Source organism: Stomatohabitans albus (assembly GCF_036336025.1).
In the GTDB taxonomy this organism is placed as follows: Bacteria; Actinomycetota; Nitriliruptoria; order Euzebyales; family Euzebyaceae; genus Stomatohabitans; species Stomatohabitans albus.
This window is the reverse complement of the sequence record NZ_JAYKKE010000002.1, coordinates 519,044-576,714: the sequence shown is the minus strand read 5'-3', so window position 1 is coordinate 576,714 and position 57,671 is coordinate 519,044. Positions and strand designations below refer to the sequence as shown.

At 53.5% G+C, this 57,671-nt stretch carries 50 protein-coding genes (1 of these 50 cut by a window edge); 35 read left to right on the top strand and 15 right to left on the bottom strand.

Going from position 1 to position 57,671, the window contains the following annotated elements; genetic code table 11:
- Positions 1-28 precede the first annotated feature (28 nt).
- Positions 29-2,425, bottom strand: coding sequence for a hypothetical protein (locus tag VCU37_RS07555; RefSeq protein ID WP_336250024.1), 2,397 nt, complete (start codon positions 2,423-2,425; stop codon positions 29-31).
- Between the two features lie 119 nt (positions 2,426-2,544).
- Between VCU37_RS07555 and VCU37_RS07550 the strand changes: the two genes are divergently transcribed.
- The 27 genes from VCU37_RS07550 (at position 2,545) to VCU37_RS07420 (ending at position 28,313) form a co-directional block, all read left to right on the top strand.
- Complete coding sequence (locus tag VCU37_RS07550) at positions 2,545-3,072, top strand: hypothetical protein (RefSeq protein WP_336250023.1); 528 nt, start codon at positions 2,545-2,547, stop codon at positions 3,070-3,072.
- A 9-nt stretch (positions 3,073-3,081) separates the two neighbouring features.
- Positions 3,082-3,414, top strand: a complete 333-nt coding sequence (gene hisI, locus VCU37_RS07545; protein WP_336250022.1) for a phosphoribosyl-AMP cyclohydrolase — start codon at positions 3,082-3,084, stop codon at positions 3,412-3,414.
- 163 nt (positions 3,415-3,577) lie between these two features.
- Positions 3,578-4,552 (top strand): Ppx/GppA family phosphatase, encoded by a 975-nt coding sequence (locus tag VCU37_RS07540; RefSeq protein ID WP_336250021.1) that lies wholly within the window; start codon positions 3,578-3,580, stop codon positions 4,550-4,552.
- Positions 4,549-5,259, top strand: a complete 711-nt coding sequence (locus VCU37_RS07535; protein WP_336250020.1) for a beta/alpha barrel domain-containing protein — start codon at positions 4,549-4,551, stop codon at positions 5,257-5,259. The genes VCU37_RS07540 and VCU37_RS07535 overlap by 4 nt, the downstream gene beginning before the upstream one ends.
- A 40-nt stretch (positions 5,260-5,299) precedes the next feature.
- A complete protein-coding gene (locus tag VCU37_RS07530; RefSeq protein ID WP_336250019.1) occupies positions 5,300-6,232 on the top strand; it encodes an ACP S-malonyltransferase in 933 nt (310 codons plus the stop codon).
- Positions 6,229-6,957 (top strand): 3-oxoacyl-[acyl-carrier-protein] reductase, encoded by a 729-nt coding sequence (gene fabG, locus VCU37_RS07525; protein WP_336250018.1) that lies wholly within the window; start codon positions 6,229-6,231, stop codon positions 6,955-6,957. Before VCU37_RS07530 ends, fabG begins: the two co-directional genes overlap by 4 nt.
- Complete coding sequence (locus tag VCU37_RS07520) at positions 6,954-7,670, top strand: lysophospholipid acyltransferase family protein (protein WP_336250017.1); 717 nt, start codon at positions 6,954-6,956, stop codon at positions 7,668-7,670. Before fabG ends, VCU37_RS07520 begins: the two co-directional genes overlap by 4 nt.
- A 52-nt stretch (positions 7,671-7,722) precedes the next feature.
- Positions 7,723-8,832, top strand: a complete 1,110-nt coding sequence (gene serC / locus VCU37_RS07515) for a phosphoserine transaminase (protein WP_336250016.1) — start codon at positions 7,723-7,725, stop codon at positions 8,830-8,832.
- A 73-nt stretch (positions 8,833-8,905) separates the two neighbouring features.
- Complete coding sequence (locus tag VCU37_RS07510; protein ID WP_336250015.1) at positions 8,906-9,637, top strand: SDR family NAD(P)-dependent oxidoreductase; 732 nt, start codon at positions 8,906-8,908, stop codon at positions 9,635-9,637.
- A gap of 352 nt (positions 9,638-9,989) precedes the next feature.
- Entirely contained in the window at positions 9,990-10,457 is a 468-nt protein-coding gene (locus VCU37_RS07505) for a division/cell wall cluster transcriptional repressor MraZ (protein WP_336250014.1), read from the top strand.
- Entirely contained in the window at positions 10,454-11,587 is a 1,134-nt protein-coding gene (rsmH, locus tag VCU37_RS07500) for a 16S rRNA (cytosine(1402)-N(4))-methyltransferase RsmH (protein ID WP_336250013.1), read from the top strand. Before VCU37_RS07505 ends, rsmH begins: the two co-directional genes overlap by 4 nt.
- A complete protein-coding gene (locus VCU37_RS07495) occupies positions 11,587-12,084 on the top strand; it encodes a hypothetical protein (protein WP_336250012.1) in 498 nt (165 codons plus the stop codon). Before rsmH ends, VCU37_RS07495 begins: the two co-directional genes overlap by 1 nt.
- A gap of 92 nt (positions 12,085-12,176) precedes the next feature.
- Positions 12,177-14,096, top strand: a complete 1,920-nt coding sequence (locus VCU37_RS07490; RefSeq protein ID WP_336250011.1) for a peptidoglycan D,D-transpeptidase FtsI family protein — start codon at positions 12,177-12,179, stop codon at positions 14,094-14,096.
- A gap of 5 nt (positions 14,097-14,101) precedes the next feature.
- Positions 14,102-15,580 (top strand): UDP-N-acetylmuramoyl-L-alanyl-D-glutamate--2,6-diaminopimelate ligase, encoded by a 1,479-nt coding sequence (locus tag VCU37_RS07485; RefSeq protein ID WP_336250010.1) that lies wholly within the window; start codon positions 14,102-14,104, stop codon positions 15,578-15,580.
- 3 nt (positions 15,581-15,583) lie between these two features.
- Positions 15,584-16,954 carry a UDP-N-acetylmuramoyl-tripeptide--D-alanyl-D-alanine ligase gene (locus VCU37_RS07480; protein WP_336250009.1) on the top strand — a complete coding sequence of 457 codons (1,371 nt, stop codon included), beginning with the start codon at positions 15,584-15,586 and terminating at the stop codon, positions 16,952-16,954.
- The gene (gene mraY, locus VCU37_RS07475) at positions 16,951-18,012 is read left to right on the top strand and encodes a phospho-N-acetylmuramoyl-pentapeptide-transferase (RefSeq protein ID WP_336250008.1); all 1,062 of its coding nucleotides are present in this window, start codon (positions 16,951-16,953) and stop codon (positions 18,010-18,012) included. Before VCU37_RS07480 ends, mraY begins: the two co-directional genes overlap by 4 nt.
- Positions 18,009-19,313: a UDP-N-acetylmuramoyl-L-alanine--D-glutamate ligase gene (gene murD, locus VCU37_RS07470; RefSeq protein WP_336250007.1), complete on the top strand. Its 1,305-nt coding sequence runs from the start codon at positions 18,009-18,011 to the stop codon at positions 19,311-19,313. Before mraY ends, murD begins: the two co-directional genes overlap by 4 nt.
- Positions 19,306-20,454 carry an FtsW/RodA/SpoVE family cell cycle protein gene (locus VCU37_RS07465; protein WP_336250006.1) on the top strand — a complete coding sequence of 383 codons (1,149 nt, stop codon included), beginning with the start codon at positions 19,306-19,308 and terminating at the stop codon, positions 20,452-20,454. Before murD ends, VCU37_RS07465 begins: the two co-directional genes overlap by 8 nt.
- Complete coding sequence (murG, locus tag VCU37_RS07460; RefSeq protein ID WP_336250005.1) at positions 20,447-21,577, top strand: undecaprenyldiphospho-muramoylpentapeptide beta-N-acetylglucosaminyltransferase; 1,131 nt, start codon at positions 20,447-20,449, stop codon at positions 21,575-21,577. Before VCU37_RS07465 ends, murG begins: the two co-directional genes overlap by 8 nt.
- Positions 21,574-23,040, top strand: a complete 1,467-nt coding sequence (murC, locus tag VCU37_RS07455) for a UDP-N-acetylmuramate--L-alanine ligase (protein WP_336250004.1) — start codon at positions 21,574-21,576, stop codon at positions 23,038-23,040. The genes murG and murC overlap by 4 nt, the downstream gene beginning before the upstream one ends.
- Before the next feature lie 8 nt (positions 23,041-23,048).
- Positions 23,049-23,870, top strand: coding sequence for a cell division protein FtsQ/DivIB (locus tag VCU37_RS07450; RefSeq protein WP_336250003.1), 822 nt, complete (start codon positions 23,049-23,051; stop codon positions 23,868-23,870).
- Positions 23,871-23,987: 117 nt separating this feature from the next.
- Positions 23,988-25,178: a cell division protein FtsZ gene (ftsZ, locus tag VCU37_RS07445; protein ID WP_336250002.1), complete on the top strand. Its 1,191-nt coding sequence runs from the start codon at positions 23,988-23,990 to the stop codon at positions 25,176-25,178.
- Positions 25,178-25,879 (top strand): YggS family pyridoxal phosphate-dependent enzyme, encoded by a 702-nt coding sequence (locus VCU37_RS07440; protein ID WP_336250001.1) that lies wholly within the window; start codon positions 25,178-25,180, stop codon positions 25,877-25,879. The genes ftsZ and VCU37_RS07440 overlap by 1 nt, the downstream gene beginning before the upstream one ends.
- A 14-nt stretch (positions 25,880-25,893) precedes the next feature.
- Positions 25,894-26,526 (top strand): cell division protein SepF, encoded by a 633-nt coding sequence (locus VCU37_RS07435; RefSeq protein ID WP_336250000.1) that lies wholly within the window; start codon positions 25,894-25,896, stop codon positions 26,524-26,526.
- A gap of 34 nt (positions 26,527-26,560) precedes the next feature.
- Entirely contained in the window at positions 26,561-26,833 is a 273-nt protein-coding gene (locus VCU37_RS07430) for a YggT family protein (RefSeq protein ID WP_336250071.1), read from the top strand.
- A gap of 9 nt (positions 26,834-26,842) precedes the next feature.
- The gene (locus tag VCU37_RS07425; RefSeq protein WP_336249999.1) at positions 26,843-27,871 is read left to right on the top strand and encodes a DivIVA domain-containing protein; all 1,029 of its coding nucleotides are present in this window, start codon (positions 26,843-26,845) and stop codon (positions 27,869-27,871) included.
- A 31-nt stretch (positions 27,872-27,902) separates the two neighbouring features.
- Positions 27,903-28,313, top strand: a complete 411-nt coding sequence (locus VCU37_RS07420; RefSeq protein ID WP_336249998.1) for a hypothetical protein — start codon at positions 27,903-27,905, stop codon at positions 28,311-28,313.
- A 445-nt stretch (positions 28,314-28,758) separates the two neighbouring features.
- Here the strand turns inward: VCU37_RS07420 and VCU37_RS07415 are convergent, their stop codons facing one another.
- The 3 genes from VCU37_RS07415 to ileS all read right to left on the bottom strand — a co-directional run bounded on the left by VCU37_RS07415 (position 28,759) and on the right by ileS (position 32,846).
- The gene (locus VCU37_RS07415) at positions 28,759-28,908 is read right to left on the bottom strand and encodes a hypothetical protein (RefSeq protein WP_336249997.1); all 150 of its coding nucleotides are present in this window, start codon (positions 28,906-28,908) and stop codon (positions 28,759-28,761) included.
- Between the two features lie 129 nt (positions 28,909-29,037).
- A complete protein-coding gene (locus VCU37_RS07410) occupies positions 29,038-29,703 on the bottom strand; it encodes a hypothetical protein (protein WP_336249996.1) in 666 nt (221 codons plus the stop codon).
- Complete coding sequence (gene ileS / locus VCU37_RS07405; RefSeq protein ID WP_336249995.1) at positions 29,700-32,846, bottom strand: isoleucine--tRNA ligase; 3,147 nt, start codon at positions 32,844-32,846, stop codon at positions 29,700-29,702. Before ileS ends, VCU37_RS07410 begins: the two co-directional genes overlap by 4 nt.
- Positions 32,847-33,080: 234 nt before the next feature.
- Between ileS and lspA the strand changes: the two genes are divergently transcribed.
- Complete coding sequence (gene lspA, locus VCU37_RS07400) at positions 33,081-33,635, top strand: signal peptidase II (RefSeq protein WP_336249994.1); 555 nt, start codon at positions 33,081-33,083, stop codon at positions 33,633-33,635.
- A 2-nt stretch (positions 33,636-33,637) separates the two neighbouring features.
- Positions 33,638-34,561: an RluA family pseudouridine synthase gene (locus tag VCU37_RS07395; RefSeq protein WP_336249993.1), complete on the top strand. Its 924-nt coding sequence runs from the start codon at positions 33,638-33,640 to the stop codon at positions 34,559-34,561.
- Positions 34,562-34,613: 52 nt separating this feature from the next.
- Here the strand turns inward: VCU37_RS07395 and VCU37_RS07390 are convergent, their stop codons facing one another.
- Together VCU37_RS07390 and VCU37_RS07385 are read right to left on the bottom strand one after the other, a co-directional pair.
- A complete protein-coding gene (locus VCU37_RS07390) occupies positions 34,614-36,044 on the bottom strand; it encodes a cobyric acid synthase (protein WP_336249992.1) in 1,431 nt (476 codons plus the stop codon).
- Between the two features lie 5 nt (positions 36,045-36,049).
- Positions 36,050-37,561 carry a hypothetical protein gene (locus tag VCU37_RS07385; RefSeq protein WP_336249991.1) on the bottom strand — a complete coding sequence of 504 codons (1,512 nt, stop codon included), beginning with the start codon at positions 37,559-37,561 and terminating at the stop codon, positions 36,050-36,052.
- Positions 37,562-37,653: 92 nt separating this feature from the next.
- Here VCU37_RS07385 and VCU37_RS07380 point away from each other — a divergent pair, with 92 nt between their 5' ends.
- Positions 37,654-38,205: a cob(I)yrinic acid a,c-diamide adenosyltransferase gene (locus tag VCU37_RS07380; RefSeq protein ID WP_336249990.1), complete on the top strand. Its 552-nt coding sequence runs from the start codon at positions 37,654-37,656 to the stop codon at positions 38,203-38,205.
- Positions 38,206-38,220: 15 nt separating this feature from the next.
- The gene (locus VCU37_RS07375) at positions 38,221-38,952 is read left to right on the top strand and encodes an ABC transporter substrate-binding protein (protein ID WP_336249989.1); all 732 of its coding nucleotides are present in this window, start codon (positions 38,221-38,223) and stop codon (positions 38,950-38,952) included.
- A 49-nt stretch (positions 38,953-39,001) separates the two neighbouring features.
- Here VCU37_RS07375 and VCU37_RS07370 read toward each other — a convergent pair whose 3' ends face one another.
- Entirely contained in the window at positions 39,002-41,413 is a 2,412-nt protein-coding gene (locus VCU37_RS07370; protein ID WP_336249988.1) for a S8 family serine peptidase, read from the bottom strand.
- A gap of 33 nt (positions 41,414-41,446) precedes the next feature.
- Between VCU37_RS07370 and VCU37_RS07365 the strand changes: the two genes are divergently transcribed.
- The 3 genes from VCU37_RS07365 (at position 41,447) to VCU37_RS07355 (ending at position 47,162) form a co-directional block, all read left to right on the top strand.
- A complete protein-coding gene (locus tag VCU37_RS07365; protein WP_336249987.1) occupies positions 41,447-42,778 on the top strand; it encodes a glutamine synthetase family protein in 1,332 nt (443 codons plus the stop codon).
- The gene (locus tag VCU37_RS07360) at positions 42,778-45,624 is read left to right on the top strand and encodes a [protein-PII] uridylyltransferase family protein (RefSeq protein ID WP_336249986.1); all 2,847 of its coding nucleotides are present in this window, start codon (positions 42,778-42,780) and stop codon (positions 45,622-45,624) included. Before VCU37_RS07365 ends, VCU37_RS07360 begins: the two co-directional genes overlap by 1 nt.
- A gap of 92 nt (positions 45,625-45,716) precedes the next feature.
- Entirely contained in the window at positions 45,717-47,162 is a 1,446-nt protein-coding gene (locus tag VCU37_RS07355) for a DUF5129 domain-containing protein (RefSeq protein WP_336249985.1), read from the top strand.
- Between the two features lie 67 nt (positions 47,163-47,229).
- On the opposite strand, the gene glnA is transcribed toward VCU37_RS07355, so the two are convergent.
- The 7 genes from glnA to VCU37_RS07320 all read right to left on the bottom strand — a co-directional run bounded on the left by glnA (position 47,230) and on the right by VCU37_RS07320 (position 55,956).
- The gene (glnA, locus tag VCU37_RS07350) at positions 47,230-48,669 is read right to left on the bottom strand and encodes a type I glutamate--ammonia ligase (RefSeq protein WP_336249984.1); all 1,440 of its coding nucleotides are present in this window, start codon (positions 48,667-48,669) and stop codon (positions 47,230-47,232) included.
- Positions 48,670-48,709: 40 nt separating this feature from the next.
- Positions 48,710-49,768 (bottom strand): mechanosensitive ion channel family protein, encoded by a 1,059-nt coding sequence (locus tag VCU37_RS07345; protein ID WP_336249983.1) that lies wholly within the window; start codon positions 49,766-49,768, stop codon positions 48,710-48,712.
- Positions 49,768-50,802, bottom strand: coding sequence for a lipoyl synthase (gene lipA / locus VCU37_RS07340; RefSeq protein ID WP_336249982.1), 1,035 nt, complete (start codon positions 50,800-50,802; stop codon positions 49,768-49,770). Before lipA ends, VCU37_RS07345 begins: the two co-directional genes overlap by 1 nt.
- 2 nt (positions 50,803-50,804) lie before the next feature.
- Complete coding sequence (gene lipB, locus VCU37_RS07335) at positions 50,805-51,488, bottom strand: lipoyl(octanoyl) transferase LipB (RefSeq protein ID WP_336249981.1); 684 nt, start codon at positions 51,486-51,488, stop codon at positions 50,805-50,807.
- Positions 51,489-51,499: 11 nt separating this feature from the next.
- Positions 51,500-53,173 carry a 2-oxo acid dehydrogenase subunit E2 gene (locus VCU37_RS07330; protein ID WP_336249980.1) on the bottom strand — a complete coding sequence of 558 codons (1,674 nt, stop codon included), beginning with the start codon at positions 53,171-53,173 and terminating at the stop codon, positions 51,500-51,502.
- Between the two features lie 45 nt (positions 53,174-53,218).
- Complete coding sequence (gene lpdA, locus VCU37_RS07325; RefSeq protein WP_336249979.1) at positions 53,219-54,664, bottom strand: dihydrolipoyl dehydrogenase; 1,446 nt, start codon at positions 54,662-54,664, stop codon at positions 53,219-53,221.
- Between the two features lie 110 nt (positions 54,665-54,774).
- Positions 54,775-55,956, bottom strand: coding sequence for an asparaginase (locus VCU37_RS07320; protein ID WP_336249978.1), 1,182 nt, complete (start codon positions 55,954-55,956; stop codon positions 54,775-54,777).
- Positions 55,957-56,144: 188 nt separating this feature from the next.
- Between VCU37_RS07320 and VCU37_RS07315 the strand changes: the two genes are divergently transcribed.
- Complete coding sequence (locus VCU37_RS07315; protein ID WP_336249977.1) at positions 56,145-56,495, top strand: HesB/IscA family protein; 351 nt, start codon at positions 56,145-56,147, stop codon at positions 56,493-56,495.
- Between the two features lie 15 nt (positions 56,496-56,510).
- Here the strand turns inward: VCU37_RS07315 and VCU37_RS07310 are convergent, their stop codons facing one another.
- Positions 56,511-57,671, bottom strand: partial view of an FAD-dependent oxidoreductase gene (locus VCU37_RS07310; protein WP_336249976.1) — the 3' portion only. 66 nt of this gene lie beyond the right edge of the window; the window shows 1,161 of its 1,227 coding nt (coding positions 67-1,227); the start codon falls outside the window, past its right edge — the gene reads right to left on this strand; the stop codon is at positions 56,511-56,513.

Here is a 57,671-nt window from a genome sequence, read left to right as displayed (position 1 = left end):
TCCCGTACCCAAACGAGGACGTGCTTGCTTAGGTTCCTGGCTGTGCGTTACGAACGGTGATATCCCGTACTTCTATCGCGGCCCCTTGGCGGATCAGCCGATCACGTCCCTGTTCTGGGCCAATGATCTCAGGCTCATTGGCTTCTACCAGCGTGCCAATAAAGTCAACGTGATCACCGACTTGAACCTGCTGTAGTGTTTCACGGAATGGCTCAGGCACGATGGCAAGAATGCGATGGTCTTGGTCAGTTCCTAACCAAATATGGGCGCCTTGGGCAAGGACAGACTGAATTTGAACGTCTTCACCGGCTACTGGCTGGGTGACTAAGCGAAGCAGGTTGACTTGATTGATTCGCGGAAGGGTCACCACTCGGGTCCCTATTGCAATGGAACCGGTGTTACTTGTTACTTCTGGCTGGGTCACTTGCCCAGGTAAGGCAGGTGGAATAGCTGCATCACTCGGCAGGGGCTTTCGTGGAGGGAGCGCAGGGACCGGTGGTGCTTCACTTGTCTGTGCTGGCCTCAAGGGGGTCGCTTCAATTTCACTGCTCGATGAGGTGGGCACAATTGGTGTTGGTGTTGAAGTAGGGGTCGGCTGATTGGGCCGAATAGCAAGTCGGTACACCGCAATACAGACCAGCGCAAAAATGACAAGGATCAGTATTCCTGTAAGCACCCTGAACCCCCGGTTTGTAGCCGGTGGGTCAATAATGGTTTCAGGTTCTTCAGCAGGCAACTCAGTTGGTGGAATATAGGGCGGTGCGTCAGCCAATGCCTGATCCACCTCAGTTTCATCCACGTGATGTTCGAACACGGTATCTTCAACTGACACCGTTTCGGGTTCGATTATCTCAACGTGTTCTGGGTGCTGGACCAGATCGAGTGGACGGTCAAGAAGGCTAGATTCGTCATCCACCTCTGGCTCAGTAACGATTTCAGCATCCTCAATCTCAAGGCCACCGACTATCGTCGCTTCGTCATGGTCTATATCGGCGTTGTCCCCCGTACCCATTGTGGTAACACGTGGGCTGGAATCGAGGGGAATGACTTGCATTGATTCGCTATCTTGAGCGGTATCGCTATCTTCGTCCGGTGGTAGAGGTACCACATTGGCAGCCCCGTCCGTTGAACGCGCTTGCGTCGGGAACAATGTCACATCTGTGTGATCAGATAGGGGCTGGTCAGAGGATGGTGCTTGCTCACTCTCTTCGTCGTGATCACGTGGCCGTGCATCCTCATCATGCACGGCCACATCGCTATGGTCATCGTGGGGTGGCACACCACGATCGTCAGCGGCATCGTGAAGTATCCCCTGCTGGGCTGTGTGGAGTTTACCGTTATCGGGCGTGACAGTTTCCGGCCCTGATGCCTGGGCATCTGGAACCTGTTCACCTGGTTCTGAGGCTGTCTCGGCATGAAGGGCTTGTTGCCGCCGAGCCGCTTTAAGGAGCCGCTCGTAGGAATCGGCTAGCGGGTCGTCCTTTTGTTGGGAACTTGGCACCGATGCGGTGTCGACGATTTCATGAGGACGGTCAGGTTCTGGCTCCGGGGATGATGCGAAGGGAACAACAGGTGCTGGTGGCACCGTCGGATCTGGTAAATCCAACGGTGTTTGTGTCCCACCTACCTCGGTGGAAGCTGACGGCGCGGGGGCGCGATGGGAAAGCGGAGCTCGACCCTGCCGACGGGGTGATGGGCGTTGCTGGGGTACCGGGCGTCGCTGCGTTTCCCATTTGGCTTTGGTGAGGGCTTGCTGGTCTGCATCTAGTTGGGCGTCTAACGCAGCCAAGAGACGGTTCGGTGGGCGGCGGCGGCTGATCGTTGGTATCTGGTCGCGTGCCGGTGGCTCTGGTACCCGAGCCTGGCTTTGGGGTTGCGCACGATGCTGAGGCGGTTCAGGTACCACTGGTGTTGTAGGACGAACCGGTGGACGAACTCGTTGCGCTGGTGACTTCGGTGACTGTAGCAACCGAGATGAATGGCTGTCAGGTACAGGTGGTTGAGGTGCCTGCGTGTCTTGTTCATGACGTACCGACTCACCCGTAGAGCCACTCGATACTCGCGCGCTAGGGGAACTCGGCGGGGTACCTTGTCGTGCTACGAGCCGTTCAAGTCGTTCCCGCGTATTACGTTCTTGTCGTTGGGAGCCCGCACGAGAACGGCCCAGTGGTTGCCGACGTGATTGGCGCGGTCCTGGCGAGGGTTTTGTTGGCACTTGGTCGGGTGATGCAGCCTCGACATCACCTGGCAGAACCCCTGGACGTTGCTGGGTCTTTGGTTTTGGGGGAACAGCAGATGCACGTTCGTTAGACGAAAGTGGTGGCCGACGCAAGCTAGTCCTCGGTGCCGGGCGTGCACCAGGAATGGGAACCACTCCACTGTCTGATGGAGGCGGCGGTACTTGCCGTTCAGGACTGTCGGGCACCAGAACACCTTTCGATCGATCGTCTGCGAGTTTAGCGTTTGCACCAAGAGCTGAACGTGGAACTTCTTTCCAAGTAACCTATAATCACGTTAATAGAAGTGATAGGAAGTGAATGTAAGATGTTTGTTCTACAATCTCTCTGGGAACGATCCCGCCCTGGGCGTGATGGAATCGCCCACCGCATTTGCTACGGACAATGGACGCCGATCCATCTCAGTACACACCAATTTCACAGTGGTGTCATACCGTTACGGCATGTTGCTCGATTACTCGGCGTTGATGATCCCCCTGGGTTGACTTGGATCGTGTCTCAGGGCAGTCGCCATCGTGCAGAACGCATTGAAGATTGCCTTGTTGTCCCACCTGGTGTACTTGCGAGCCGAGTGATTGCTCTTAAACGGTTTGGAGAGGGGTATACCATCACCCATCAGCGCCCAAACTTGATGGCGACAACGCAATGGGTACGCGCGTTACAAGATGCAGGTTGGGACATGCATGAGGATCCGTTTGATGATGATGGGTTTGCAGTTATTCCTCCGTTATTGCGTGCCTCGGCCCTGGACCCAACGTTGCGACGTCTCCCTACCCTCCCGTTGGAGATGGTCAAATCCTTATCGGACCATCAGATTGAAGCACGGTATCGCTAATCTGAACACATGGTGCGATTCGACATTGACCCAGACACGCTGACCTATTCTGACGATGGGCTGATTCCGGCCATCATTCAACAACACGATACGCACGAAGTATTGATGATGGCGTGGATGAATAAACACGCACTAGAACAGACCCTAATAACTGGAGAAACGGTCTTCTGGTCTCGCTCACGGCACACGCTGTGGCATAAAGGGGCAACGAGTGGCAACACACAACGGGTCATGGCAATAGCTGCCGATTGTGACCGGGATACACTCCTTATCCAGGTTGATAGCCCTGGGCCGGCGTGTCATACCGGCTCACGGACCTGTTTTGATGAGATGGTGTTATAACCGCTGTTTAGATCGTGTGATGCAAGACTAAGGAAACAGGGCTTATGTTCATATGCGAGGAGCGAGAAGGAGATGGCTAGGCTGTACAACCCAGTCACTTGTAGGCCCAACCCTTGTGTAAAGACCCTACGCAATGGCATTCCAACGACAGGATGAGTGAGTTATGGCCCGTATCGCCTCCCTCGATTTAGGCTCGAATAGTTTTCATCTGCTTGTCGCAGAAACTCGGCCTCGTAATCGGATCCGGCGTCTTCGAACCCGTAAACACATGGTGCGGTTGGGTGAACCAGTTAACCGGACAGGGGCATTGGGAAAGGATGCGTATTCTCGAGGATTAAAAGCGGTAGAGGATCTCTTCTCACTTGCAAAGGAGATGGACGCGACTGAGCTATGCGTTGTGGGTACTGATGCCCTCCGTCGTGCCGAAGACGGTGACGCCTTTCTTGATGAGTTGCGTGAACGTCTTGGAATCCATGTGCAACTCTTGCCAGGTGAATCTGAAGCGGCATTAAGTCTGCTGGGAATGAGTAGTGCACTCAATATTCCCAACGATGAACAAGTTATTGGGTTGGACTTGGGTGGTGGCAGTTTTGAAGTAGCACTTGGAACGGCAACTCAAACGGATGTAGGTGTCAGTCTTCCCCTTGGTGGCGCTGTGACCATGGATTGGCTGAGTGACCCTCCACTTCTGAGTGAAGAAGTGATTTTATTTAATCACTGTGTCCAATTATTTACTGATGCAAGAATCGCGATTGATCCCCACCGCAAACATCCCACCAAGCCGATTCGAGTGATTGGTACCGCGGGATCCATTCGTTCATTGGGGCGTTTGGCAATCACGCTAGCTACCGGTGTTGAAGTTGAACAAGTGCGGGGTGTGGTCGTTACCCGAAGCCAGATTAATTTGGCGCATCACCGCTTGTGCAGCATTGATGTACACGACCGCATGGAAATTGAAGCGATTAGTGCCCAACGTGCAGACCTATTGCCCGGCTGTGGCGTGTCATTGCTCGCATGCATGGATGTATTTGGGGTTGACTCGTTGACCTTATGCGATTGGGGGTTGCGTGAGGGTGTTCTTCTTGACTTGGTCAACGGTTGTACCCATATCGACCCCACTCAGGTGGTATCCCTGTGAGCACTAAGGATGATGCAGCCTTTGAGGCTGCGCAGATTGCGTTGGAACAGCGGGTACAACAAGCAGTGGTCGCTGCCCGTGAACGGGTACATCAAGTTCGGCGTTCCCAACCGCTTGCTGACCTTATTCAACAGTCGCGGACTCAGCATCCAGAGCGATTACTACACACAGCAATAGCGTCCGGTGAGCCTGTAGCCCTGATAATGACAACACAGGCCGACTCTACGAACACACCTGCAGACCCCTTCGTCAAACAAGGGTTTTTGCCTGTTCCGACACGTGCTGATGTCGTGGTCGACCCCTGGCAGATTTGGGAAGCTAAAGCCCTAGGCTTTACCACGATCCCATTGTCAGTAACCGCCAATGTGACCCCTGACCTGACCGCATTAATCCGTGTATGCGATGAGGTTGGTATTGAGCCGGTCCTCCTCGCATGTACAACAAATGAGGTTCGTGAAGCAACGGCAGCCTGGGCGGACGCATTTTCAACGAATCCTCCGGTTCTTGTCCTTTTAAACCCATTTGATTTTGTCGCACTGGATGCTCAAACCGTGTCTGAATGCCTGAACGACCGGTTTATTCCACCAGGTACAGCCGTTCTTGTGGCATGTGACGATATCGCTCAGTACGACCAGTTCCGTCTTGCTGGGGCAAGCGGAATCAGTACACCCTTTCTGTTGACGTTGCCCTCAGGTGAACCTGATTAACCCTATGCTTGGCCTTCAACCCCGGACGTAAGGAACCCCGATGAGTGAACAGTCGCGACGCATTGCCCTTGTTTTCCCTGGTCAAGGAAGCCAACAACCACAAATGGCTGTGCCTTGGCAAGGACATCCTGCCTACACCCTCTGGGAACGTGCTGATGACGTGTTGAAGCAACCCGTAACGCGTTTAGGTACCGAAGCAGATGCGGCTGAGCTGAAACAAGCTGATAATTGCCAAATCGCGCTATTTGTACAGCATGCAATGTTGTTGGAGGCTTTTGCCGAACACGGTGTTGCTATCACATTAACTGCCGGTCACTCTCTGGGTGAATACAACGCACTGCTTGCTGCACAGGTATTGGGCTTTGACGATGCGCTCCAACTTGTGGCGGTACGTGCCCGATCAACCATGGAAGCAGCCCAAGCCCGACCGGGCACGATGGTCGCCTGCCTGGGGTTTGACCGGGCCGATGTTGAAACTGCCGCACGTAATGCCGGTGCGTTTTTGGCTAATGAAAATGCCCCTGGACAAATAACCGTGAGCGGAAGTAAAGAAGCGCTCAACCAATTGAAATCTGCCCTTGCCGATAAAGGTGGCCGTATCGTTGACCTCGATGTGGGCGCCGCCTATCACAGCCCCCACGTTGAAGCAGCAGTTCCTGTCCTTGGTGAGGCACTCGACCAGGCTGCCTTCCATGATGCATCTACCGGAGTAGTGGCCAACGCTGATGCCAAGATTCACACCGCAGCACATGATTGGCCGCAGTTATTGCGTATCCAGTTAACGAGTCCAGTGCTCTGGAAAGAATCCGTTGAAACGATGGTGCGTGAAGGTATCACCGACACGGTGGAATTAGGCGCCAGCGCGCCCTTGTCTGGGATGATTAAACGCATTGCCCGTGGTGTGCGTCGCCACATGGTGCATCGCCCTGAAGATATCGAAACTGTAGTTAATGCGTTAAGGACCGATTCATGAGTAAATCAACATCTAATTGGGCACTCGTTACGGGTGCAAGTAAAGGCATTGGTGCGGCCTGTGCCGTTGAACTTGCAAAAGCTGGCTATGACATCATTGTGGCCTACGGGCAGGATGATGAAGGGGCTAATCGTGTTGCCCAAGCCTGTGCCGATCAAGGGGTACAAACGCGTACGGTGAGTGCTGACATCAGTCAAACCGTTGAACCCATCACGGCGGTTATTGATGAGGTTGGTGGCTTAGCTGTCCTCGTAAATAACGCGGGTATTACTCGCGACGGGCTAGCAATGGCGATGAGTGATGAGGACTTTGATGCAGTCATCCGTGTCAATCTCACCGCCCAATTTCGACTGGCTCGCCACGTGCTCCGGCCGATGTTGCGTGCACGTCGCGGGCGAATCATCTTTATCTCAAGTGTTGTAGGGCTTATCGGAAATGCTGGCCAGGCAAATTACGCTGCAGCTAAAGCCGGGGTCATTGGATTAGCCAAAACGTTGTCACGAGAAGTGGCCAAACGTGGTATCACCGTGAATACCGTTGCACCAGGGTTTATCTCTACTGATATGACGAAGGATTTGAACCTTGAACCCTTCTTAGAGCATATTCCAGCAGGGCGCATTGGTGAGCCTGAAGATGTAGCGGCTGCGGTGGCATTCTTGGCTAGTCCTGGTGCCGCTTACATCACTGGTCAAGTCTTGAGCGTGAATGGTGGAATGGCATCATGAAAACGAGCCACGGGCCAAAACGGCGAGGTGGTCGTATTACGAGATCCATTACGGGAAAAGTTGATGCGATGCCGACGGGGTTACGCCCACTTCATGGCTCGCTCCGTAAACCGCTACTCTCGCTATTGCAGGCCCAAATTAATGGCATTGAGAATATTCCCGCGAGCGGTGGGTTTTTGTTAGCGGCCAATCATCGTGCCTTTCTAGACCATTTTTTATTGGCAGCAGCTACACCACGTCCTATTCGGTTTATCGGGAAAGAAACCCTCGCAGAAGGGCTAGGTGGCCGGTTCAATACGGCGATGGGGATGATTCCGGTACGGCGAGGGATTGCTGACGCCGAAATGATGGAAACGGCGTCCGCAGTACTCAAAGCGGGCGTTCCTATTGCTATCTTTCCAGAAGGGACTCGCAGTCGAACCGGGGAGCTGTATCGCTTTCGTTCTGGAATGGCCCGATTAGCGGTTGAAACCGGCGTCCCTATCGTGCCAACGGGGATTCGTGGGTCTTGGAGGGTGTGGCCGCCTGAGAATGATTTACCGTATTTTCGGATCCCACCCCATGGGCTCGTTGAAGTGACCTTTTGCAAACCCGTTGTCGTTGCGACGGACTCGCCACGAGCACGTCGAGATGCAACCAATTTGGTCTATGACCGGATTGCGAGAGCCTGTGGACAACCACGAAATAACGGGTATGCACCCATAGGTGGTTGACGGCAAGTGATAATGGACATCTTCCCCTTCAACTTCAACCAAGAAAGTAATAATGGCCGATATCACCATTCCTAAAGAACTTTTGCCCGAAGATGGCCGCTTTGGCTGTGGTCCATCTAAAGTCCGTGACGAAGCGATGGACGCATTCCATCAATCTGGCCGCAGTGTGATGGGTACAAGCCATCGCAAAGCCCCAGTCAAAGATATGATCGCACGGATTCGTACTGGTATGGCAGCATACTTCCACCTGCCAGAGGACTATACGGTTGCCTTGAGCAACGGTGGGGCAACACTCTTTTGGGATGCAGCTACATTTGGCTTGATTGAAGCCCGGTCTGCACACGCTGTTTTCGGTGAGTTCAGCTCTAAGTTCGCCCATAGTGTCGACTTGGCTCCGCATTTAGATGACGCAGTTCGTATCGAGGCACCTCCTGGATTCGCGCCCAAGGTAGATCCCGTCGATGGTGTTGATGTCTATGCCTTAACGCACAACGAAACATCAACAGGTGTGGCAATGCCCGTTCGACGCCCATCAGAAGATGGGCTTGTCCTCGTAGATGCAACGAGCGCAGCTGGCGCCATGGCGGTCGATCCACACGAATTCGATGCATACTATTTCAGTCCACAAAAAGCATTCGGTGCTGAGGCGGGCCTATGGGTTGCGTTACTTAGTCCGGCGGCCCAGGAACGGATACGAGCCCTTGGTGCCACCCGTCCCACACCGCCGTCACTCGATCTCTCAATCGTGCTGGATAATTCTGAACAGAATCAGACCTATAACACGTCGGCTGTGGCCAGCCTGTTCTTCCTTGCCCATAGCGTTGAGGCAATGGCTGAACGTGGGTTCGATGCCATTGTTGCTGAAGCTAAGGATCGAAGTGCGATCATCTATGAATGGGCTGAAGCGCGAGAATGGGCTGAGCCATTTGTCCACGATGATATGAACCGATCAGCAGTTGTGGCCACGGTTAACCTCGCCGATCACATTCATGCTGCTGAGGTCAACCGTATCCTCCGGGCAAATGGCATCTATGACACCGATGCCTACCGTAAACTGGGCACGAACCAGCTTCGTGTTGGGTTGTGGCCCTCAATGCCTCTCGCAGATGTTCAAGCGTTCACAGCCTCAGTTGACTACGTCGTTGAACAGTTAACAAGCTAGACCCATTTATGCAATCCCCAGTGCTGACCTTCAGTTTGGTTGGCGTGGGGATTGTGTTGTTGAAAGGCGCTTGATGGCATCCGTACTCGTAACCGGGTCAACCCAAGGATTAGGACGGCTGAGTGCGCAATGGTTACTCGACCGCGGCCATATGGTGATCCTGCATGCACGATCAACGGACCGGATGGACGCCGTAGATACGTTACTTGCTCAAGGGTGTACCGCGGTGGTGGGGGACTTCGGTGACCAATCAGCCATTCACCAAGTTGCCGATCAGGTTAATGCTCTGGGGCCACTCGATGCAGTCATTCATAATGCCGGTGTGGTGGACGGGCCGGACTTGGTCACCATTAATGTGGTTGCCCCCTATATTCTCACCGCCCTCATTAACCGTCCTTCTCGACTGATCTATCTCAGCAGTAATGATCACTTTGGCGGGGTTGGTGACATCGATCGGCTGGGTCTTGATGGGGGAGTACCCACAGCTACATATGCTGATACTAAGTGGTTTCTAACGGCATTCGCCATGGCAATGAGTATCCGCTGGCCCGACACGGTGTGCAGTGCGGTTGACCCTGGATGGGTGCCAACACGCATGGGGGGTGTGTACGCTCCCGATGACTTATCTCAGGGTGCGGTCACACAAGCATGGCTTGCCGTGGGCCAAGAGTCGACAGCGTATATGTCTGGGCACTACTGGTATCACATGCGGCCCCGACAACCGCATCATGGCACCCAAGACCATGGTTGCCATGAAGCACTCATCAGGTCATTAGCTTCATTCACGGGTGTTTCTCTGCCCTAACCATCGCTCATGACCTATCGAGGCTGATTACGCCCTGGCCTTGAGGAGTTCCTAGTACCCGTGCATCTGGATTGTCGGCGTGCCTGTTCGCTGGTGTGGCGGTCTGTTGCACGACGGTGCCCCACTTTGCCCCACATTGATTCCTCCACAGTTCTGTAGAAGGCGAATATGGGACCTTCCAACACGAATCACATCACTGGGATTCATCACATTCTGTTAACTACGTAGGCTGATTTTTCAAATACGTGATCTCGTGAAGCTGTTTTAAACACTGTACTAATAGACGCATGTTCGAATGGTACAAGAAACTGGTGTTGACTAAGTGGGGGATAGTGGGGCAAAGTGGGGGGTAGTGGAAGATCAAGCACCAGTAGCTGAACTCCCTGAATTTCGAGGGACGTACACCCACTCACTAGATGAGAAGGGTCGCGTTGTGGTGCCAGCAGCGTTTCGAGAGGCGGTGAATGGCGGCATGACGATGACCCTAAGTGATGGCTGTGTCGTGCTTCGCCCGGCCGCGGTTTGGGAAGAGGAACGCGCTCGGATGGCCCAAGAGGAGCAGATGGATCCACGGGTTGGGCGACAGCGCCGTCGCGCCGTGATGGCAAATGCTGCAGATGTTTCACTTGATCGCCAAGGGCGAATCGCAATTCCAGCCAATCTGCGCACCCGTGTGCAGCTCCATGGCGAAGTTCATGTTATGGGGATGGGGCGAGAAATTGAAATCTGGGACCCCACCCTTTGGGATCAGTATGTATCTGGCGAGATTGAAGATCTCCCAGGATTAGCTGCTCCTCTGGCGTTAGGGGGTGAACGATGAGCGACGTATCAGCGATTGATACCCAGGTAGTAAACCAACCTCATCCACCGCTTCGGGTGGTCTCTGAGCAGACGCATATCAGTGCTGATTCAGCCCCCAACCAAACAAGGATGCATCCAAGAGTTATGGCCAGTACCCCCCATGCCCCCGTTCTCGTCCGTCCTATTACTGATGCATTGGCCGTAGGCGGTGACGAACCCGCCGTTATTGTTGACTGCACACTTGGTGCTGGAGGTCACGCCCTCGCCTTATTTGCAGCGAGTGGAAAGAATCTCCACATCGTTGGTTTTGATCGTGATCCTGCTGCACAGGAACTCGCGGGGAACCGTCTGGTTGCCTTTAAGAACCGTTTACACCAGATTCATGCCCCCTTTGACCAGTTCACCGAACAGGTCAAACCAATTCTTGATGCTTTGGATGCACCGCTTGCCGGGGTTCTATGGGACCTTGGAGTATCTTCTATGCAGCTCGACACACCTGGACGTGGTTTCAGCTTCCGAAGCCTTGGTCCAGTAGATATGCGCATGGACCCAACGACTGGAATGAGTGCAGCCGACTTCATTGATGCGGCAGACATGGACGAATTACGCCACATCATTCGTATCTACGGTGAGGAACCCGCCGCAGATGCAATCGCACGTGCGCTGGTTACGGCCCGTCCCTTTAAAAACACGGTTGAGCTCGCTGAGGTTGTGGTAGCAGCGATGCCAGCCCGTGATGTTCGCAAGATGTTTAAGCGTGGTGTCCATCCGGCCACTCGCACGTTTCAAGCTCTCCGAATCGCTGTTAACGGCGAATTGGATCGATTCGAGGCCTCCCTTCCCCAGGCCTTGGACTTGCTGGCACCCCCCTCGACTCAATTGGGAGGCCGAGGTGGGCGCTTAGCGATACTGAGTTATCACTCCTTGGAGGACCGCATTGCAAAACAGTTCATTGCGCAAGCAGCTAATCCATGTGTGTGCCCGCCGGGCCTCCCAGTGTGTGGTTGTGATCGGACTGCGTCCTTGCAGCCCATTACACGTGGCGCACATCACCCAACCGCCGAAGAAATTTCAGAAAATCCACGGGCCCGCTCCGCGAAGTTGCGTATCGCCGAACGCCTAGAAGAACCAATGGGGAGTGAAGCGTAATGGAACACCCGCTGACAATCCCATCCTTTAGCAATGTGGCGGTCGCTCCAGCGCATCAGCCTGCCCCCCAGGTGGATCGCTCGAAGGATTTTCTTCATGTCGTAGAATCCCCTGCACCGCAAGTCCGTTCGTCTGTTACTACTGGCATCTACATAGCCACCATTGTCATTATTGCATTGGTGGGATGGTTCGGGCAATTGACATTTCGGGGTATGGCCATCGCCAATGCCGTCGAGGCAGACAAAATAACGATTGAAACAAGAGATATTCGGCGCGATACCCTCCAAATCCAAGCTGACGTAGCCCAGCGTTTGGCTCCTGCTCAGCTTGAGGCGACGGCAAAGGAAATGGGTATGACGTATGGTCCTGTTCCAACTTTTGTGACAGTTGAAACGGATCAGTATGTACCTGCTGCACCCCCTGGAGCAACGGTACTAACACCAGCACAAGACATGCCTGCGGGTGCGCTAAGCCCTTCTCGGGTGAATAGCCAATGAAGGGTGATCGCTCCAATCAAGGCTGGCGGCTAGGGTCTCATCTGCGCTCGAGAGGAGAAGGCGGGCAAGATCGGACGCGTTTTGCTGTTATCTTGACGTCTACGGTGATCTTTGGGCTCACCGTTGTGGGATATAGCACGTGGGCAGCCTCCCAGAATCCGGTCATTGCAAAGAATATTGCTGAAGAGGAGAGTCGGACTGAACCCATTCCACCCATTCGGGGGCAAATTACGGATCGCCGTGGGGTGGCCTTGGCAATCAGTGTGCCATATCTCCGAGCTTCCATGGTCCCAAATGAGGTACGTAACGGTCTGGCGAAACACAATACAGAGCTTGAAACCCAACGTGAGAAAGCCAAAGAGTCAGGTCAGGATATTTCTGCGTTCCCACCTCCAGTAAGTGAAGATGCTTGGGTACAGTCAGTTACCGACTTTTTGGCTACGTATGCCGTAAAGGGAAGCCAGCCACCCACCTTTGATCAGGTACGCGCCAAACTGGTTGCCCCCACTGGATCACAGCAAGAAAAGGAAATATTTACCGGGTTACGTCCAGAGGCGAAAAAGGTGCTTGAGGATGGCCAAAAAGCCGGCAACCTGTTGCTTCCTGGATTGATGCTCAAAAGCCGCACGGAACGTGTTTATCCAGATGAGCTACTCGCCCGGCAAGTGGTGGGCATCGTTGATACCGAACAAAAAGGTATCGAGGGTATTGAAAAGCAAATGAATGATGTGCTTACCGGTACACCGGGATCACGGCCAGCGCGTCAAGGAACCTGGCGGACATCAGCACCAGGTACGGTGGAAAATGAGATCGCCGCTATTGACGGATCAGCTGTCAAATTGAGTCTTGACCAGCGGATTCAACATGCTACTGAACGAGAACTACAGCAAGCGATGGAGCGCTTTAATGCCAAAAGTGCTTCTGCGGTTGTGCTTCATGTTCCGACCGGGGACGTAGTCGCGATGGCGAACGTACCGACGGTTGGTCCTCATGATCGTTCAAATGACAGCCTTGAGTTCCGTCGTAATCGTGCCATCACCGACATGTTTGAGCATGGCAGTGTAAACAAAGTGGTGACATTGGCTGGAGGTATTGAGGAAGGACTGATTAGTGCGAATTCAACCTTCCAAGTGCCCGATGAAATCACCATTGGTAAGCGGACCTACCATGATGCGACTGACCACAAAGAAGAAACGTGGAGCGTAAAAGAAATTATTACGCGTTCATCCAATGTGGGAACGATAAAGATGGGGCAGGCGCTTGGCCCTCAACGCCTGCATACGTATATGGAAAAATTCGGGGTCGGGCAACCAACTGGGATCGGGTTTATCGGGGAAAGTAGTGGCCGAATCGCAGATGTGGCCTCCTGGAATGAAGCCAGCCTCCCGACGATTTCAATTGGCCAAGGGGTATCAACGACATTGTTACAAATTGCAGAGATGTACGCCGTGATTGCAGCCGATGGCGTAAAGATCCCACCGCGGTTGATTAGCGCAACGATAGGACCAGACGGCGTTGAAACACCAGTAGAACAAGGCGTTGCGACCCAAGTCGTGAGTGCACGAACTGCGGATAAGGTGACGGACATATTGGTGGATGTGGTAGACGGAGCTCATGGCACCGGAAAAGCGGCTGCGGTTCCTGGTTATGATGTTGCCGCAAAAACGGGCACAGCTCAAAAACCTGATCTTGTTCATGGCGGGTATCTAAAGGGTGCATACATTGCCTCCATGGCAGGGTTCGCTCCGGCAAAACATCCAGAGTTTGTTGTTGCCGTTCACTTGGACGAACCGACGCCGTATGAAGGTAGCAAAAGTGCAGCCCCTACCTTTAGTGCGATCATGGCACAAGCATTAAGTCTGCAGGGGGTGGCTCCTACACGAGCTGTGGTCAATGCCGTGCCACAACAGTCTACGAATGACGACGATATGGCATCTCCAGACAACGATGAGTCAACAAGCCCCTCTTCCAGAGAAACTGAGAATCAGGACGAACAATCTAGTGATGAGTAACCCTTATGCCCATATCGTTACCTGCGCTTGTTAACGCTATCGCTGAACCTCATGGTGCACGCCTTATCGGTAATGGGGAGCCACTCATCACCGATGCAACATTAGATTCTCGTCAAGTCCAGCCTGGCTGGCTTTTTATTGCTCGTCCGGGTGCGATCGCGGATGGTCATGATTTTGTGGATGCGGCGGTTACGAACGGGGCCAGCGCAGTTGTTGTTCAACGCGAGGTTCAGGTCGATATCCCACAGATTATTGTGCCCAATGTGGCTCAGGCTGTGGGGGATATCGCTGCGGCTGTTCATGACTATCCCAGTGCTGCGATGCAGGTTATCGGGGTAACCGGTACCAACGGAAAAACAACAACGACATGGATTATTCATCAAATCCTTAGCCGAGTGGGCCTGCAAGCTGGGCTCATTGGCACGGTAGAGGCCAAGATTGGTCAAACACGCATTGAAGGGATACGTACCACTCCTGAGGCGACAGATATTCAGCGCCTGTTAGCACGCATGCGTGATGCGTCTATTGCGGTTGTTGCGATGGAAGTGTCGAGCCACGGCATTGATCTGGGTCGTATCAATGGGTTGTCGTTTGACGCGGTAGGGTTCACCAACCTGACCCAAGATCATCTGGATTACCATCACACGATGGAGGCCTATGCTCAGGTCAAAGCTTCGTTATTTGATTCACGCTGGGCACGGGTAGGTGCGATGGTGCTTGGCGATCCGAACCATCCTGATAATACGTACTCGGATTATGTCTACCAGCATATTTCCTTGCCATTTAAGACTATTAGCCAGTATAGGAAAGCTGATATAGACATAAGTAGTGTTCAGCTATTCGCAGATGAATCTACATGCGTGTTGGAGATTGATGGCAAAACCTATGATGCCCGTGTGCCATTGCCGGGAAGATTCAATGTGGATAACGCAGCCCTTGCGGTCACCTTATGCCATCAGATCGGTGTTGATGTTCAGGCGTGTGTCGATGCCCTTGCGACAAGTGCGCCAACGCCTGGACGTGCTGAACAAGTTCGTGGTCGAGCTGACCAGCCGACTGTGCTCGTAGACTATGCACACACACCTGATGCCTTATCGAATGTATTGGCTAGTTTGCGACAAACAACGTCAGGCAATCTGATTTGTGTGATTGGGTGTGGCGGTGACCGGGACCGTGAAAAGCGCCCATTGATGGCTCACGCCGCCTTGGCGGGCGCAGACCATAGTGTTTTTACGAGTGACAACCCAAGAAGCGAGAATCCTGAAACAATCTTGGATGAGATGACCGCTGGGCTTGATATTTCATCACGATGGGTACGGGTAACGGATCGACGTGAGGCAATTGCCCAAGCCATTACCCTGGCTGGTCCCCATGATGTAGTCCTTATTGCTGGAAAGGGCCATGAGACCTATCAAGAGATCAACGGGGTCAAGCACCATTTTGATGATCGAGAAGTGGCCCAAGCTGTTTTAGCGAGGGGATAACTGATGATTACCGTAACCCTGAATCACCTTGCCACCATTGTTGGTGGCCAGGTCCGTGACCCTGCCATTGCTGGTGAGCGGACGGTGCGTGGAGTCACGATTGATTCTCGTCAAGTGGCTCCCGGAGACCTGTTTGTGCCCATCATTGCTCAACGTGATGGTCACGACTTCGTTTCCCAAGCCATGGCGACAGGTGCTACGGGTTATCTCTGCCAGCAAGATCATGCCTTGGCAACTGCGCCAGATGCACCTAGTGGGGCCATTTTGGTTCCTGACACGGTTGAGGCCCTCACGAAGTTAGGGCAATGGCATCGTGACACCGTTGATCCGATCGTGGTTGGGGTTACTGGTTCGAATGGCAAGACCACGACAAAGGACTTGATTGCCGCAGCATTGGGGAGTGTAAAGCCGGTTGTTGCAACAAAGGGTAGTTTCAACAATGAACTCGGTTTGCCACTAACCTTATGCACCTTAACCGAAGATACTGAGGTGCTCGTGAGTGAGATCGGGGCTCGTGGCATCGGTCACATTAAGGCAGCTATGCCAATCTTACGGCCAAGCATTGGGGTAGTAACGACAATCGGAGCAGCTCATGTGGGGGCATTTGGTTCCGAAGCAGCCATTGCTGAGGCTAAGGGTGAACTTGTAGAAGCGCTGCCCCCTGAAGGTCTCGCTATTTTAAATGCAGATAATCCAGCCTGTGCGGAACTTGCTGGCCGTACCTCAGCACGCGTTCAAACGGTTGGTACAAAGACAACCGCAGACCTTCACCCTGACAACCTTTCCACCGATGCCCATGGGCGAGTGACCTTTTGCCTTGATGGCCAACTGGTTCGCGCCCCACTGCCAGGTATCCATCAGACAACCAATATGTTGGCTGCCATAGCCGTTGCTGACGCATTGGATATTCCAAGAATCCACAGCCTGCCTGCCTTGGCTCATGCGCGGGTTTCTCCAATGCGTATGGCATCGACAACGGTGGGGCAGGTTACGATCATCGACGATACGTACAACGCGAATGAAGGGTCGATTATTGCTGCCCTTGATACGTTAGCTGCCATACGTGCCCCCCGACGCATCGCAGTCCTGGGGATGGTTCATGACCTCGAAGACCAGCTTAAACCAACCTTGAGTCGGATCGCTCAGTACAGTGAAGACATCGGGATCGAGACGCTTGTCAGCGTCAATGCGCAGGGGCTCTACCGGGCTGGTCGCGATGACACACACGAAGCAGCATCGCTGGATGAAGCAGTCGATTTGCTTATCTCGTTGATTGGAACGCAGCCCGCCGTTGTTTTGGTTAAAGCAAGTCGAGCTGAAGGGCTCGAATACATTGTTTCCGCACTTACCACCCACTTGGAGCAGGCCGCATGATCGCCATCTTGCTTGCCACCGGCCTATCACTGATTTTGTCACTGATAGGCACACCGCTGGTTATTCGTTTTTTTAAGCGTCGAGAAATGGGTCAGCTCATCCGCGATGACGGACCCAAAAGCCATCAAACCAAACGAGGTACACCCACGATGGGTGGTATCGCCATCATCATAGCCACCGTAGTCGGCTACCTTGTTGCCACTGCATATTCAGGCAAACTCCTGAACCCAGGCGGTTTACTCGTTATAGGGACCTTTTTGGCCATGGGGCTCGTTGGTTTCATTGATGATGGCATCAAACTCATCAATCGACGCAACCTCGGGCTCAGCAGTAAAGCCAAGTTCCTCGGCCAAGCCATCGTGGCCCTACTCTTTAGTTTCGGCGCTCAGTATGTTGCCGACACAAGCACCCAATTAAGCTTCATCGGCCCCTTGCCCTATCTGGATTTTGGCCCATGGCTCTACCCATTTTTTTGCTTCTTAATCCTGGCAGCAACATCGAACGCGGTAAACCTTACCGACGGGTTAGATGGGCTTGCCGCAGGGTCAAGTTCGATGGTCTTTGGTGCCTATTGTGCGATCGCCTATTGGATTAGCCGGCACGGGGTATTAAGCCCTGGTTGTGCGGAGGGCTGCATCTATACCAACGCTGCAGTTATTCACGCAGATGTTGTTGCGATTGCCGCTGGTGCGGCTATGGGTGCCACCATCGGGTTTCTGTGGTGGAATGCCCATCCTGCGCATATTTTCATGGGTGACACAGGCAGTCTGGCTATTGGGGGGATGATGGCTGCACTTGCCGTGGTCACCGAAACAGAACTTCTCCTGATTGTGCTTGGTGGCCTGTTCGTGGTGGAGACCCTGAGCGTTATTTTGCAAGTCATCGTCTTTAAAGCATTCGGAGGGAAACGCCTCTTTAAAATGGCGCCTATTCACCACCACTTTGAACATGCCGGCTGGCATGAAAATCAGGTGATTGTTCGCTTCTGGATTCTTTGCGCCCTCTTTGTCAGTGTGACATTAGGCATCTTTTATGCCGATTGGTTGGCACGGCTATGAGCGATGAGTTAGCCGGTCGCGATAGCGCATCGTCCTCAATCACGCTTGTACTTGGCTTAGGCGCCTCGGCATTGGCTATGGTCAAGCGGCTGCGTGAAGTTGGACAACCGGTTCGCGTCTATTCAGACCAGCCGCCAGCAGATGACACCATACGGCAACGCTTCTCAGCTCAATCTGTTGGCACGATGTTTGGGGATACGGTCGATCTTGACCGACTCTTGGATGGGGTGACCTGTATTGCTCCCAGTCCGGCGTTTCCTCCGCACCATCGGGTACTGGCCAGGGCTGAAGCAGACGGTATCCCTATTGTCAGTGAACCCGAATTGGCTTGGCAGCTCTCCAATCACCACACCCGTCTCGTCGGGGTCACGGGTACCAATGGGAAAACAACCACTACCCAACTGATTGGGGCCGGACTGAGCGCCGCCTTTGGCCCCGTACCGCTATTGGGCAATATCGGGGTTCCACTCACCCAAGGACTCACCGATGATCTGGCTATCGGTGTCCTTGAGCTATCAAGTTTTCAACTTCACTATGCGCAAACATTGACCTGTGAGGTTGCCGTGATCACCAACCTTGCAGACGATCATTTGACTTGGCATGGCAATGCACAGGCCTACGGCAAAGCAAAGGCCACGATATGGGCCCATGCGAACGCTGTCGTCGTCTCATCCAAGGAGCACGCGGTGCTTGACCTCTTGGTCAAGTACCCACCGGTAGGAGAGGTAATTACCGTAGATCCTGATGCCTTCACCCTTCCTATTCAGTTACTCGGTTCCCACAACCGAGCGAACGCCGCACTCGCTCATGCGGCTTGCCTGGCGATGGGCGCCAATGAGGACGCAGTGAATACGGCTTTGGTTCGTGCCACCCCAGATGCTCACCGTATGCAAAGCTTGGGGCGTATCCATGGGGTCACCTTTATCAATGACTCCAAGGCGACCAACCCCCACGCCGCGATTGCGGCGATTCAAGAACTCACGCATGTTCATTGGATCATCGGCGGTGATAACAAAGGCGTAGCCTATGATGCCTTGATTCCATGGATGCGTTCGCGTGCCGTTGCGGTCTATGGGATTGGCACCAGTCATGAGGAGGTAGCCCGAGCTGCCCGAGCGGCCGGTGTCCCCGTTGAAGACCACCTCCACCTTGATGACGCCTTTGCAGCATTAACTCAACGGGTTCGACCTGGTGATACGGTGCTATTGAGTCCAGCAGCTGCTTCAACTGACCAGTTCACGAGCTATGCCCAACGTGGAGAACGCTTCGCACAGCTTGTCGGGGAGTTTGCCAATGCCTAGCCTTCGTCTCCATCATGCACTCCTGATCATCAGCGCGATGTTGGTGATCACCGGCATTGCGATGACGTTTTCAACCACCGTGGTCGCAGCCGCCAGTTACGGTGATCCCTTCAAAGAGGTCTATAAAGAAATCGGGGCGCTTTCAGTTGGGATTTTTGCCGCCATCGTGGTTGCCAAAGCTCGTATCGAACGTTGGCTACCGTTTGTCACGTTGTTAACGACCATTGGTATTGCAGCGATTTTTGTCGCTAAGTTTTTTGGACCTGATATCAACGGGGCCAACCGTTGGCTTCCGCTTGGCAGCGCCCTCCGGGTTCAGCCCAGTGAGTTTGTTCGCGTGATTTTGCCCGTCTACGTTGCCCTCTACCTCAGTGAGCGGGATGAAGCCGTTAAAGCAGGGAAAGACATCAACAAGATTCCTCTGCTCTTTATTATCCCGGCCACCATAGGGGTCATAATCAGCCCCGATCTCGAAGGAGCCATATTGATGGCACTTGTCGGGATGATTCCGTTAATCCTTGCCGGTTTAAACTGGCGGTTGGTGACGTCCATGGGGATCGTCGGTGTCGCAGGAACCATTGCAGGCCTGTTTTTTACGGGCCGCGCCTACCGGCTTGAACGTATTAAAGAGTGGATTGGTGGGGGAGAAGAGCCCATCACCAGCCAGGTGATGCAAGGGATGATGGCAATCAACCGTGGAGGCTTATTTGGGGTGGGCCCAGGGGCCGGTCAAAGTCAATGGGGCCGAGTGCCAAACCGCGATACCGACTTCATTTATGCCGTTATCGGTGAAGAATACGGGGTTGTCGGTGCACTCATTATTATTGCGCTCTTTGTCGGCCTTTTAGTCATTGGATACAAACTTTGGAAAGGCCACCCCACACCCTTTGGTCGCTATGCCGGTCTCGCCTTGGCCATCGGGATTAGCTTGCAAGCGTTCATCAATATGGCTTCGGTTGTTGGGGTCATTCCGGTCACGGGGTTGACGTTGCCACTTATCAGTACGGGCGGCAGTTCCAAGGTCGCTGTCCTTTGTGCACTCGGGTTGTTGTATCGCCTATGCACGCAGTGGGATAGCCAGAATGAAATGCTCCCGGTGCCAACACCACTAACCAGTATTGCTGAGGAATCTGATGTCTGATCCATCACCCACGGTGCTTATCGCTGCTGGCGGTACTGGTGGTCATATTTTCCCTGGTCTCGCAACCGCAGATGCAATCCGCGCACTTCGACCAGATATCCACATTGAGTTTGTCGGAACCAAGGATCGTATGGAAGCCACCCTGGTCCCAGATGCGGGGTATCACCTCAATACCGTCGATGCGATGGCGTTACCGCGTAAAACGGACCCAAGAATCCTGCGGTTGCCCTTTGTGTTGGGTAAATCGGTCCATGCCGTTAGCCAGATAATGCAACGCCACCATGTCATCGCGGCGTGTGGATTTGGCGGCTATACCTCGGTTTCGCTAGGACTTGCAGCTCGCCTGCATCGCATACCGTTGGTAATCCATGAGCAAAATGCAGTTCCTGGGGTCACCAACAAGGTGTTAAGTCCGATTGCAACTCGAGTTGTGGGCACGTTTGAAGCCACGATGGATGCGATGCATAAACCACGTTCTGGGGCCATTGGCAACCCGGTACGGACAGCATTTGCTGAGGCCATAACTACGACAAGAATGCGTGACCGTGGGGCGATCTATGCCCGATTTGGTCTGACCCCTGACCGAAAAACGATCGTTGTTTTTGGCGGCAGCCAAGGGGCAAAAGCTATCAATAATGCGATTATTGCCGCTGCAAATAACCTCACAAACCCTGAGCAACTTCAGATTCTCCATGCCACTGGTGAACGCACCTTTGACGATATTCGGCGTGCCTGGGATCTACCCGCCCAAGGACAGATTCAAGTGCGTGTGCTCCCATTTATTGCCGACATGGCAGACGCCCTCCAGATCGCTGATGTGGTTGTCTGCCGGTCTGGTGCATCAACCTTGGCTGAACTCACCGTCATGGGCCTTCCCGCCATTTTGGTGCCCTACCCCCACGCCACGGGTAACCACCAATTTGCGAATGCACAGGCAATGACGCAAGCCCAGGCTGCGATCTTAATTGAAGACACGTCCCTCGATGGCCCCCGCTTAGCCGATACGATCGAACAAACCTTGGAACCACGCACAAATGCACGTATGCGCCACGCGAGTGCCAAGCTTGGTCGACCAAATGCAGCCCGTGATCTGGCCCAGATACTTTTGGAGGTATCCCGATGAACCCGGTGACAACAAATGATGATGGGTTAAGCCCCGGTGAGGGATTCACTGATCCTGCAACCTTGTCCTTAGGGCCAGACACCCGTATCCATCTGATTGGGATTGGCGGATCGGGCATGAATGGGCTTGCACAGCTTTTAATTGAACGGCACATCCCTGTGTCTGGGTCGGACCTGCGCGGGGGCATGGTCTGTGATGTACTGACATCAATGGGGGCTACCGTGCATGTGGGACATGCGGCCAAGTACGTTGAGGGTGCAGACATTGTGGTGGTTTCAAATGCTGTTCCTCGCACAAACGTAGAACGTCAGTGGGCTCATGACCATGGCATACCTGTTATCTTGCGTGCAGATCTCCTCAACCTTTTGATGCGGGGGAACCGTCGAATCCTCATTAGTGGAACGCATGGGAAAACTACGACAACGGCCATGACCACCCGTATTCTGCAAGCCGGAGGACTAGACCCGTCATTTGCTATTGGGGGTGCGCTACACGCTGGTGGAAATAGTGCCCATCATGGCAGCTCAGACGTATTCGTTGCTGAAGCTGATGAGGCGTTCCGTTCCTTTATCCGTTTGCGAGGTGACTGCATCGTCGTGACGAATATTGAGATGGACCACCACGATGTATTTAGTGATGAAGCAGCACTGCACACTGCATTCAAACGCTTTATTGAAGTAAGTAATCCAGATGGGCCTCTATTGATCTGTGCTGACGATCCGGGATCAGCCACCTTTGGTCAAATGCTTCGCAAGGAAACGGCCTACACCATCGCCACCTATGGCACAACGGATGGGGTTGATGTGCAAATAACCGATATTTCGCACACTGAAACCGGGGGATCGTCCTTCACGATCACTGACCACACCGGCCTACTTCCTGAACCGATTTCGGTGACGGTCGCCGTTCCAGGTCGTCATAATGTTCTTAATGCGACGGCAGCGCTCATGGCAGCCACCTGGGCCGGGGCAGATTGGAAAACCGGCGCTGAAGGGCTAACGGCATTCACTGGTGCCGCTCGTCGTTTCCAGTACTTGGGAAGTGCAAAAGGTATTCGTGTTGTGGATGACTATGGGCACCACCCCACTGAATTAGAAGCAACCGTGCAAGCTGCAAAACAGGCCAACCCCGACGGGCGGGTTGTGGCACTCTTCCAACCCCACCGCTATTCACGCACACAGGCAATGGGCAAGGCATTGGGTGTCGCGCTAGCCGATGCTGATCTTGTGATTGTGACTGATATTTATGCCGCCGGTGAAGCTGCTGTTCCCGGGGTGACGGGTGCCCTTGTCGCCGATGGGGTTAAAGAAGCCGGAGGAAATGTCCGGTTCCTACCCGATCGTTCAACGCTTCTTGATGTGGTTGCCGGGGTTGTACAGCCTGGTGACTTACTCCTGACGGTGGGTGCGGGCGATGTGACTGAATTTGGCCCGCAGCTACTTGATCATCTGGATGGTCGCTAAGGACAATGATGGCTATCCGTGATCGCTTCACCCGAGAACATGTTCCGATCGAAGACCAACACGAAGCCTTCCGCGAACAAGCAAAACGCCGAGCCCAAGAACGTGCTCGGCGGCGCCGGAATAGACTTATTCCAGTCGGAATTGCCCTGGTCACCGTCACACTTATTGGCCTGTTCTTGTACTCGCCACTGACTGCGGTAGCCAATATTGAAGTCTTTGGTGCCATTAGTGATAGCCAACGGACGGCAACCCAAACCCAACTTGATGGGTTAATTGGGCGTCAGATGATCAATTTAGATGTAAGCGAAGTGAACAACCTTGTCTTACGGCAACGATGGGTAGAAGCAAGCACTACAACGAAGCACTGGCCGCAGACGATCAATATTCAATTAGCGGTTCGTGAACCCGCGGTTGTGGTCAATGCCCCCACCGGAGAATGGGCCATGGACAATAAGGGCTTTCTTATTGGGCCTGCCGATGCAACGATGAGTCACCTTGTCCGGGTACAAACACAGCGGCCGATTTCTGAAACCGATGCCGTTGGCACACCCGGTCTCATTGCCGCAGCTAAAGCCGTTGAAGTATTCCCACCCTCTATCACAGATTATGTAACCCAATGGTCAATCGATGAGGCTCAAGGTCTTGTGATCGATATGAAGCCGGAGGGGATGGGTGCGTTGAAATCGGTACAGGTTGTTGTTGGGGATGCGGAAGATATTCCCTATAAGACATCTGTGATTGAAGCGGTAATACAAGACATTGCAAAGTCTGGGCAGAGTTCAAGCACGATTGATGTGCGCGTTCCCTCTCGGCCAGTAGTTAAAGGTTGACGATTTCTCCTTCAACTCGTACAGTCTATGGGGTAGAAGTTTACATAATCTTAAACCTCTAGTAGAGGGTTAAGGTTGTGAGTGAGCAATTATTCCCCCAACTAAGGAGTCAACCCCGTGGCTGCACCGCAGAACTACCTGGCCGTGATCAAAGTCGTCGGCATTGGTGGCGGCGGCGTCAACGCTGTGAACCGAATGATTGAATCAGGCCTCAAGGGGGTCGAATTCATTGCGATTAACACCGACGCCCAAGCCCTGCTTATGAGTGATGCTGATGTCAAACTTGATGTCGGTCGAGAATTAACCCGTGGTCTTGGCGCTGGTTCAAAACCCGAAGTAGGGGAAAAGGCTGCCGAAGACCACCGTGATGAGATCGAAGAGGTCTTAAAGGGCGCTGACATGGTATTCGTTACCGCCGGTGAAGGTGGCGGAACGGGTACAGGCGGCGCACCCATCGTTGCTGATATTGCAAAAAGCCTCGGTGCATTGACGATCGGTGTTGTCACCAAGCCATTTCTCTTTGAAGGTCGTCGCCGAGCGATGCAAGCTGAAAGTGGTATCGAACGGCTTGCCGCTGCGGTAGACACGTTGATTGTCATTCCCAATGAACGCCTCCTCGAAATTGCTGAACCCGAAGCCAGCATGTTAGAAGCATTCCGTTTGGCTGATGATGTGCTATTGCATGGCGTGCAGGGCATTACCGATCTGATTACAACCCCTGGGTTGATCAATACGGACTTTGCTGATGTGAAGACCGTCATGCTTGATGCCGGCACGGCCACGATGGGTGTTGGTAAGGCCCGTGGTGAAGGGCGTGCCCGTCAGGCAGCTGAATTGGCTATTGCAAGTCCGTTACTTGAGGCTTCGATGGATGGTGCCCGTGGCGTCCTGTTAACGATTGCTGGTGGCTCAGACCTTGGCCTCCATGAAGTGAATGAGGCTGCCGCTGCAGTTCAAGAACATGTCGATCCAGACGGCAATATTATCTTTGGCACCGTGATCGATGATTCCCTCGGTGATGAGGTTAAGGTCACGGTTATTGCAGCAGGCTTTAATGAAGCACACCAGGCTCCACGACGTTCAGCACCCAGTGCCGAACCGCGGACCGCTGGCAGTGCCCCACGGACCAGCGCACGCACCGCACCGGTTCAAGAATTTGCCAGCCGGTCAGTTCGTGTTGATACCCCGCCGCCTATCCCTTCAATCTTGGATGATGATGAGGATGAGGATGACGTCTTCCGTGCCCCAGCGGCATCAAGACCCTCTGATGACGGTGGCGACTTGGATATCCCATCCTTCTTGCGCTAATGATTACCCCCCAGGTATCACCAACTGACGGTCAGGAGACACTTGACCGTCTGGCTCTGGTGTACCAACACGTTCAAACCGCAGCTGAACAAGCTGGCCGTCGGATGGCTGACATTACCGTAGTGGCGGTGAGCAAGGGCGTTGATGCGGCGCTCGTTGGTACCGCCCGTCTCGCAGGTCAGCTTGATTTTGGTGAGGCACGAGCCCGAGACCTTAAAGCTCGTCTTGACCATCCAGCACTGGCCCGATCACGATGGCACTTTATTGGGCAATTACAACGTAATGATGTACCTAAAGTGGTTGGTAATGTTGCAGTCATCTATAGCGTAGATAATCCCGAACTCGGGCGGGCAATTAGTGATGAAGCCTTACGGAAAGATCGCCTCCAACGCTGTTTTATTCAGGTCAATATTGACCGAGACCCTGCAAAAGCTGGGGTCGAACCCGATAAGGCTGCGGATTTGATTGCCCGATTGCGAACCTATGACGGCATCAGTATTCAAGGGTTAACAACGGTTGGATCGAAACAGGTCGATCCCCATGAAACGTATGGTCGCTTACGTGACTTACGCGATGATCTGCGTGCCCGGTGGCCAGAACTTATCCACCTTTCGATGGGCATGAGCAACGACTATGAAACCGCTATAGCCAATGGGGCCACCGTCTTACGAGTCGGTCGAGCCATCTTTGGCGAACGCTAGCTTACGGAGCGGATATGGCTATTAACTGGAAACAATTCTTGTATCTCATCGGCTTCTATAACAAGTTGGAAGACGATGATCAGTATGCAGACTACGACGATGGATCAGAGCTATTGGAGAACTGGGATGAGCCAGAACCCCAGCCTCTGCCATCAAATGTACGTCGGCTCCCCAACGCGGCTGATGCTCACATGAGCGCGGTTGACCATCAACCTGTCCGTCGCCAAGCTCCTCAACAAGGGCAGCAGCCTCCCCATGGTCGTCGCCCTGTTGAACAGCGTCAACAGCCCGCTCATGTTCCCCCGACAGGAACGGTGAATGTCATAAGTCCTGTTGGGACCCGACCCCAACCTCAAGAATCTGGCCCTCGTATCACCGATGAGGTTGCGGTTGTGGCGCCTGAGGTCTTTAACGATACTGAAGAAATCGGGGAGTACATTCGGAAAGGGCGCCCGGTACTGATCAATATGCAAGGGACAGATGACCGTGAAGCTCGACGTATCCTGGACTTTGCTGCCGGGGTTTGCTTCGGTTTACGTGCCTCGTTCGAAGCGGGTGTGCCACGGGTATTCTTAGTCGTTCCTGCTGATGTCAAGCTCTCAAACGAGGCGAGGCAACGGCTTCACGATCGCGGTTTGTTAGCCTAAGTACGCTGGAGTATTCGTACTTAGGAGGTATGTGATGGCCTATATTGGCATGTTCTTACACTACGCCATTCAGTTTTTTGTGATTGCGTTGATCGTTCGAGTCATCTTTTCATGGATACCCGAGCCACCATCACCCTTAGACAAGGTAGACGATTTGGCCACTGCAATGACCGAATGGGCATGTGGCCCTATTCGTCGTCTCATTCCACCTGTACCAATGGGTGGAATTGCGCTTGATCTCTCAGTATTAGTGGTATTTTTCTTGGCTCAAGGAGCCAACCAACTGGTTTCGTTGGTGTTCTATTAGGAGCTGACTATGCGCCCTGAAGATGTTCTCCATGTGGAGTTTTCAACCCAGCCTCGCGGCTTTAATCAAGATGAGGTCCGTGCTCATTTGCAACAGGTCGCGGTGGCCCTTCGTGATGCGCAGGAAAAGGCGGTTGAAGCTGAAGGTACCGCCCACGATGTGATGGGTGATTTGCAACAGGCGTTAGAGCAGTTGCGTGCCTATGAGGGAGTTGATCAGGGGCCTGCCCGTCGTGACCAAACGGAGCAGATCCCACGAGTTCATCCTGGTGAACGTGGAGCGCCTGGCGCTGATGATGCCGGGCAAGTCTCTGGGCTCCAGCAACGGGTTGTGCAACTTGAACGTGAATTACGTGAAGCACATGCACGTGTTGAACATGCCGAAGTTCGGGCAAAGCAAGCTGAAACGATGGCATCAGAAGCGGTTGAGAGTGAACAGCTTTTGAAACGTACGTTGGTGATGGCCCAACGTACGGCGGATGCGGCGATTGCTGAGGCACGGGCTGAATCATCTCGGTTGCGTACTGAAGCGGCCGATGCCGCCCAGCATGTTCGCCAAGAGGCTGACGAGTACGCTGCTCGTGTTACGAGTGAAGCCGAGGAGCGTGCGGCCAGGGTTACGCGTGAGGCGGATAGTGCCGCGAAGCAAACGACAGAAGATGCCAAGGCAGAAGCTGAGCGGGTGACCGCCGAAGCCAATACGGCTGCGCAGGAGGCACGTGATCTTGCCCATGATGATGCGGCCAAGATGCGGGCCATTGCCAATGCAGTGCGTGAGGAAGTGACGGCTCAGGCTCGTACGATTGCCCAGTTACGGCGCACCTACGCTGCCCAAGCTCGTGCCGCGATTGAGGACCATGTCGCCGCCTTTAGTGAGTTAGCTCATCTTCCGGACCTTCCAGAAGAATTGGCCGCACAAGCAGATACCTATGTCGATTCGTCAGGGTGTTCGCCGCATGACCGGGAACAATCACTGAATGAAGCCGTCGGCTCAGGCTCATCCCCCTCACAAGAGGAGCAGGAGTCAAGCGACGACTGAGATGAATACGCTCCGGTCTCCAGGGAGTTGGATGGTGGTAACTACGGTTGCCACCATCATTGCATGTACCCACCCTATCGGTGCTATCTGTTCTATCCTTGGGGCGCTTGCGGTGGTGATTACCACGATGCTGCCACCCAGCCAAAGGGACGATTATGCAACACAGTCCGACCAATCCGGGTTGCCTGAGGTTCAAGGTGACCACGCCATGGGATCTTCTGCATTATCGCCGGCACTCATTCAAGGACCGGTTGTTGTGCGGGAACGAACAGGGAGAACCATCCGGCCCCACACCACACCGCCTATCACGCCAGCAGTCGTGGTACCAGGTATCGCCTCCGGGAAAGACGCAACTCATCAAGCGATTCGACGCAAACGGGCTGCACTCCGTGCCGGGCGCGAAGACACCATTCCGATGGTTCGAGGACGCCGCCAACCATAGGTGAGCTGGCATCATCTAAACAAGGTTGACGATAAAGGGGCTTGTGGACCTGAGGATAGATAGGTTCCCTATCTGATCAAATAATGACCGAGCGACTATTGATTGTAATAGCCGCTCGGGTTGCGTGATCTATTGTATTTGCTTACGCCGCTGCTTGGAACGTGCCAAAGTACAGGCAGAAATATGCAGATAAAGCCAAGCAGATCAGTGTGATCACAACACGTAAAACGGAAGCATTTTGCCATGAACAGTTATTTACTAGATAACGCTTCAAGGAAGTAAAAGGATTGAAATGTGTCTCTTGATTTGTTTGTAGGTCAGTAGACATCTTCATCACCTATTGGATGAAATAGAGCACCATCAGGAAGATGAACGTTACAAGGAAACCATCAGCGACTGCGACGAGCATTCGAGCCGGGTAGCGCTTAAACAATACATTCATGGGTTACCCCTTAAATGCTTGGAGCAGATTAATCAGCCCCATTGCTGCAATGATCCCAAGAAAACCTCCCAGAATCATTGGGAAGATCAACGCCCATTCAAGCATGAAATCAGTGAACGAGATGGTTCCCTTTTTTGGTGACAACTTAGACATACAACTGCCTTTCTCCATCAATGATGTTCGGCTCCGCGTTCTGTCATGAATGAGGAACCACAGACTGTTGTTGGAGCGCCTCGCGCTCATTCCATTGTGTCTTTTCTTGGCCTATGGAACCAGTTTTTGTTACACAATTTCCGTACTGCCCGCTCCCAGCATGACGGGTGAGCCAGAATCTTGGCGGGCACCACGACGGGCAGCTTTTTCAAGCGGATTACGCCCATAGCCAAACGCTAGCTGGCACCACCAATACAACGGGCCAAAGGCGAGCCCCAGGCGTTCGGTCTGGCGGGTGTGTACGGTTTCGTGACGGATAAGGTCTTCAGGAGGTTCCGGCTCGGTGTAGAGCTGGCTATGCCCAAAGGTGATAGCCGACACATTAATGCGGTTCAGGTGGTTGCCGAACCATCCGCCGATTGCTCGCCACTGTACGGTGCCATTCGTAACGACGGGCTTGCCACCACTCAGCAAACCCAAGGTGCTACCAACCAACGTGATAGGGGCTGCCCACAGATAGGCAACCAGCTTCGATGGACCGCTCGGCTCGCGAGGTACCCAAGCCCCAAGGTCGCGTACCCACATCGGTTCATTAAGGCGGGCAACCATATGCGGGTTCGGGGTAACCCCAATTTGTGGGGTTCTGGCGACCAAGGCCCAGCCGCGCGGTGACTCCTCGCCCTCTCTCACATCGATTGGTTCAACCGCGGTTCGGGCTCGCAACCCTTCACGCACAACCATCGCACCCATACCCAAGGTGGCAAGGACGAGGACCCATTTCAGTAGCGTTTTCATGAACTGATCCTAATACCGATGCTGAGCGGTTGATCGGCAATAGTGATCGGTCCATCGGTCACGTCGGTGACATTCAACGACACCGCCAACGTTTCTGCCTGAATAGTGGCGGTATGCGTGGTGATAGCCTCCGCAAGTTGCCCTGTGGCACCCAATGTCAGGTCAATCCGGTCGGCCAGGTCTAACCCGTCATCCTTGCGCTGGTTGTTCACCGCACGAATAACCTCACGGGCCAAACCTTCGAGGCGCAGCTCAGGTGTGATCTCGGTGCGCAAGGCAACACTCATCCCAATCTCACTCGCCACCTGCCAGCCTTCACGACCCTCTTCAATAATCTGAATCATCGTTGGCGCAATCTCGTGGCTGGAACCATCAGGAAGCGTCACTGACACCGGCCTATTCGCCGCGCAGGCATCAACAACCCCTGGTGGATCAAGTTCGGTGATCGCCTTCGCAACAACCGGTGTCTGCTTACCAAACACCGTGCCCAGTTCACGGAAGTTCGCTTTAAGCGTGTATTTAACACTGTCTTGTGCCCCTGGCGCACTCAACGTTAATGACTTGATGTTCAGTTCTTCGGCTACGACATCTTGCACCAGATCCCAATCGGTCTGGTCTGCCACCGTCACAACGGCTTCTGGCAGCGGCTGGCGGACACCAATTTGTACATCATTGCGTGCCCGCAGCCCCAAGGTGACGGCTGAACGCGCACCGCGCATCGCGCGTTGTAACGCCGCATCGCGCATCTGCTCGTCGGGTGTTGGGAAGGGGAGGAGATGCACACTTGACGGGGCGTGCTCATCAACGGTCAACACCAGATTCTCGTATAAGGCTTCTGCTGTGAACGGAATAAAGGGGGCAAGCAGCGCCGTCAGCGTAACCAGGCACTCATGCAAGGTTGCAAAGGCAGCCTGTTTGTCTGCACTGTCACCTTCTGCCCAGAACCGGGCCCGAGAACGCCTGATGTACCAGTTACTCAGCCCGTCTACAAAGGCTTCGAGGGCTCGTCCGGCGTTTGTGGCGTCATAATGCTCAAGGCTCGTATCAACGGTGGATACAAGATCAGCCAACTCGGCCAAAATCCAGCGGTCCATCACTGAACGTTCGGTTCGTTCAGGGGCGTGACTTGTCGCTGGTGTCCAGCCATCAATCCGTGCGTAGGTTACAAAGAAGTAATAGGAGTTCCAGAGGGTCGAGAAGAACCGGCGACTAATCTCCTTGAGTGGCTCGTCACCCACCCGACGGTTCGTCCACGGACTGCCGTCGGTGAGCATGAGCCAACGCAACGGATCAGCTCCAAAGGTATTAACAACTTCCCAGGGGTCCAAGATATTGCCCTTGGACTTACTCATCTTCTTGCCTTCAGCATCAACGATGTGGCCGAGGCAACTGACACTCTTGTACGAAACCTTGTCAAAAAGGGCAACACTCTCGGCCATCAGCGAGTAGAACCAGCCACGGGTCTGGTCAATCGCTTCGGAGATATAGTCGGCTGGAAACGCTGCTTCAAATGCCTGTTCACTGCCTGGAACCCAGGGATACCCGAATTGCGCAAAGGGCATTGCTCCAGAGTCATACCAGGCATCGATGACGTCTGGTACACGTTTCAGTTCACCACGGCCTTCTTGGGAGGGAATGGTGATCTCGTCGATATAGGGCCGGTGCGGGTCCATGCCGGTGAGGTCACGTCCGGTGCGCTCACTTAGTTCGGCTAAGGAACCAATCACGACAACTTCTTCGCCGTCATCAGAACGCCAAATCGGCAGCGGGGTACCCCAATACCGGGTACGTGACAAGGCCCAGTCGATGTTATTGCGCAACCATTCACCATAGCGCCCATCGCGGATATGTTCGGGGTGCCAATCAACCCCAGCATTCTCTTCGAGCATCCGGTCACGGAAGACCGTTGTCCGGACATACCAGCTGGGGGTGGCGTAGTAGATGAGCGGATTCTTACAGCGCCAACAGAACGGATAGGAGTGCTCATATTGTTTATGCGCGATCAGTAATCCAAGGGCCCGTAAATCCTTGATAATGGCCTTGTCAGCATCTTTCACAAACTCACCAGCATGGGCGGGTACTTGTTCGGTAAATCGGGCATCGGGGCCAACCGGATTAATCAGGTCAAGGCCGTGGGCGAGTACAACTGCGTGGTCATCAGCACCAAATGCCCCTGCCTGATGGACCAAACCTGTACCACTTGTTGTGGTCACAAAGTCAACATCAACGACATAGCGAGCCGACTGCAAATCCTCAAAGGGGGCACGGTAACGAGTCCCCAACAGTTCATCGACGGGCACATCACGGATAATCTCAACATCTTCACCGAGCACGCTTTGGGCGAGTTCAGCCGCAATGACGACGGGGTAATCGTCACCAACTTGCTTGGCCAGCACGTAGTGGATGTCGTTGCCAATACCTACGAGCATGTTCGCATACAGCGTCCATGGGGTCGTTGTCCAGATGGCAAGGGAGGCACCGGCATCTTTTAAAGCGCCGTCACTGATGACCGGGAAACGGACGTACACGCTGGGGTCCGTCGTGATGTCATAGCCCTGGGCGACTTCATGGTCACTGAGGGCTGTTCCACATCGCCCGCAATAAGGCACAACCTTGTGGCCTTCATAGATATTGCCACCATCAAAGAGGGTTTTGAGGCTCCACCACACGCTCTCTACGTAGTCATTGGTCATCGTCCAATAGGACTTGTCAAGATCAACCCAGTAGCCAACGCGATTGGTCAGTGCATGCCATTCCTCAACGTAGGTTTGCACACTCTCGCGACATTTCTTGTTGAATGCCTCAATGCCGTATTGCTCAATCTCCGGCTTGCTCTTTAAGCCGAGTTCTTTTTCTACGCCAAGTTCAACAGGAATACCGTGGCAATCCCAGCCGCCGGTACGAGGAACGTAGTACCCCTTCATCGTGCGGTATCGCGGATAAATATCCTTAAACACGCGGCTTTCGACGTGATGCACACCAGGCTTACCGTTGGCTGTTGGCGGCCCTTCATAGACAACAAACCGTGGCCCATCAGCATTGGCATCCAGTGTGGCTTGAAAGGTTTGTTCCTGTTCCCACTTTTCTAAGATGCGCTCTTCAAGGGTACGTTGCTGGAGGTTCTGTTCGACTGGATGAAACACGCGGATTCCTTTGAATTAATGAGACCGGCATCGTACCTGAACTTGGCAGGGTCTACCGTTTCCTTGCACCAATTATGAAACGGGCCGCACCGTGTCCTGTAGTAAGCAAGGTCAGTGCAGCGTTGATGTATTAGCCACAGCATGATCACGGTTGGGTGCCCAAAGCTACTGAATTCACAGATTGGCGGAAAGCTTAACCAAAGGGTTACCCAAGTTCGGGCACAATTGGTGCCTATGAATGATGCTCAAGCCCAACGCACTCGCCTCATGACCATTATCACGCTGGTCGTTTTTGTACTGTGGGTTGCCATAGACCAGATCAGTAAGTTCTGGGTACTGGACACGTACGAAGACGGGGGACTGTTGAATCTCGACTGGGTCATCGTCCATCTTGTTTGGAATCCCGGTGCGGCGTTTAACTTGCCCATGCCTACCCCAGTCATACAAGGGGCCGTTGCGCTGTTGGCTGCATTCCTTATTGCCAGGGCACTTCCAAAAACAAACTCAGTTATCTTGGCCGTTTGTTATGGGGCGATTCTGGGTGGGGCGCTTGGGAATCTAATCGATCGGTTTATTCACGACGGCAAGGTCGTTGATTTTATTGATTTAAACTTCTGGCCCCTCCAGAGCTTCCCTGTCTTTAATGTTGCTGATATTGGGATCAGTGTTGGCACATTTATTGTGATTATTGGTGTTGCGCTGCATGACTATTTGAACCGTCCAAGTGTTGAAGACAAGCCAGTCCGCGAAATTGTTAGTGAAGAGACCGATCGAGGCATCGGTGAATAGCGATGGATGAACAGGAGTGGGTTGTCACTGAAGACTTCGACGGACAGCGGGTTGACGCGTTTCTTGCAGCATCAACAGGGTCGAGCCGAGCGCTTGTCCAACAGCTCATCCAAGCTCAATTAGTAGGGATAGATGGGGCGGTTGTCGCCAAGAGCGAGAGGGTGCGTACCGGTCAGGTTGTCTCTATAACAGGAACCTTGCCCGAAGCCACGAAACCACAACCACCAGTTGTTGACATTGTCTATGCTGACAAGGACATCATGGTGGTCAACAAGCCTCCCGGCTTAGCGGTTCACGATGGGGCAGGGGTTCGAGTGGCTACCTTGGTTGATGCGCTCATTGCCCAGGGAATGCCACCTTCAGGTGGGCCCGAACCAGACCGGCCTGGCATTGTGCATCGCATAGACCGCGACACGAGCGGATTATTAGCCGTAGCCCGGACCCAAGCGGGGTATGACTGTCTGCGGCCTCAGTTTCAACACCATTCCACCCATCGTGAGTACTGGGCTCTTTGCCAGGGGGTATTAGATCCACCCTCAGTGACGATTGACGCACCAATTGTGCGGTCTCCATCAAAGCGCACTACCTACACAACGGGTGAAGGTGGCCGTCCAAGCGTCACCCATGTGAGTACGTTGGCAACCCACCAGGTACGGGTCGGGGCTGAGTACCGCGATATTTCTGAAGTTATTGTGACGCTCGAAACCGGACGTACCCATCAAGTTCGCGTACATCTCCGGGCGCTTCATCTCCCACTAATTGGAGACGAGGCCTATGGAGCTGATATGCGCCTGGCGAAAAAGCTCGGTATCACACGGCAGGCCCTGCATGCTCGCCGTCTTACCTTTACGGGCATGGATGGGGAGACACTTGATTTTGAATGTCCAATCCCAGACGATCTCACCGTGATCCATGAAGTTCATTAAGGTGTTGGGTCAGAAGCATTTTTTCGCGCCTACCCCAACACCTTAATCTCGTTTACCTGAAGGGGAGTGCTGACAAGTCGAGGTACTCCTCGAAGGCGTCAGCAACGCGATCCAAGCTGGCAAGACGAGCCGTATCGTGGTTGTACGCACCCGGTGTGAAGTCAAGGCCGCGGATAGCTGCAACTTCAGATAAGAACGCGGCACGGGTGGCGTCATCATCTAAAAATCCGTGCCACCCCGTTCCAAAAATGTGGTCATTACGCCACATCGGTCGGTCATTGTCAGGATGTATACGGCCATGACGGATTTCATATCCGGATCCAGGAAGGTTGAATACATCGTTGTACCCCGCGACCTGTCGCACAAGTTTGGTTGGCTCAAATGTCGTATGAATAGGTAACAACTGTAATCCCTCACTGGTGCCACCTCCCTCAATAGCGTCTGGATCTTCAATCCATTGACCAAGCATTTGAAGGCCACCACAAATCCCAAGAATCGGGTCACCAGACTCGGCACGAGCAAGGAGCGCATCGGCAAGCCCTTGTGCTCGGAGCCAGGCTAAATCAGCCTGAGTTGCTTTCGTGCCGGGGAGTACCGCAAGATCAGCGGCGCGAATGAGTGCTGGGTTCGTGGTAAAGACCACACTCACCCCAGGCATGGCTGCAATTGCATCGAGGTCAGTGAAATTTGATATGCGGGGGAATCGCACAGCCGCGATGACCAAACCATCCTGGCTGATAGGTGGGCCGCCATCTTTATTGGTGATACCAAGCGAATCTTCTGCATCAATGAGTAGTCCATTGAGATGCGGAATAACACCGAATACCGGTACCTGTGTTTGGGCAGTTAGCGCGCGGATACCGGGGTCGAGCAGCGTGGGATCGCCACGAAAATTATTGATTATAAAGCCAGTTAACCGTTCTCGGTCAGCTTCACTGACAATCGCCCAGGTGCCATAGAGGGAGGCAAATACCCCACCGCGTTCAATATCTCCTACACACCAAACGGGGAGGTCAGCCATTTCTGCAAGACCAAAATTGACGAGATCTCGCTCTCGAAGGTTGATTTCGGCTGGACTCCCCGCACCTTCACAGATCACGACATCGTAGTCTGCACGAAGCGTATTTAACGCATCAAGCACAATGGGGCGTAAACGGGGAATGAGGTCGCCGTAGTCGCGCGCATTCGTGTCTTGAAGCGGCTCACCCATGACGACGACCTGGCTTGTGGTATCGCTATTGGGTTTAAGGAGAACGGGGTTCATCACTGCTTCAGGCGCAAGGTTCGCCGCAAATGCCTGCATCGCTTGCGCTCGGCCAATCTCTGCGCCTGAGGCGGTTACGGCGCTGTTATTGGCCATATTCTGGCCCTTAAAGGGTGCGACACGTACCCCACGTCGCGCCAGCAGCCGACAAAGGCCAGCTACAACAAGACTCTTACCAGCATCACTGGTCGTGCCGGTAATGAGTAGTGCCTCACCCACGCACGTTACCCGATAATCATGAAGGCGAGGAGCCAACCAATAATGGCACCTCCGATAAGTGGTAATACCCATTCACGGACAGCTTGATTGGCCAATAACGGTGCCAGGGCTTTCACTACTGGGTTGGTGGATTCTTCGTAGGGGGTATCCGCATCGTCATACAAGGTTTCTTCACTCCCTTGGCCTATAGCCTGGAATTGGGTGGTGGCGGCGTTAGGATCATCAAATCCAATCGCTACCTGATCAGGTTGAACGAATGGTTCGTCGTATTCACTGCCCAGTGGCTCCGCACTGATCCGTCCGCTCTGTGCGGTGCGCGGCATCCGTTCATCCGCGTAAGGGGCAACATCATCGTCACCAAAGGGGTCCTCATCATCTTCAACGGTGCCTTCAATGACATCACGCAAGCGCATTTCGCTCGTATCACCTGCGCGTGGAACCCAATCTTGGGCCACAGCGCTAGGGTCATCACCATAGGGATCATCCGTTAATAGCCCGCCCTCAAGATTGTCGTCCTCTGTAATAGGTGAAACATCTTCGAGCAGGGGTTCACTATCGGTTGCAGGAACGACTGTCAGTGTCGGCATAACCTCTTCCTCGCCATCAACCACGGATTCATCGTAGCCAAGGTCATCAGCAACCATGTGTAGATCTGGGGAGTGTTCTGGTTCCGCATCACCTTCTGCTGGAGTGAGGTCCACCGCGTCTGTGCCAGGGACAAGCGGTTCGGGACGCAAGGTAGCTTCAGCATCGCTGGAGGCGGCCAAAATGCTGACCAAGATACGTGCCCCCATATCGGGTGTCGCTGGTAGTCCCTCTATACGGCGACGACCACGGCGCAGGGTTCGACTTAACTCTGCAAGATCGGCGTCGTCTTCAAGCGCAGTTTCAATAACCTGCATCGTTGTTGGCGATGCGGTTCCCATCGCCCAGTCCGCAATGCCGGGATACTTACGAATGAGTGCTGGATCAGCTTGCTCACCCGGATCGCCGCCGGCGAGGGTAATGAGCGCATTGACGAGCAGTTCACCTGCTCGCCCATCCTCTTGTTCGACCGTTGCAATACCTTGGTCGTGAGACTGAAGGAGGGCCGTACGCTGGGCATCGTCTAATTCGTTGATTGCCCGTTCGGCGGTATCAACAAACCGGGCGTCAGGTGCTGGTAGATCGGGCAATTGATCACCAACGCTCGGTGAGATCGGTGCCAGTTGTTCACGGCGAAGTACCTCGGTACCAATGTCCCATGTAGTTGCGCGTGCCCAGCCCTCTAACGGTACGCCGGTGGGCCGCTCAGCCCATAAGCGGGAATAAACCCTGGTAAGCACTTCTTCGATTTTGTCCGAGTCGTTTAGTAAACGCCGAACAACCGCATGTGCGGCGCTGACGGTGCGGTGGTAGGCCTCCGTGAGGGCAAGCGGCTGGTGATTGCTCACAGCCTCTAGAAGCTCAGTATCAGTTAATGACCGAGGGTCCATAGCCTGATTCGGGTAGGTCGGGGGTGTAGAAGAAGATGACATCACTGCAACTCTAAGCCTTTAACGAGGAATTATCGAACAAGGTAAACCAAGGATGCGTACGTTGGGAGTAACCGTATCAAAAGGAGACGTAGATGAAGGTTTATACCAAACGTGGTGACAGTGGTACGACTGGCTTGTTGTACGGGGGTCGGGTAGGTAAAGATGATTTACGCACCCAAGCCTATGGCACGACTGATGAAGCGGTTAGTGCGTTGGCTATTGCCCGCTCGCAATTGGAAGCAGGTAGATGGCATGACGCTGTTTTAGATGTTCAGCGAGAACTCTTTGTGGTTGGTGCTGAGTTAGCGACAGACCCCAAAAATGCCCACAAATTATCTGATGGTGTGAGTCGCGTCAGTAGCGAAATGATTAGTGATCTTGAAGCCCGAATTGATGCCGTCGTTGAGGAATTTCCTTTACCAAAAGAATTCATCGTGCCGGGCCGTCACCCCGCCGCTGCGGGCGTGGATTTAGCAAGATCTGTGGTTCGTCGCGCCGAGCGAGACGTTGTCGCACTTACCCGAGTGGACGATACGGTTCGTCCGGAAGTACTGGCTTACCTGAACCGCTTGAGTGACTGGCTCTTTGTCCTTGCTCGCGCCATTGAGGGGCCGGGCCATGATTCAAGCCGTTTACGCGACTGACACGAGGGTATTGGTGTGAATCGACGACCTGATCAACCCGTTGTCGCCCTTGGGGGTGCGGTAGCAGATGAACTCGTTCGACTTGATGCCAACGTGGTTGGGGCAACACAGGACGCAACCGAGTTAACGGGCACCCTTGATTATGCGCCCTCTGCCCAGACGGTATCGGCCTTGCAGCCTTCCCTGGTGATTGCTGATTTGGCTGTGGTAAGCATGGCCACCGTGCAGCAGTTGCGTGATGCTGGGATGGATGTTGAAACGGTAGATAGTTCTTCTATCAAACGTACCGCTGGGATGATTCGCCAACTCGGTACCTTCACCGGGCAAAAGGCGGTGGCCACTCGCATCGCCAACGACCTTGAAGGAATGTTGAATGATCGGCTTGACCGATTGGCGTATGCCGTGCGACCTGTAGCCCTTGTCCTGAGTTGGCCAGACCCGCTTACAGGATGTGGGCCGGCATCACTGGTCCATGATGTGCTGTGGACGGCTGGTATTGCGAATGCGTTATCTGGCTATAGCGAGCCATGGCCAGAACTTGAAGAGGGCGTGTACCTCGGTGCGGATGTTGTATTGACCCTGCCCTATTTCGATGATTGGGCGGCGTATCAAGGGTATGCCCAAATGGGGGATCTAGGTGAGCTGATTGCTCTACCACAGGCCATCACGGCGACGGGCCGTAATGTATTTACCGCCGTTGATGCGGTTGCACCGATCGTTCGGATGATTCATCAGCGTATCGATTGAATGTCTGGTATCGCTTAACACCGTAGAGGCGATACCAGACGCATACTCCTTAGCGGTTATTGAGTAGGTAATTTGAGGTGCTAAATCCGCGAACCTGGTTGGCAATGTCAGTACTAATCGTTCCGGTAGGACCCCACACGGTGACGGGAAGTCCGATACTGGCAACATATGTCAGCACGTCCGGGTCCACACGTGTTGTGGAAACGGCAACAGGAAGTTGGGAAAATGCCGCACTCGGTACCGCCGCAGCTAATGCTGTTGACCAGCCCTGTTCGTCTTCAAAGTTCACGACGCCAAGAGACGACATGGATGCGGTTCGTACCCGCTCGATCCTGGCTGCAGTGACAACCATTGTGTGAAAGCGGTCTGGCCCTGCAAGCCGGATAACGCTGCCCTGAGAGCGTGGTTGGCGAAGGGTCCAAAGCACATGATCGCTAAGCCGGGCTTCACCGCCAACAGCGTAGATCAGTTCATCTGCCTTTATCGCGTCACTGACAAGAGGGTGCATTTCGTCCTTTGGATTCAAGAACACCGGTAGGCCAGCAATAGCACCTAAATAGCCTGCACCAACGGAGTCAGACCAGGCATCATGGGATGTTATTAAGCTTGCAGGCACCATATCGATACCCTGAGCTTTCACGAGATTACGGACTTCGTTTGCAATGGCAATACTCGTTTCGATACGAGTGTCACCTGCGAGGCGAATAGGTTCGAATCCTAACTTGCGTACCTGATCGTCCATCGTGGTAGGCAGGGCATCAGGTCCACCTAATAAGTACACACGTGACCCAGGTGTGAGCGTTCGCGTAAGTTCATTGGCACTTTGCTCACTTAGTGACGGTGTTGTATAGAGCAGTGGTCCTACCCCCAACGTCAAACTTGCACCCGACAATGCATCCGCATGCACATCGGAACGCGCAAGTACACCCCATTGTGCTTTTCCACGACGATCTTTTTGAGGGTCTTTATCCCGATCAACAAAGGTGTACTGGCTGATCTCAACAGCTTGCGAAATGGGATCTTGGGTTGACCCTATCCGAGTAATGGGGTGACTTGTCCCAGTAGACATACGCACCGACTGTGGTCCAACCGGGTAGGGAAGCTCATAGGCACGAGGTGGCAGGGGTGTTGTTGACTGGGCTAGCTCAAGTGCTCTTGGAACATTGATTTCTCCCCACCCCAGCGTTTTATTGGGCTTGGACTCAGTGTTTAAACTCGCGGTATGTTCAAGGATTGATTCGATGTCGTCTGGTGTTGACTGAGGTCGCGCTTGTCGAATCAACGCCGCTAAGGCCGCAACTTGCGGGGCGGCAAAACTGGTACCAGCAACGCCGGTGTAGAGCTGCGGTGACGTCGGTGTGGCCATACGGGGCACATTTGTGGTCAAAATCTGTTTATCGAAACCCCCGAAACCCATTGGTGGAGCAGCTTGACCTCCCGGGGCGGCCAAATCGATCCACGCATTACGAGTTGAATAGGCGGCCACTTCTCCACCCCGATGAGTGGCCGCAACACTGAGTACACCATCACAGGATGCTGGTACTTCTGGCTGGTGTTTCAATCGGCTCTGGTACGAGTTGCCAGCCGCCGCAACAACTGTGATTCCGGCTGCTCGGGCGCGGTCTAATGCATGTTGCAAGGTGTAGGTGCAGTGGCCCCACCGGAAACCAAAACTCATCACCATCACATCGACTTTTAACTCGGTGGCCAAATCAATGGCTGCCACGGTTGATGCGAGGGTAGGGCCTTCTTTACAAGCCGAGATGTCTAGCGCATTAATGTCAATAAGCTGAGCTTCTGGAGCGATACCACGCCCACCTAATCCGTTAAATGCGGTGGCAGATGTCACCCCTGCGACATAGGTCCCATGGCCGACATGGCACTGATCATTTTTGGGGACAACCGATTCAACTTTCCCTTCACCGGTATAAAAATGTTGGGTCACTCGACCAGCTAAGTCTGGATGGCCATCCCAAATGCCTGAATCAATGATGGCGATTTTTTGTTGGCTACTTCCTCTGGGAGTGCCGTCATTTATACCAATCTGGTCGAGGGCCCACTGATGAACCCGGAGTGGATCACCGGGGCTCACAATATTGAGCGCCCCTTCACGAAGATTGTCTTGGGGAAGCTGTGAGAATGTGGCTACCTCGTTGCTGGTGATATCGGCGATGCGGTCATCGTCTCGGTCAAAACGAGTTGGATCAGTAATAAGCGCATCAACATCAGTAATACGTTTGAGGTCGTGGGTTAATGCGAGGTCATCAAGGGCTTCTTTGCTCACCGCAGTTAGCACATATTCGTGTTGTGCCGGAACCCGCTTGGGTGTTTGGTCCGCGATTTGATGTGCCGGAATAAAACCGAGTCCGGAACGCCAATCGTCAAGGGCGTTCGCTTGATTGATAATCGCGTTTTCTACGGATGTTGCGGATAAGAGGGTTACAAGTGCGAGAAAAGACATCGAGGAGCCTTTAAATAATTTAGGATCTGGGGAATGGATCACCAGCAAGAATACGTACTGGATACGATTGAGTCGCGTGACATCGGATATATCCGACTTTGGTTTACTGATGTTGTGGGTAATCTCAAGAGCGTCGCAATGACAGCCAACGAGGTTCCCGGAGCCTTCGCTGAAGGCTGCGGGTTTGATGGTAGTGCAATTGACGGGTTCAGCCGGGTACAAGAATCAGACATGGTTGTCTTCCCTGACCCGGCCACGCTGCGGCTTTTACCATGGAAAGATGGTACCCCAGGACCGGCAGTTGCTCGCATGTTTGGTGACGTGTTTACTCCTGATGGCGAACCATTCAATGCTGATCCACGCCAAGTATTGCGTCGTAACCTGAGTGTTGCTGAAGATATGGGATTCACCATGTACGTGCATCCCGAGATTGAGTTTTACTTGTTACATAGCATCGCCGACCCCACCCCAATTGACCGTGGGGGGTATTTTGATTCAGTTCCTGACCGGTTACCAAGCGTGTTTCGTTCAGAGGCAGTCGACATCCTTGAAGCGATGGGTATCCCGGTTGAATATAGCCATCATGAAGTAAGTCCGGGCCAACACGAAATTGATTTACGGTACGCTGACGCGCTGACTTGTGCGGACAATATCGTGACATTCCGTCATGTCATCAAGCAGGTGGCACTAAAACATGGCATCCATGCAACATTCATGCCCAAACCAATCGCGGGGGCTTGGGGGAGTGCAATGCATACCCACCTCAGTTTGTTTGAAGGCGATCACAACGCGTTTAACGACCCTGACCAACCGTACGGGTTGAGTCGAGTAGCCCAACAATTTATGGCTGGACTTTTACGCCATGCGAAAGAAATTACCGCAGTAACGAACCAGTGGATCAATAGTTATAAACGCCTTGTTCCTGGATATGAAGCACCCGTACATGTCTGCTGGGGTGCGAGTAATCGCTCTAGTCTCATCCGCGTACCACGGACCAAGCCTAATAAAGCAAGCAGTCGTCGAATTGAATACCGTAGCCCTGACCCTGCCTGCAATCCTTATCTTGCTTTTTCGGTGATATTGGCCGCTGGGTTAGAGGGCATACGCCAGGGGTATGAACTCCCGCCCGAGGCAGCCAATAATCTCTATGAGATGAGTCCGGCAGAGCTTCGGGCCGCCAATATTGAGTTATTGCCTATCACCTATAGTGAGGCACTCATTGCGATGGAAGAAAGCGAATTGGTTGCTCAGGCCTTAGGTGAGCATGTCTTTGAGTATTTCTTACGCAATAAATGGAATGATTGGGACGAATACCGCCGCCAAGTCACCCCCTACGAACTTGAACGCTTTCTGCCGGTGCTCTGATGGGTACCTGGGTTGGCTGGGAACGAGCAATCGAACACGACCCATGGCTTGTTGACCATGTGAACGCCAACGCGCTCGCCCCAGCTAGCCCTGCAATCGGACGTTGGATTGGCGACCACCCCGACTGGGTTCACGCCATAATCGACCCAGATCATGCGTACACACCCGATGAGATTGCCACAAAGGCCCTCCAGGATGCCCCCGCCCCTGGTGAACCGGCCGATGACGCTCATATGGCAGTCCATCTTGCAGCTATCCAACGCCAATATCTTATCCAAATCGCAGTACGTGATCTCATCGGACACGCTGCGATGCCTGCCGTCGGGCATCAGCTTGCCGACCTAGCCCAGGGTCTTATCCAAGCGACCTTGACTTGGCTAGACAATCCTGGCGGGTTGGCGGTGATCGGAATGGGCAAGCTTGGTGGTCGTGAGTTGAACTATATTTCTGATGTTGATGTCGTTTTTGTTCACGATGGCAATGCCCAAGCCGCAGACCTCACAGCCAAGCGAGTGCTTCAGATTCTCGGAGGACATACACCCCTTGGCGCGGTCTACGAGATGGATGCCGGTCTCCGTCCTGAGGGCCGTAACGGCCCCCTTACTCGTCCACTAGAAAGTTGGCAGCACTACTGGAAACGGTGGGCTAAAACCTGGGAAGCTCAGGCCTTTCTCAAAGCACGTCATGTGGCCGGTAATACCGAAATCGGTGAGGCATTAATTGCGGCGGGCGTGTCCATGGTGTGGCCAGCACAATTAGGCACCGACCGGCTGTCCGAGATTCGCCAGATGAAAACACAAGTCGAACATTCGCCTCCTGTCCAACGTGATGGTGACGCTCAACTGAAACTTGCACCTGGCGGATTACGAGATATCGAATTCACCGTTCAACTCCTTCAGCTTATCCATGGAACGGTCACCCCATCGCTACGAGTACCTGGCACCCTAGAGGCGCTTGATGCCCTTGCCCGTGAGGGATTGGTGAGCACGGAGGACGCCACCAAAGCAATGTATAGCTACCAAGCCCTTCGGACGGTTGAACACCGTCTCCAGCTCTATGCCGGACGTCGCACCCACACGGTGCCTATGGATGATCAAACCCGTGGATCAATTGCCTACGCATGTGGGTTTCGCTCAGATATGACGGCGACGGCACTGACGCATTTTGATCAACACCTCGCGCGTGTGCGTCGTGAAGCTCGTGCGATGTATCACCATCTCTTTTTGATGCCGCTTCTCGATGTCGTTGCAGACTATTCGCTAGAGGACGCCCTCGCGGCTGTTGGCAAATTAAACTCGCGCGCTGTGGTGGACAGGCTTCACGTTCTTGGGTTTTCTAACCCCAAAAGTGCAGTCAAAAATCTGAATGCCCTCTTTAAGATTCGTGGTCGGCTTGCTCGCCCACTGCGCCTTGTTGCCCCATTGTTGCTGAATGCCCTCGCAACTACAGGAGATCCAGATGCTGGGTTAGGTGCCTTGCGTACCTTGATTGAAACAAGTGGTCAGCATCCGGTGGTCCAACAAATCATTACTGACAATCCTCCGGCAGCAACGATGCTGGTCACCGCATTAGGCCAGTCACCACGGATTGGACCGCATTTGCAGCATCAACCTGAACTCTTAACGTTGCTCGAATACCCCGACCAGGTTGCCAAGGTGCATACCGCCAACGACTTTGCGAAGCAAACGGCGCACTTTAAAGATCGGCCCCTGGATGCTCAACTGATAAATGGCATCCGTCGGCTTTTCCTTCGCCAACGGTTACGTATCATGCTGCGTTCGCTGACGAATGGTGCTGAGGTATGTGATACAAACGCTGAATTGTCTGATCTGGCCGATGCATTAATGGACTTGGCTGTTGCTTTGGTGTGTCCACCCAATGTGCGATTGGGCATCATCGCCCTGGGCCGTTGGGGGGCACGTGAATTGGCATTTGGTTCGGACCTCGACGCCATGATCATCTATGACGGTGATGCGGAGGCAGCCGCCCAAGCGGTTGAGCGGCTCTTGCGGCTCAATGAGGGGTTCATCGACCAAGAAGGCACGTTCAAACTCGACCTAGATTTGCGGCCAGGTGGCCGGTCCGGGGCCATTACATTAACCAGTCATGGGACCATCCAGTGGCTCCATGAATGGGCTGAACCATGGCAGTTACAAGCCCTCACCCTTGCCCGACCCGCCGCTGGTGACCTGCACCTAGCCCAAGCCACCATTGATGGTTGGGCTGACCTGGTATTCCCCCGTGATGTTCCTGAACAAACGGTGATGGCCATTCGAACAATGAAAGCACGGGTGGAAGCTGAACGTGGGCAAACAGGATTACAAGTCGATCGGCGATTAGGTCAGTTCTCGCAGTCCCACCTCTTCACGCGATCCGTTCGTTTGGGAGTGTCGCCCGCGCCACAACAGTCCTTTTCAAATGGTGCGACATTACGCCACGATACGGGGTTAGGGTCGGGCCTGAGCCTGAAAACGGCACCTGGTGGGTTGAGCGACGTGGAGTGGTGCACCCAGCTGGCCGCAATACGATATGGCGCATCAAATCCTGAGCTACGGGTGCCATCAACATTGGGGCGTCTCGTTGCGATGCGTGACGCTAGCATCATGCAGGACGTCGACTATGTATTTGCTCGTGATGGTTGGATTTGGTTGAGCAGAATTCGCAACGCCCTCTGGTTAATGCAGGTAAGCGACACCAATACCTTGCCACGAACTCCGGCAACCTTGGCCCATTTGGCTGCAGTCCTCCAAGAACATGATGTCCAGGGTGGCCAAGCCGTTACCGAACGTACAGACCGAGCTAGGCGACGTATCCGAAAGGTCTTTGATACGGTGTTTTGGTCCTAGGGGCTGTGAACCACAGGACTTTCCCTGATCGAGATAGGTTGAGGTCACTTTATCTACCTTGATAGCCTGCTAACCACTATTAAGGAGGAGCAATGAACACAGGGTCGTCACGTCAATCAGCCATTATTCGTTTGCTATGTGCAATGGTGATGGTCGGTATCGTTGTTGGGTTTAGTTCACCCGTACTAGCTCAAACAACGACTGATGTTCAAGTCTCCATTATTGATCCAAGTGATATATTGACGAATGAAGACGAATCCTTACTCGTCACGAATACAAAACAAATAGGGTTACCTCCCGAGGTGAAGCGTGTTGTTTATATTACATTTGATAAGAATACTGATAATCTAAATATCGATGTAAAGAACTACGCATTTGATCAAGATAATTCACTCTTAAGTAGTGAAAATAAAAATAAGTTTGAGAGTGGATTATTGATGGCTGCCGTGGGTTTTGACCCTCAGCGAGTTGGGCTGTATTGCGGTGATGCGGTGTGCCAAGCATTAAACATTTTTGAAGGTCGTCATCTTGACGCTTCAATTGATGCAATGAAGCCTGGACTGAGGAGAGGCAATTACGCCATTGGGTTACTGGACGGTATAGAGGCTAGTACTGACCTTTCCTTGGGCACATCACCAACCCGCACTGAAGACAGTGGCCCAACATTCAGTCCAGAGTGGTTTTTCCAAGGTATCACTTTGTTTATCGGGAGTATATGGGCGATTATACTGATAACGTTCGTGGCGTCACGTCGCAGTGCGGCAAAACGAGCCTATATCCATCTACGAGATACATTGGGCGATATTGCTACTGAATTGGATGAAGTGGATATTCGAGCTAATAGTCTGTCATCACCCCTTGCGAATGAAAAACTTCGTAGTGAATGGAAAGAGGTTCTTGATAACTTTTTGGCTATTCGAAAAACAACAAAGCTAGTTGAGTCTTGGGGACTTGATGAGCCGTCGTTTTGGACACTTATACGACACAGTTCCAAACTGGCTAAGGCTGATAAACGTGTAACTGAGCTTCAAACAGCTATTTCAAATATTAATGAACTATTTGAAATGGAACAAGGTGATGCCAATATACGGCAGAAAAAGTTAATTGAATTGCAGTGGGACATAAGTGAGGCGGTTGCAGCCTCTTCAGATGAACTCTCGCGTTCGGACCTTAATGAAATGAAAAACAAGGTACTTGAGCTTGAATCAGCCGTTAAAGACCCTGACTTTATGACGATGTATGCCCGCGTGATTGGTGAATACCAAAGTGTGCTATCGGGGATCGCACAACGGGAATACGGCGAAAAAGCGATGAGCCAAGATGATGCACCATCAATCTATGACCACGATTGGCGTGTGGGCATGGGGTACAACAACTGGGTACCGTATGTCGTCATGCATACGCATTACACAAGCAACGCCTATAACTCAGGCAGCAGCGGGCACTCAAGTTCATGGGGTTCGTCAAATACCAGTTTTGGAAGTGGATTTGGGGGTAGCGGTTCCTTCAGCGGTGGAGGCGGTTCATCGAGCTGGTAGTTGGCACAAACGCTCATCATTTGGGCCAAGATCACCGCAGTCTTGGCCCAAAAAGCGGTATAGATAGTTACAAGGCGTAATACATTTCGAACTCAAAGGGGGTGGGTCGTAACCGCAGTTCGGTTACTTCATGAGCCATTTTGTAGTTCACATGCGTTTCAATGAGGTCCGGCGTAAAGACACCACCGGCTAATAGGAAGTCGTGGTCATCGACGAGGGCAGCAAGAGCTTCTTCAAGTGAGGCTGGCACGGCAGGCAAGTCAGCAAGAGCTTCAGGACCGAGCTCATAAATATCTTTATCCACCGGCTCATGTGGCTCAATGCGGTGGGCAATCCCATCAAGGCCGGCCATCAGCATGGCACTGAAGGCCAGGTAGGGGTTTGCCAGTGGGTCAGGAATGCGGAATTCCACCCGCTTAGCCTTGGCGTTCGTTCCGGTCAGCGGGATACGCACAGCCGCTGAACGGTTACGCTGGCTATAGACCATATTGACCGGGGCTTCATAGCCAGGAACGAGACGTTTGTACGAGTTGGTTGTGGCATTGGTAAACGCCATGACAGCAGGGGCATGGGCGAGCAATCCGCCGATATACCACCTCGCAAGGTCGCTGAGACCGGCGTACCCGTTTTCGTCGTAGAACAGTGGTTCACCGTTCTTAAACAGGCTTTGGTGCGTGTGCATCCCTGACCCGTTGTCACCAAACACTGGTTTGGGCATAAACGTTGCGGTCATGCCATAGCTATCCGCAACGTTACGCACAAAATACTTAAACATCATCAAGCGATCTGCTGACCGGGCCAGTGAATCAAACTTCACCCCAATCTCGCATTGTCCCGCTGTTGCACATTCATGATGATGGAGTTCGGTTTCAATCCCTGCGGCTTCGAGGGCCATCACCATTTCAGCACGTACATCGATTAGCCGGTCCGCCGGGCTGGTGGGGAAGTACCCACCCTTATGGCGTAGGGGATACCCGCCGAGTGCTGGGTTGTCGGTATTCCATGCCGCTTCTTGGCTATCAAGGGTGAAAAAGGAATGGCCCGCATCATTTTTGAAGGCCACCTTGTCAAAAATAAAGAACTCAGCCTCTGGTCCCATAAAGGCGGTATCCGCAATACCGGTGCTTTGGAGGTACGCCTCCGCACGCTGAGCAACCCCACGAGGGTCGCGGCTAAAGGCTTCACCCGTTAAGGGATCACGCACAAAGCAATTCATTGCGATGGTTGAATGGGTGCGGAAGGGATCCCAAAATGCGCTTGCAGGATCGGGCACCAATTGCATATCTGATTCTTGGATTGCCGTGTAGCCACGAACGCTGGACCCATCAAAGGCTAACCCGTCAACAAAGGTGGTTTCAGTCACCCGATGGGCAGGGACACTAAAGCTCTGCTGCATACCCGGCAAATCAATAAACCGAAAATCAATAAAGTCAACGGTGCCTGCGCTAACCCGTTCCATCACATCGCGTATTGATGGATTCGCGCCTAGGGTTTCTTGCTGGTGCATGGCCGCTCCCTACTCATCATCTTGTCAGAAACTGAATAGTTTAATCTGCTGAAGGTGATTCTGACTCAACTGCTGTTGTTTTCGGATCTAATGTCATCGTGATACCCGCGGCATCAAAGGCCCGTTTGAGCTCCACAAGATACATCCGTTTGATCTTCCACTGCTGGCCAGGCTGGGTTGTGATCATCACCCGGTAAACCGGGCCAAACCGATCAACACGGACAACACCTGAAAACTCAGGTGTCCCAGACAGCATAGGTTTCCAACGCTCATCGTCGGCAAAACGTTCACTGGCGCTATTTACGATTTCTTCGACACGGGTGTAGGGCACCGTAGGCGATAATGGTAAGTCAACGAGCGCCTTAGACCACTGCTTACTTTGGTTGGCCACACGCGTAATCTGCCCGTTAGGAATAAACCAAACGGTGCCATCCGTGTCACGGAGTCGTGTAACCCGCAAGGTAATGGACTCCACTTCACCTTCGGCTTCATCCAGCAGAATCCAATCACCAACCGCGTACTGACCCTCAACAATTAAAAAGAGTCCAGTGAGATAATCCTTAACAAGGTTCTGGGCACCAAACCCCAGGGCCACACCAGCAATGCCCGCACTCGCAAGCAACGGTGCGATATTAAATCCCAGATGGGCTAGGGATGTGATGATGGCAACAGCCCATGCGCCCACGCTAAAAGCCGAACCGACAACATGGCCGAGCGTACGTGCACGTTTCCGTTTAGCCCCATCGGAGAGGAGGGATTGTTCTGCACCATGCGATCGTTTATCAAACGGATTAATGCGTGTCTGAATGACCCGCTCAAAGAGCGCGACAATGAGGCGGTGCGCAATACGGGTGAGGATCCAAGTGACGAACAAAATAATGATCACTTGAATGAGCCCTGGCAAGAATGTGCCTACCCAATTGGCGAGAAGCGCACTTCCGGTCGTTTGGTGAACCCATACACATACAGGATTGGCATCCACACACTGAACACTATTCGTTGCGGCTTCAACAACATCGCCTTCAACAAGAGGGGTTGCTGAAGGCGATGCACTCGCTGATGCCGACTGCCCAGCTTGGGCAAGTATCGGCCAAATCATCACACGCCAGCTTTCTCCAACGCTGCTTCTCGAGCCTGCGCTGCTTCTCGAGCCTGGGCAATTGCCCGTTCATCTTCTTCGGTAGGCCGCCGCCATACCCCGGCTTTAATGGCTTGTTCACCAGCCATATAAGATGAGCGAACCAATGGGCCAGCCTCAACGTGGATAAAGCCGATGGATTTACCGTAGTCAGCGTACGCTGCAAACTCATCGGGATGGATAAACCGTTGCAACGCAAGATGGTTATGGGTTGGCTGAAGGTACTGATTGATGGTCAGAATCTGACATCCAGCATCAACCAAATCTTGCATCGTTTTATGGACTTCTTCTTTGGTTTCCCCCAGGCCAAGCATTATGTTGGATTTCCGTGCAATTGCTGGGGCATAGGCGGCGCTATGGCGCATGATATCCAGGGAGCGTTGATACCGGAACGCCGGACGAGTGTGCCGGTGGGTACGTTCGACGGTTTCAAGATTGTGTGCAAGGACTTGGGGTTCCGCATCAAGGACCATTTCGAGAAGCGCCCGCTTCCCGCCAAAGTCATCAACTAATAATTCCACACCACAGTGGGGGAGGAGGGCGTGGATCTCTTTGCATGTTTGTGCATAAAGCCATGCCGCTTTATCGGGCAAATCATCCCTCGCCACGCCCGTCACGACGGCGAAATGTAATCCCATCCGGGCACAGGTTTCTGCTACCCGAGCTGGTTCTTCCTGGTCATATTCACCCGGTTTACCCGACGCTATATTGCAGAATCCACATCGACGTGTGCACACACTGCCACCAATGAGGAAACTGGCTTCACGTAATTCCCAACACTCATGAATATTGGGGCAGCGTGCCTCCTCACAAACGGTATGGAGAGAGGACCCACGCATTTCTTTTTTTAATTCCCGATACACCGGGCCAGCTAAGGGCACATCACGCTTCATCCAAGCAGGCTTACGCTGTGCGATTTGGCGGGTTCCTGCCAGGGTCAATACGCGCGCACCCTCAGGAATAATGCCACGATCAATTTGAGAACACGTAGACACGGTCACACTCCTTGCGCTGCGTCGAATAGGTCATCAAGGTTACCTGGGATCAGATAGCCATTAAGGGTTTCTCCAAGGGTGTCAATAATCATTTCACGAGCAATCTCAAGATGAATATCCACACCAAGGGCGTCCAGGCTGGTGACTGTTCCCTCCGTAATCCCACATGGAATGATGCCTGCGTAGTCATCGCGGTTGACGGCCACGTTGAAGGCCAACCCATGTTTTGTAACACCTTCGGTGATCCGTACTCCCACCGCACAGATTTTTGCGGGGAATGGTTCGTTGGTATCAACCCACACCCCAGGATACTCAGGACGTCTAAATGCCGTTACGCCAAGGTCGGCACACACGCGGATAACGGCTTCTTCCATCGCCTCCACATGTGCTTTCGCTACTCCACGACGTCCCCGTTTCATGATCGGATAGGCGACAACTTGGCCAGGTCCGTGATAGGTCACATCCCCACCACGATCAATAGGTACAACCGGAATATCAGGGCGTAAGCCAGTGACATTCTTTGCCAGATCGGCGTGCTTGCCAGCCGTGTACACCGGTGGGTGTGTCACGGCGAGCAGCACATCTGGAATCAGATCACGTTGGCGCGCCGCCACCAACGTGTTCTGCCATTCAAGACAGCGTTCATAGTCGATGAGCGGCGCGCGAACGACATGTAGTTCAGCCAACGCTGAATCCTTTAGGCCAGTTCCCGATCCCAGTCGAGAGATTCAATAACCTGCTTCACCTCAGTGACGTAGCGTGCAGCGTCGGCACCATCAATCAAGCGGTGGTCATAGGACAGGCTCAAATACATCATGTCTCGGATCCCAATGAGCTCTTCACCATTTGGCCCCTTCACAATGGACGGGCGCTTCACAATGGCACCAACACCAAGGATGGCGACCTCCGGGTAGTTCAAGATCGGGGTGTCAAAGAGCACACCGCGTGAGCCCGTATTCGTTAAGGTCATCGTGCCATTTTGAATATCGGCAAAGTCGATCTTCGCCCCATTCTCTCCACGTGCCTTTGCTGCCAAGTCCGCAATGCCTTGAGCTAACCCAGCAACCGTGAGGTTTTGTGCGTTCTTGATATTGGGAACCAGCAACCCCTTTTCGGTGTCTACCGCAATCCCCATATTCACATATTCGCGGATATGCAGTTCCATCGTGTCCCAGTCGGCATAGGCATTGATGACGGGGTGGTTCTTTGTGGCAATGACCGCCGCACGTGCGACCATGGCAAAGGGGCTCAATGAGATGCCTTCACGTGCCTTGAACGCATTCTTCACCTTGGCACGTGCGGCCATGAGGTTCGTAACATCAACCTCTTGGAACGTGGTGAGCTGTGCAGCCTTTTCCTGGCTTTCGAGCATCTTTTCGGCAATCTTGCCACGAACCCGGTTGAGCTTTTCGATGCGCACACGACCAGTCGCGGCTGGAGCTGGCGTTGATGTAGCTGCTTTAGGTGCCGGTGCCGCAGAAGCCGCCTTGGGTGCGGGTGCGGGTGTGCTCGTAGCTGCTGGAGCGGGGGCGCTTGGAGCACTAGCAGACGCATGCTCAACGTCTTCGCGCGTGATACGGCCACCTTCACCCGTGCCGGTCAGGGTCTTCAAATCGACACCCTTTTCTGCGGCAAGCTGGCGGACCAGCGGGCTGGCATAGACATCGCCTGCCGGAACAACGGGGGCGGCTGTAGCCGGAGCAGTTGTTGAAGCAGGTGCAGTTGCGGCCGGTGCTGGTGTCGCCGGAGCTGATGCTGCCGGTGCAGCACTTGCCGCCCCGATACGGGCAACGACCGCACCCACTTCAACCGTGTCATCTTCATGGGCCAAGATTTCGAGGACGGTACCGGCGACGGGTGCGGGTACTTCGGTGTCGATTTTGTCGCTGGAGAGTTCAAAGAGTGGCTGATCAGCTTCGACCGTGTCACCAACAGCAACTAGCCAGGATGTAATGGTGCCTTCGGTGACACTTTCACCTAATTCAGGTAATACCACATCGGTTGCTGCGGCACTCGGTGCCGGGCTTGCGGCTGGTGCTGGGCTTGCGGCTGGTGCTGGTGCAGCGGCGGGAGCCGGTGTTGCGGCAGCAGGTTCAGGTGCCGGAGCTGGGGTAGGAGCTGCGCCAGCTTCATCAGCAGCACCAATGCGCGCAACGACCGCGCCTACTTCAGCGGAGCCATCAACGGGCACCAAGATTTCCAGGACGGTGCCAGCGACGGGTGCGGGCACTTCGGTGTCGATTTTGTCGCTGGAGAGTTCAAAGAGTGGTTGATCAGCTTCGACCGTGTCGCCAACGGCAACATACCACTCCGTAATGGTTCCTTCGGTAACACTTTCACCCAGAGCTGGGAGAATGACATCTTGTGACATAAGTAATATTCCTCGTTGAAAATACGAATTGAGTGGTACGAGGCCTTAACCGTGGAGATCGCGGCCAGCCAACTTCATGTGTGCCTCACCAACGGCCTCACTTAAGGTCGGGTGCGCATGCACGAACTGGGCAACATCCATAGGCAAGGCTTCCCAGTTATAAATCATTTCACCTTCGGCGATAAGGTCGGTGGCGCTCTTACCCACGATATGAACACCCATGACCTTGCCACCCTTCTTTGCCAGAACCTTCACGTGGCCAGAGCCACCAAGCATCTGTGCACGGGCGTTGTGGCTAAAGGGGAAGAGGGACTTTTCGTATTCGATGCCCGCTTCTTTCAATTCTTGTTCGGTCCAACCAACCGCACCAACTTCTGGTTCACAGTAGTAAACCTTTGGAACGCCCTTGTAATCAATTGGTGTGACGGCCTTACCGGCGATGGCCTCAGCAACCATAAGGCCTTCAGCAAATGATGCATGTGCCAGGCCAAGGGTCGGAATGACGTCACCAATGGCGTACTGCACACCACCATTGCCAAACGTCACACCGGTACGGCAGTATTCGTCAACGATAACAAATCCGCGGTCAACGGTTGCACCAGTTGCTTCAATGGCCATGCCATCAGTTACCGGGCCACGGCCAATGGCCACCATTAGGAGGTCTCCGGTGAAGGTTTCACCGCTATCAACGGTGACCACCACCTGATCACCCTGACGGTCAACTTGTTTGACCATCTTGCCAGTGTGGATATCCAAGCCGTTCTTCTTCAGCGCCTTGGTAAGTACTTTTTGGGTGTCAATATCTTCACGTGGTACCACCGCATCAAGGGCTTCAATCACCGTCACGCTATCGGCACCCCAGCCCTTAAAGACGGTCGCAAACTCAATACCAACTGCACTCGCACCGAGCACAATGGGATTCTTTGGACGACGGTTCAAGGTCATCGCGTGATCAGAGTTGATGATGACTTCGCCATCTGTCGGCGCAAACGGAAGTTCCTTAGGACGGCTACCAGTTGCGATTACAAGCGCTTTGTTCGCTTCAAGTTCGACCGTTCCCTTGTCGGTCACCACACTGACTGTATTCGGGCCAGTAAAGGTGCCTTGTCCTTCAAAGGTCTGTACCTTTTTACCTTTGAGCGTTGCTTGCAACCCTTTCCAGTTTGCGTTCACAATGCCATTTTTGTAGGCAATGATCTCATCAACATTAACCCCATCGCAAGAGGTATAGACGCCAATAGAACTTCCGTGGCGGGCGGATTCAGCCACCTCAGCGGTATGGAGGAGCGCCTTCGTTGGCACACAACCCCAGTGAAGGCATGTCCCACCAACCTTTGCACGTTCTACCAGAGCAACGGATAAACCGAGTCCTGCTGCTCGGAGGGCACATGAGTACCCACCCGTACCTCCGCCAACAATGACCACATCGAACTGTTCTGCCATGATTTCCTTTGCAGCTAGAAAGACCGGAATGATAACCGGCCGTGTCACATTTCCTATTGTGCACCAAAGTGCAGACTACGGTGAGCTTAGATCATCTTTGCTCAAACTCCACAGTGTACTTAAAAACGGTCGGTACCAACGCACCGACCGTATTGTTCTTATGCTGTTGAACCGGAACCTTGGGCGCCACGGGCCCAGCCAGATAAACGGGCCTTGGCGATCTTGCCTGACTTATCTGAACGACGTTTCCAAGGCGAGGAATCCGCATCACTGTCTGCCACCATCTTGGGGGTAACGCCTTGGGTCAGCCCCATCCACGTGGGAGGTGCCGTGGGATCGTGTTGTGCAAACGCAGACACGATTGAATCACGATCAACGTCAAGCCCAGTCAATAGCCAGAGCAACATGCGTGCCTGACGGGCATTCAGCCCACCGGCAAAGACGAATCCACGTGCCCACAGATCGATTTCGCCGCCGGGATAGCCATAGGTTGTTCGCAAGGTTGATCCGGCATTGGTGCGACTTGCAATAACGATGGGGATGCGATCAAGGAGTGGTGTGAGTGTCTCTACTGCGGTTTCACTCACGTGGCCTGCCCCCGCACCGGCGATGACGATGCCTGCAATAGCGGTGTCAGCGTCTAATAGAGCCGGTAACCACGCGAAGTCTTCGGCGAGACCGGCTTCGAGAACGAGTACACGGTGGTCAGTGCGACCAGGCCGCGGTAGTGGTGCTGGGTGTTCTTGGGCTGGTCGGTTTTGTATCCACAGCTGTTGTTCAATCACCCGTCCGATTGGGCCACCGTTAACACTTGTAAATGCATTGGTCGCAACCGTGTGTGCTTTGGTGACCCGGCTGGCGAGGTGCACCTCATCATTGATGACTGCCAATGCGCCAAGACCGCGAATATCAGGATCAACGGCGGTTGCAATTGCATTCAACACGTTCGCTGGACCGTCAGAACCAGCGGCATCGCCAGCGCGCATTGCACCAGTAATAACGAGCGGTGTTTGATGAGCCCATACCAGGTCAGCTAAGAAAGCAACCTCTTCGAGGGTGTCCGTACCTAAAGCAAGGACAACACCATCGGTGCGTGCATCAAGTTGGCGCTTCGCCCACTCAATGGCCTCAAATACACCAGCGATGGTAAGTGACGGTGACGGGGTACTGGAGAGTTGGTCCACCGTAACAACACGAGCAACCCTAGATAAACCAGGGATCTGAGCCACTACATCAGATGGTGTCACAGTGGGGGCGATCCCTCCAGACTCAGTTTGGGCGGAGACAATCGTCCCCCCCAGCGTGGCAATGGCAACGGTAGGAAGATACAGGTCAGTCATTGTCGTTAAGGATGCCTCAAATCCCTTGGCCTGTCTATGATTTTGTGCGATTAAATTTCTTTCATTTTCCTCTTTAGTTCGCCAAAAATCTGCCGAATAACGCCCCCCATTTTTGAGCACCGTAACCCAGAAAAAAGGCAGAAAATTTTTTGTAATCAGGTGTTGAATTGGGTCGGTACCATTGAAGTATGACTCAACAAATCGGGACTCCGTCAATTCTCACCCTTACGCCCACCGCCATTGATAAAGTGCGTCAGTTCATGGACGCCGAAGAAAACACCGAGAGCATCTTTCTCCGTGTAGCTGTTCAACCGGGCGGCTGCGCAGGAATGCGGTATGCCTTGTTCTTTGATGATCGTGAACTTGACGATGATCTGGCTATTGATTTTGAGGGTGTGCCGGTCCGTGTCGAACGTGCCGCTATTCCAATGCTGCAAGGCACCACCATTGATTGGGTTGATAGTTTACAAGGTGCCGGGTTCAACATCGATAATCCAAACGCCCAACAAGGTTGTGCGTGCGGTGATAGCTTCTGCTAGTCACACATTCCTTACTTAGACGCTGATTTGGGCGAGTACCCCGTCTGCGGCTTTCTGTCCTGAAAAGAGAGCCGCTTCTAGGCCGCCGACGTCTCGGTGGTCCCCGCAGGCAAAGAGCCGATCGGTCACCTGGACAACTCCGCTGCCCATCCCACTCGTATCCGGGCAGTGTGCACGGTACCCGCGTAAGAATCGCCAATCGTCCACCATATCGCCCATCATGGTGCGTAATTCACCCAAGGCTGGTTCAATGACATCATCGATAGGATGTTGTGCCTGATCGCCAACAATATTGACCGCGATGAGATGCCAGCCAGTAGGTGAGTAGCTCGGTGCGGCCATTGAGGGGACGCTGACTGAGGTTACGTATTCATGGGGAACGCCATTAACCAAGATGGTGGCATCATCGAATGGCGACTGGCGTGAGGCGAAGTAGAGGGTCATACCCATATTTGAGGACGTGGTCAGACCGGGTAGGCGTTGGTGAACCGCCTCTAAGAGCGAGTAGGCTTGTGCAGCTTCGGTAGCAACAACCACCGCATCATATTCACTCAGCAACGGGTTCAGGTCATCGACTGGTGAGACAAGCCGCAAGTCATTAATACCTGTGGCCAATTGTTGGGCTACCGCAGCCATCCCCGACCCCGGCAGGGCAATTTGGCCTATAAAGAATGCCCGTAGCGCCATCAATGAAACGGATGACCGTGACTGGAGTGACTCGTCATAGAGATACGAACCAAGGAAAGGCTCAAAGAATGCCGCAATAATTCGGTCACTAAACCCCCATCGGTGGCGTAATACCTGGCGTGTTGATTCCACTGGGCCGCCTAAAAGGTCGCTCACCGATGAACGAGTTAAATGGAGCTTCATACGAGCTATTTGGACCTTGTCCACCATCGTTGGGATACGTGCTCGCAAGGTGCCAAATAGTGCAAGATGATTGCCGCCAAACGGGTCTACGAGGCGTTGGTATTTCTCGCCATCGTAGATGAGGGCACCTGGTTCAAACGGGCGCAAATCAAGAGCTTTGAGATCAAGGAGGCGACGGACGCTCGGGTAGCCCGTCATCAGAACCTGAAAACCGTGGTCAAGGGTGAAGCCTTCCAGATGGTCTGTCCCCATCCGGCCACCCACACGATCTTGTGCCTCAAATACCGTTACATCAAGTCCGGCTCC

Excerpts from the sequence above, each read along its gene's own strand:
- mraY (WP_336250008.1), top strand. The coding sequence starts at position 16,951 with ATGATCGCCATCTTGCTTGCCACCGGCCTATCACTGATTTTGTCACTG.
- hisI (WP_336250022.1), top strand. The coding sequence starts at position 3,082 with ATGGTGCGATTCGACATTGACCCAGACACGCTGACCTATTCTGACGAT.
- VCU37_RS07450 (WP_336250003.1), top strand. The coding sequence starts at position 23,049 with ATGGCTATCCGTGATCGCTTCACCCGAGAACATGTTCCGATCGAAGAC.
- VCU37_RS07410 (WP_336249996.1), bottom strand. The coding sequence starts at position 29,703 with ATGAAAACGCTACTGAAATGGGTCCTCGTCCTTGCCACCTTGGGTATG.
- VCU37_RS07330 (WP_336249980.1), bottom strand. The coding sequence starts at position 53,173 with ATGTCACAAGATGTCATTCTCCCAGCTCTGGGTGAAAGTGTTACCGAA.
- VCU37_RS07395 (WP_336249993.1), top strand. The coding sequence starts at position 33,638 with ATGGATGAACAGGAGTGGGTTGTCACTGAAGACTTCGACGGACAGCGG.
- VCU37_RS07360 (WP_336249986.1), top strand. The coding sequence starts at position 42,778 with ATGGGTACCTGGGTTGGCTGGGAACGAGCAATCGAACACGACCCATGG.
- VCU37_RS07315 (WP_336249977.1), top strand. The coding sequence starts at position 56,145 with ATGACTCAACAAATCGGGACTCCGTCAATTCTCACCCTTACGCCCACC.
- VCU37_RS07380 (WP_336249990.1), top strand. The coding sequence starts at position 37,654 with ATGAAGGTTTATACCAAACGTGGTGACAGTGGTACGACTGGCTTGTTG.
- VCU37_RS07320 (WP_336249978.1), bottom strand. The coding sequence starts at position 55,956 with ATGACTGACCTGTATCTTCCTACCGTTGCCATTGCCACGCTGGGGGGG.
- murC (WP_336250004.1), top strand. The coding sequence starts at position 21,574 with ATGAACCCGGTGACAACAAATGATGATGGGTTAAGCCCCGGTGAGGGA.
- glnA (WP_336249984.1), bottom strand. The coding sequence starts at position 48,669 with ATGCACCAGCAAGAAACCCTAGGCGCGAATCCATCAATACGCGATGTG.
- VCU37_RS07370 (WP_336249988.1), bottom strand. The coding sequence starts at position 41,413 with ATGTCTTTTCTCGCACTTGTAACCCTCTTATCCGCAACATCCGTAGAA.
- VCU37_RS07355 (WP_336249985.1), top strand. The coding sequence starts at position 45,717 with ATGAACACAGGGTCGTCACGTCAATCAGCCATTATTCGTTTGCTATGT.
- VCU37_RS07520 (WP_336250017.1), top strand. The coding sequence starts at position 6,954 with ATGAAAACGAGCCACGGGCCAAAACGGCGAGGTGGTCGTATTACGAGA.
- VCU37_RS07430 (WP_336250071.1), top strand. The coding sequence starts at position 26,561 with ATGGCCTATATTGGCATGTTCTTACACTACGCCATTCAGTTTTTTGTG.
- VCU37_RS07510 (WP_336250015.1), top strand. The coding sequence starts at position 8,906 with ATGGCATCCGTACTCGTAACCGGGTCAACCCAAGGATTAGGACGGCTG.
- VCU37_RS07465 (WP_336250006.1), top strand. The coding sequence starts at position 19,306 with ATGCCTAGCCTTCGTCTCCATCATGCACTCCTGATCATCAGCGCGATG.
- murG (WP_336250005.1), top strand. The coding sequence starts at position 20,447 with ATGTCTGATCCATCACCCACGGTGCTTATCGCTGCTGGCGGTACTGGT.
- VCU37_RS07495 (WP_336250012.1), top strand. The coding sequence starts at position 11,587 with ATGGAACACCCGCTGACAATCCCATCCTTTAGCAATGTGGCGGTCGCT.
- VCU37_RS07365 (WP_336249987.1), top strand. The coding sequence starts at position 41,447 with ATGGATCACCAGCAAGAATACGTACTGGATACGATTGAGTCGCGTGAC.
- lspA (WP_336249994.1), top strand. The coding sequence starts at position 33,081 with ATGAATGATGCTCAAGCCCAACGCACTCGCCTCATGACCATTATCACG.
- VCU37_RS07480 (WP_336250009.1), top strand. The coding sequence starts at position 15,584 with ATGATTACCGTAACCCTGAATCACCTTGCCACCATTGTTGGTGGCCAG.
- VCU37_RS07425 (WP_336249999.1), top strand. The coding sequence starts at position 26,843 with ATGCGCCCTGAAGATGTTCTCCATGTGGAGTTTTCAACCCAGCCTCGC.
- VCU37_RS07345 (WP_336249983.1), bottom strand. The coding sequence starts at position 49,768 with ATGATTTGGCCGATACTTGCCCAAGCTGGGCAGTCGGCATCAGCGAGT.
- VCU37_RS07440 (WP_336250001.1), top strand. The coding sequence starts at position 25,178 with ATGATTACCCCCCAGGTATCACCAACTGACGGTCAGGAGACACTTGAC.
- VCU37_RS07420 (WP_336249998.1), top strand. The coding sequence starts at position 27,903 with ATGGTGGTAACTACGGTTGCCACCATCATTGCATGTACCCACCCTATC.
- rsmH (WP_336250013.1), top strand. The coding sequence starts at position 10,454 with ATGAGCGACGTATCAGCGATTGATACCCAGGTAGTAAACCAACCTCAT.
- VCU37_RS07540 (WP_336250021.1), top strand. The coding sequence starts at position 3,578 with ATGGCCCGTATCGCCTCCCTCGATTTAGGCTCGAATAGTTTTCATCTG.
- serC (WP_336250016.1), top strand. The coding sequence starts at position 7,723 with ATGGCCGATATCACCATTCCTAAAGAACTTTTGCCCGAAGATGGCCGC.
- VCU37_RS07530 (WP_336250019.1), top strand. The coding sequence starts at position 5,300 with ATGAGTGAACAGTCGCGACGCATTGCCCTTGTTTTCCCTGGTCAAGGA.
- VCU37_RS07485 (WP_336250010.1), top strand. The coding sequence starts at position 14,102 with ATGCCCATATCGTTACCTGCGCTTGTTAACGCTATCGCTGAACCTCAT.
- murD (WP_336250007.1), top strand. The coding sequence starts at position 18,009 with ATGAGCGATGAGTTAGCCGGTCGCGATAGCGCATCGTCCTCAATCACG.
- VCU37_RS07385 (WP_336249991.1), bottom strand. The coding sequence starts at position 37,561 with ATGTCATCTTCTTCTACACCCCCGACCTACCCGAATCAGGCTATGGAC.
- VCU37_RS07550 (WP_336250023.1), top strand. The coding sequence starts at position 2,545 with ATGTTTGTTCTACAATCTCTCTGGGAACGATCCCGCCCTGGGCGTGAT.
- VCU37_RS07435 (WP_336250000.1), top strand. The coding sequence starts at position 25,894 with ATGGCTATTAACTGGAAACAATTCTTGTATCTCATCGGCTTCTATAAC.
- fabG (WP_336250018.1), top strand. The coding sequence starts at position 6,229 with ATGAGTAAATCAACATCTAATTGGGCACTCGTTACGGGTGCAAGTAAA.
- VCU37_RS07415 (WP_336249997.1), bottom strand. The coding sequence starts at position 28,908 with ATGTCTAAGTTGTCACCAAAAAAGGGAACCATCTCGTTCACTGATTTC.